Origin of the sequence: Peribacillus sp. FSL E2-0218 (genome assembly GCF_037992945.1) — a bacterium.
Taxonomy (GTDB): domain Bacteria; phylum Bacillota; class Bacilli; order Bacillales; family DSM-1321; genus Peribacillus; species Peribacillus simplex_B.
The window spans coordinates 3,836,496-3,894,166 of the sequence record NZ_CP150304.1 but is presented as its reverse complement, the minus strand read 5'-3'; the positions used below and the strand labels follow the sequence as shown (position 1 = coordinate 3,894,166).

General features: G+C 42.9%; 53 protein-coding genes (2 of these 53 cut by a window edge). 41 read left to right on the top strand and 12 right to left on the bottom strand.

Going from position 1 to position 57,671, the window contains the following annotated elements; all coding sequences use genetic code 11:
- A protein-coding gene (locus MHI53_RS18710) for a copper homeostasis protein CutC (protein WP_061142339.1) crosses the window boundary here: on the bottom strand, nt 1-232 show its start. The gene continues 452 nt to the left of window position 1, outside the view; only the first 232 of its 684 coding nucleotides appear in the window; the start codon lies at nt 230-232; its stop codon lies beyond the left edge, outside the window.
- A gap of 204 nt (nt 233-436) precedes the next feature.
- On the opposite strand from MHI53_RS18710, the gene MHI53_RS18705 reads away from it, so the two are divergent.
- Nucleotides 437-703 (top strand): transporter suffix domain-containing protein, encoded by a 267-nt coding sequence (locus MHI53_RS18705; protein ID WP_340371935.1) that lies wholly within the window; start codon nt 437-439, stop codon nt 701-703.
- 203 nt (nt 704-906) lie between these two features.
- Here MHI53_RS18705 and MHI53_RS18700 read toward each other — a convergent pair whose 3' ends face one another.
- The 4 genes from MHI53_RS18700 to MHI53_RS18685 all read right to left on the bottom strand — a co-directional run bounded on the left by MHI53_RS18700 (nt 907) and on the right by MHI53_RS18685 (nt 4,747).
- On the bottom strand, nt 907-2,232 hold the full coding sequence (locus MHI53_RS18700; protein ID WP_340371934.1) for an MFS transporter: 1,326 nt from the start codon (nt 2,230-2,232) through the stop codon (nt 907-909).
- 309 nt (nt 2,233-2,541) lie between these two features.
- Nucleotides 2,542-3,054 (bottom strand): hypothetical protein, encoded by a 513-nt coding sequence (locus MHI53_RS18695; RefSeq protein ID WP_061142337.1) that lies wholly within the window; start codon nt 3,052-3,054, stop codon nt 2,542-2,544.
- A 28-nt stretch (nt 3,055-3,082) separates the two neighbouring features.
- Nucleotides 3,083-3,697: a hypothetical protein gene (locus tag MHI53_RS18690; RefSeq protein ID WP_340371933.1), complete on the bottom strand. Its 615-nt coding sequence runs from the start codon at nt 3,695-3,697 to the stop codon at nt 3,083-3,085.
- A 27-nt stretch (nt 3,698-3,724) separates the two neighbouring features.
- A complete protein-coding gene (locus tag MHI53_RS18685) occupies nt 3,725-4,747 on the bottom strand; it encodes an ester cyclase (protein ID WP_061142335.1) in 1,023 nt (340 codons plus the stop codon).
- A 907-nt stretch (nt 4,748-5,654) separates the two neighbouring features.
- On the opposite strand from MHI53_RS18685, the gene MHI53_RS18680 reads away from it, so the two are divergent.
- The 4 genes from MHI53_RS18680 (at nt 5,655) to MHI53_RS18665 (ending at nt 10,915) form a co-directional block, all read left to right on the top strand.
- The gene (locus MHI53_RS18680; protein WP_340371932.1) at nt 5,655-6,896 is read left to right on the top strand and encodes an MFS transporter; all 1,242 of its coding nucleotides are present in this window, start codon (nt 5,655-5,657) and stop codon (nt 6,894-6,896) included.
- Between the two features lie 58 nt (nt 6,897-6,954).
- Nucleotides 6,955-8,745 (top strand): sugar-binding domain-containing protein, encoded by a 1,791-nt coding sequence (locus MHI53_RS18675; protein ID WP_340371931.1) that lies wholly within the window; start codon nt 6,955-6,957, stop codon nt 8,743-8,745.
- A gap of 1,200 nt (nt 8,746-9,945) precedes the next feature.
- Complete coding sequence (locus MHI53_RS18670; RefSeq protein WP_081092409.1) at nt 9,946-10,407, top strand: YjfA family protein; 462 nt, start codon at nt 9,946-9,948, stop codon at nt 10,405-10,407.
- Between the two features lie 22 nt (nt 10,408-10,429).
- Complete coding sequence (locus MHI53_RS18665; RefSeq protein WP_061142332.1) at nt 10,430-10,915, top strand: DUF2690 domain-containing protein; 486 nt, start codon at nt 10,430-10,432, stop codon at nt 10,913-10,915.
- A 150-nt stretch (nt 10,916-11,065) separates the two neighbouring features.
- Here MHI53_RS18665 and MHI53_RS18660 read toward each other — a convergent pair whose 3' ends face one another.
- The 3 genes from MHI53_RS18660 to MHI53_RS18650 form a co-directional block, all read right to left on the bottom strand.
- Nucleotides 11,066-12,424, bottom strand: a complete 1,359-nt coding sequence (locus MHI53_RS18660; protein ID WP_340371729.1) for an IS1182 family transposase — start codon at nt 12,422-12,424, stop codon at nt 11,066-11,068.
- Between the two features lie 302 nt (nt 12,425-12,726).
- Nucleotides 12,727-13,248 carry a methylated-DNA--[protein]-cysteine S-methyltransferase gene (locus MHI53_RS18655; protein WP_340371930.1) on the bottom strand — a complete coding sequence of 174 codons (522 nt, stop codon included), beginning with the start codon at nt 13,246-13,248 and terminating at the stop codon, nt 12,727-12,729.
- A complete protein-coding gene (locus tag MHI53_RS18650) occupies nt 13,235-13,828 on the bottom strand; it encodes a bifunctional transcriptional activator/DNA repair enzyme AdaA (protein WP_340371929.1) in 594 nt (197 codons plus the stop codon). Before MHI53_RS18650 ends, MHI53_RS18655 begins: the two co-directional genes overlap by 14 nt.
- A gap of 242 nt (nt 13,829-14,070) precedes the next feature.
- Between MHI53_RS18650 and MHI53_RS18645 the strand changes: the two genes are divergently transcribed.
- Together MHI53_RS18645 and MHI53_RS18640 are read left to right on the top strand one after the other, a co-directional pair.
- A complete protein-coding gene (locus MHI53_RS18645) occupies nt 14,071-14,988 on the top strand; it encodes a DNA-3-methyladenine glycosylase (protein ID WP_061140640.1) in 918 nt (305 codons plus the stop codon).
- A 264-nt stretch (nt 14,989-15,252) separates the two neighbouring features.
- Complete coding sequence (locus tag MHI53_RS18640) at nt 15,253-15,627, top strand: collagen-like protein (protein WP_340371928.1); 375 nt, start codon at nt 15,253-15,255, stop codon at nt 15,625-15,627.
- Between the two features lie 351 nt (nt 15,628-15,978).
- On the opposite strand, the gene MHI53_RS18635 is transcribed toward MHI53_RS18640, so the two are convergent.
- Nucleotides 15,979-16,965 carry a hypothetical protein gene (locus MHI53_RS18635; RefSeq protein ID WP_340371927.1) on the bottom strand — a complete coding sequence of 329 codons (987 nt, stop codon included), beginning with the start codon at nt 16,963-16,965 and terminating at the stop codon, nt 15,979-15,981.
- Nucleotides 16,966-16,985: 20 nt separating this feature from the next.
- Nucleotides 16,986-17,444 carry a XoxI protein gene (locus MHI53_RS18630; protein WP_340371926.1) on the bottom strand — a complete coding sequence of 153 codons (459 nt, stop codon included), beginning with the start codon at nt 17,442-17,444 and terminating at the stop codon, nt 16,986-16,988.
- 425 nt (nt 17,445-17,869) lie between these two features.
- On the opposite strand from MHI53_RS18630, the gene MHI53_RS18625 reads away from it, so the two are divergent.
- From MHI53_RS18625 to MHI53_RS18525, 21 genes are all read left to right on the top strand, one after another.
- Entirely contained in the window at nt 17,870-19,456 is a 1,587-nt protein-coding gene (locus MHI53_RS18625) for a sensor histidine kinase (RefSeq protein WP_340371925.1), read from the top strand.
- Between the two features lie 2 nt (nt 19,457-19,458).
- Nucleotides 19,459-20,148, top strand: a complete 690-nt coding sequence (locus tag MHI53_RS18620; protein WP_061140645.1) for a response regulator — start codon at nt 19,459-19,461, stop codon at nt 20,146-20,148.
- A 194-nt stretch (nt 20,149-20,342) separates the two neighbouring features.
- The gene (locus MHI53_RS18615) at nt 20,343-21,635 is read left to right on the top strand and encodes a citrate:proton symporter (RefSeq protein ID WP_061140646.1); all 1,293 of its coding nucleotides are present in this window, start codon (nt 20,343-20,345) and stop codon (nt 21,633-21,635) included.
- Between the two features lie 215 nt (nt 21,636-21,850).
- On the top strand, nt 21,851-23,794 hold the full coding sequence (locus tag MHI53_RS18610; protein ID WP_340371924.1) for a PTS mannitol transporter subunit IICBA: 1,944 nt from the start codon (nt 21,851-21,853) through the stop codon (nt 23,792-23,794).
- Between the two features lie 86 nt (nt 23,795-23,880).
- Nucleotides 23,881-25,971 carry a BglG family transcription antiterminator gene (locus MHI53_RS18605; protein WP_340371923.1) on the top strand — a complete coding sequence of 697 codons (2,091 nt, stop codon included), beginning with the start codon at nt 23,881-23,883 and terminating at the stop codon, nt 25,969-25,971.
- A 5-nt stretch (nt 25,972-25,976) separates the two neighbouring features.
- Entirely contained in the window at nt 25,977-27,122 is a 1,146-nt protein-coding gene (locus tag MHI53_RS18600) for a mannitol-1-phosphate 5-dehydrogenase (protein WP_340371922.1), read from the top strand.
- Between the two features lie 189 nt (nt 27,123-27,311).
- The gene (locus MHI53_RS18595) at nt 27,312-27,887 is read left to right on the top strand and encodes a TetR/AcrR family transcriptional regulator (RefSeq protein ID WP_340371921.1); all 576 of its coding nucleotides are present in this window, start codon (nt 27,312-27,314) and stop codon (nt 27,885-27,887) included.
- A gap of 17 nt (nt 27,888-27,904) precedes the next feature.
- Nucleotides 27,905-28,726, top strand: coding sequence for a transporter substrate-binding domain-containing protein (locus MHI53_RS18590; RefSeq protein ID WP_061140651.1), 822 nt, complete (start codon nt 27,905-27,907; stop codon nt 28,724-28,726).
- Nucleotides 28,727-28,759: 33 nt separating this feature from the next.
- Entirely contained in the window at nt 28,760-29,404 is a 645-nt protein-coding gene (locus tag MHI53_RS18585) for an amino acid ABC transporter permease (protein ID WP_061140652.1), read from the top strand.
- Between the two features lie 15 nt (nt 29,405-29,419).
- On the top strand, nt 29,420-30,157 hold the full coding sequence (locus MHI53_RS18580; protein ID WP_061140653.1) for an amino acid ABC transporter ATP-binding protein: 738 nt from the start codon (nt 29,420-29,422) through the stop codon (nt 30,155-30,157).
- 29 nt (nt 30,158-30,186) lie between these two features.
- Nucleotides 30,187-30,636 carry an OsmC family protein gene (locus MHI53_RS18575; protein ID WP_061140654.1) on the top strand — a complete coding sequence of 150 codons (450 nt, stop codon included), beginning with the start codon at nt 30,187-30,189 and terminating at the stop codon, nt 30,634-30,636.
- A gap of 374 nt (nt 30,637-31,010) precedes the next feature.
- On the top strand, nt 31,011-32,540 hold the full coding sequence (nikA, locus tag MHI53_RS18570; RefSeq protein WP_340371920.1) for a nickel ABC transporter substrate-binding protein: 1,530 nt from the start codon (nt 31,011-31,013) through the stop codon (nt 32,538-32,540).
- A 1-nt stretch (nt 32,541) separates the two neighbouring features.
- Entirely contained in the window at nt 32,542-33,495 is a 954-nt protein-coding gene (gene nikB / locus MHI53_RS18565; protein ID WP_340371919.1) for a nickel ABC transporter permease, read from the top strand.
- Nucleotides 33,486-34,325, top strand: a complete 840-nt coding sequence (gene nikC, locus MHI53_RS18560; protein WP_340371918.1) for a nickel transporter permease — start codon at nt 33,486-33,488, stop codon at nt 34,323-34,325. Before nikB ends, nikC begins: the two co-directional genes overlap by 10 nt.
- Nucleotides 34,322-35,128, top strand: a complete 807-nt coding sequence (locus tag MHI53_RS18555; RefSeq protein ID WP_340371917.1) for an ABC transporter ATP-binding protein — start codon at nt 34,322-34,324, stop codon at nt 35,126-35,128. The genes nikC and MHI53_RS18555 overlap by 4 nt, the downstream gene beginning before the upstream one ends.
- Nucleotides 35,116-35,880 (top strand): dipeptide/oligopeptide/nickel ABC transporter ATP-binding protein, encoded by a 765-nt coding sequence (locus tag MHI53_RS18550; protein ID WP_061143442.1) that lies wholly within the window; start codon nt 35,116-35,118, stop codon nt 35,878-35,880. The genes MHI53_RS18555 and MHI53_RS18550 overlap by 13 nt, the downstream gene beginning before the upstream one ends.
- Before the next feature lie 74 nt (nt 35,881-35,954).
- Entirely contained in the window at nt 35,955-37,292 is a 1,338-nt protein-coding gene (locus MHI53_RS18545) for an MATE family efflux transporter (RefSeq protein WP_340371916.1), read from the top strand.
- Nucleotides 37,270-38,094, top strand: a complete 825-nt coding sequence (locus tag MHI53_RS18540; RefSeq protein WP_340371915.1) for a nicotianamine synthase family protein — start codon at nt 37,270-37,272, stop codon at nt 38,092-38,094. Before MHI53_RS18545 ends, MHI53_RS18540 begins: the two co-directional genes overlap by 23 nt.
- A 139-nt stretch (nt 38,095-38,233) precedes the next feature.
- The gene (locus MHI53_RS18535) at nt 38,234-38,644 is read left to right on the top strand and encodes a DoxX family protein (RefSeq protein ID WP_340371914.1); all 411 of its coding nucleotides are present in this window, start codon (nt 38,234-38,236) and stop codon (nt 38,642-38,644) included.
- The gene (locus MHI53_RS18530; protein ID WP_340371913.1) at nt 38,641-39,489 is read left to right on the top strand and encodes a VOC family protein; all 849 of its coding nucleotides are present in this window, start codon (nt 38,641-38,643) and stop codon (nt 39,487-39,489) included. The genes MHI53_RS18535 and MHI53_RS18530 overlap by 4 nt, the downstream gene beginning before the upstream one ends.
- A 38-nt stretch (nt 39,490-39,527) precedes the next feature.
- Nucleotides 39,528-40,214 carry an FMN-dependent NADH-azoreductase gene (locus MHI53_RS18525; protein WP_340371912.1) on the top strand — a complete coding sequence of 229 codons (687 nt, stop codon included), beginning with the start codon at nt 39,528-39,530 and terminating at the stop codon, nt 40,212-40,214.
- Nucleotides 40,215-40,473: 259 nt separating this feature from the next.
- Here MHI53_RS18525 and MHI53_RS18520 read toward each other — a convergent pair whose 3' ends face one another.
- A complete protein-coding gene (locus tag MHI53_RS18520) occupies nt 40,474-41,886 on the bottom strand; it encodes a sigma 54-interacting transcriptional regulator (RefSeq protein WP_081092504.1) in 1,413 nt (470 codons plus the stop codon).
- 410 nt (nt 41,887-42,296) lie between these two features.
- Here MHI53_RS18520 and pruA point away from each other — a divergent pair, with 410 nt between their 5' ends.
- The 7 genes from pruA to MHI53_RS18485 all read left to right on the top strand — a co-directional run bounded on the left by pruA (nt 42,297) and on the right by MHI53_RS18485 (nt 49,903).
- Entirely contained in the window at nt 42,297-43,844 is a 1,548-nt protein-coding gene (gene pruA / locus MHI53_RS18515) for an L-glutamate gamma-semialdehyde dehydrogenase (RefSeq protein ID WP_061143434.1), read from the top strand.
- A gap of 18 nt (nt 43,845-43,862) precedes the next feature.
- On the top strand, nt 43,863-45,056 hold the full coding sequence (locus MHI53_RS18510) for an ornithine--oxo-acid transaminase (RefSeq protein ID WP_340371911.1): 1,194 nt from the start codon (nt 43,863-43,865) through the stop codon (nt 45,054-45,056).
- 16 nt (nt 45,057-45,072) lie between these two features.
- Complete coding sequence (locus tag MHI53_RS18505; protein ID WP_061143432.1) at nt 45,073-46,347, top strand: Glu/Leu/Phe/Val dehydrogenase; 1,275 nt, start codon at nt 45,073-45,075, stop codon at nt 46,345-46,347.
- A 37-nt stretch (nt 46,348-46,384) separates the two neighbouring features.
- Nucleotides 46,385-46,639: a hypothetical protein gene (locus MHI53_RS18500; protein WP_061143431.1), complete on the top strand. Its 255-nt coding sequence runs from the start codon at nt 46,385-46,387 to the stop codon at nt 46,637-46,639.
- Between the two features lie 337 nt (nt 46,640-46,976).
- Nucleotides 46,977-47,648 carry a DUF975 family protein gene (locus tag MHI53_RS18495; protein ID WP_340371910.1) on the top strand — a complete coding sequence of 224 codons (672 nt, stop codon included), beginning with the start codon at nt 46,977-46,979 and terminating at the stop codon, nt 47,646-47,648.
- 171 nt (nt 47,649-47,819) lie between these two features.
- Nucleotides 47,820-47,999 carry a hypothetical protein gene (locus tag MHI53_RS18490; protein WP_061143429.1) on the top strand — a complete coding sequence of 60 codons (180 nt, stop codon included), beginning with the start codon at nt 47,820-47,822 and terminating at the stop codon, nt 47,997-47,999.
- Nucleotides 48,000-48,664: 665 nt separating this feature from the next.
- On the top strand, nt 48,665-49,903 hold the full coding sequence (locus MHI53_RS18485; protein ID WP_340373703.1) for a cytochrome P450: 1,239 nt from the start codon (nt 48,665-48,667) through the stop codon (nt 49,901-49,903).
- A 150-nt stretch (nt 49,904-50,053) separates the two neighbouring features.
- Here the strand turns inward: MHI53_RS18485 and MHI53_RS18480 are convergent, their stop codons facing one another.
- A complete protein-coding gene (locus MHI53_RS18480; protein ID WP_340371729.1) occupies nt 50,054-51,412 on the bottom strand; it encodes an IS1182 family transposase in 1,359 nt (452 codons plus the stop codon).
- A 603-nt stretch (nt 51,413-52,015) separates the two neighbouring features.
- Between MHI53_RS18480 and MHI53_RS18475 the strand changes: the two genes are divergently transcribed.
- From MHI53_RS18475 to MHI53_RS18450, 6 genes are all read left to right on the top strand, one after another.
- The gene (locus MHI53_RS18475) at nt 52,016-52,675 is read left to right on the top strand and encodes a phosphatase PAP2 family protein (protein WP_061142949.1); all 660 of its coding nucleotides are present in this window, start codon (nt 52,016-52,018) and stop codon (nt 52,673-52,675) included.
- A gap of 46 nt (nt 52,676-52,721) precedes the next feature.
- Nucleotides 52,722-53,336, top strand: coding sequence for a DedA family protein (locus tag MHI53_RS18470; RefSeq protein ID WP_061142950.1), 615 nt, complete (start codon nt 52,722-52,724; stop codon nt 53,334-53,336).
- A 184-nt stretch (nt 53,337-53,520) separates the two neighbouring features.
- Nucleotides 53,521-55,152 carry a spore germination protein gene (locus MHI53_RS18465; RefSeq protein ID WP_061142951.1) on the top strand — a complete coding sequence of 544 codons (1,632 nt, stop codon included), beginning with the start codon at nt 53,521-53,523 and terminating at the stop codon, nt 55,150-55,152.
- A complete protein-coding gene (locus MHI53_RS18460; RefSeq protein WP_061143017.1) occupies nt 55,142-56,365 on the top strand; it encodes a Ger(x)C family spore germination protein in 1,224 nt (407 codons plus the stop codon). The genes MHI53_RS18465 and MHI53_RS18460 overlap by 11 nt, the downstream gene beginning before the upstream one ends.
- Before the next feature lie 21 nt (nt 56,366-56,386).
- Nucleotides 56,387-57,532, top strand: a complete 1,146-nt coding sequence (locus MHI53_RS18455) for a GerAB/ArcD/ProY family transporter (RefSeq protein ID WP_340371909.1) — start codon at nt 56,387-56,389, stop codon at nt 57,530-57,532.
- Nucleotides 57,529-57,671, top strand: partial view of a hypothetical protein gene (locus MHI53_RS18450; protein WP_100531994.1) — the 5' portion only. The gene runs 91 nt beyond the window's last position; 143 of the gene's 234 nt are visible here — the first part of the coding sequence; its start codon is at nt 57,529-57,531; its stop codon lies off the right edge, out of view. The genes MHI53_RS18455 and MHI53_RS18450 overlap by 4 nt, the downstream gene beginning before the upstream one ends.

The following is a 57,671-nucleotide window of genomic DNA, read 5'->3' as shown; positions in this document are numbered from 1 at the left end:
TATCATTTTTCATGATTTCCAGGTCTCTTTCTGAATAAGAAAATGATTGGCTATGCGGCCTTACCATCACGTTGACTGGAATGTTTACAGCACGGACGGCAGCTTCAACCAAGGCGTGACTCGGAGTTACGCCTCCCTCCGTTAAAGAACTGACCAGCTCGATGCGATCTGCCCCCGCTTTTTCGATTAAAATAACATCTTCAATGGTAGTGGCAATGAATTCTATGTACATGGATTGGATTTTCCTTTCCTGGCTCGCTTTATGTATAAGATAATTAAAACCATTAAAAATCGTAATGTCAATCGGCCCGAAATTTCTTCATGAAATATGAAACGAAATGAACATTCAAACGTATAAAAACAGAACAAATGAAAGGGAAAGACGGATGCAACGCATAGTCATTAACGGACTATCATCATGACGGAGGTTATTTAATTGAATAAAGAAGGTAAGGAAGTAACGAAATCAAGGTTTTATAAAATAGGAATGGGCTTCTTGATCATTTCCCTGCTCACCTGGATCATTCCGGTAATCGCACCTTTTACCCCATTATCGGCTGCGACCAAGGCAGGAGTCATAACCGGGGCCATCGTATTCGCGGAAGTCATGTTTTGGGCAGGGGCGCTATTGGTCGGCAAGGAAGTGGCTGCTAAATACAAAAGTTATCTAAACCCGAAAAATTGGCGGAAAGAAAAAGGGTGAATATGGAACGTAGGGAAGAGTGAACGATGGAACGTATTCAAAGCGGTTGGAAAGGAGTAACCATTGGATGGCTGATTGAAAGGTCTCTGAGAGGTGGGAATGTTTGAAAAAAGAGGGGGGACTCCCCTCGAATACGGCAACCAGTGATATCAAGTTTCTAGTAATAACAATCTAGCGATTTCCATTCATTGTTGTAATAATCTCTATTTATATTGAATCATGTCCTCTTCCAAATCAATCAAATCCCTCTTTGCCAATCCATAATCTGCATCATAGCCTTTATAGAAGAGCCCTCTTTTATTAGGTTCTGGAAGTGAAAACCACAAAATGGTGGCAATTAGAAATAAAACTGGTGAAAACCACATTGCTATGGATAAACTGGAATGCTCACTGATTAACACCACCATGAAGGGACCCATCAGTGCTATGATTTTGCCTCCAAAAAATAGAGAGGCACCCATACTTCTGAGCCGTTCAGGGAATAATTCAGTAAATAAGCTTCCCCATGCAATTTGGCTCGCATTTGCTAAATTAAAGAGAGAGCCTACCAGAGATAATAGGGTGATATTGGAAGGAACCAAAAAATATAGTGAGATCGATAGGGGTACTAATAGAAAGCCAAAGGCATTAAAAATACGACCCAATCGGTCTGATAGATAACCCCATATTAGTCCACTGACTGTACCTATTGTAGCGCCAGATGCTAAAATGACTCCAATATTAGTAGCATCAAATCCTCGAACCTCCCTTAGGTATACGGTAAGGAAGCCGCCAAAAAACTGTATTCCCAGAAAATTAAAGGCTGAAATTAAAGCACATGTAATTGTTAAACGCCTGTATTTTCCACTGAACATCTCGGTCCATGTCCCTTTTTGTATCTCGGAAATGTCTGGCTCCCGTTTATCATTATTACCATACGGGGTATATTTGTTCTCATCCGGAACGAAGAAAAACATAAAAATAGCAATTACTACTGGAGGGAAAGCACCTAACCATAAGATTTTTTCCCAACCTGTTTCCGACAGATAGGCACCGTATGCGCCCATCACTACCCCAGAAAAAGCAAAGAGGCTCTCTGCAATAGCATATACTCTTCCTCTTAAAGAAGATTTGAAAAGTCCCACCATTGAAGATACAGCTATGGTGTAATAGCCCCCCAAGGAGACCCCGATTAAAAATCGCATAAGGCACCAAATAGGATAATTAATAATGGACATATTAATGATGGTACAAATACCGCTAATGGCAGTGACGATGATCAAAGTAGTTTTTTTTCCAGCCCTTTGTGAAAACCATGCACTGAAAACAGCACCAATAAAACAACCTAACGATTGAAATGTGTAAAAAAGAGAAGACTGCTTTAATGATATCCCATAGTTTTCGACCAGGAAGGGCTTCACATAGTCAACCACGGTGAAATTATAACAGTAGAAAAAATATCCCAGTAAGATAAGGAAATATCCTAGCAATCTCTTTGAGAGGTTCAACTGGCTCATATGCCTTCTATTTTTAAAATCTACTGAATTCATCTTTTTCCTCCTTAGTATCATTACAATATAGAGAATGAAAATTAGCTTAAGGTTCATTTATACATAATGGATTGGATTGAGTTAAAGGCTTAGGTTGCAAAATAATTAGAAAAGATAAACCTATAAAAGATAACCAAATAGATTATAAAAATAGAACAGAATAACTATTGCAGTATTCTGGAAAAAAGGCTATTTAAAAGCATCAGCGTGTTATTCGGAGCTTGTAACGCGCTGATGCTAAAGAAAATCAGTAAGTATGATCTGATGAAAGTTCACCATAATAGGGATTGGATCATATGCAATATTTAATTAAGCCGTACAAACCTGTTTGATCCATTCCCCGCTGTACATGGTATTTTCATATAGGATTCGCCATTTACCTTCAATGAATCTTACTGTAGACATACTTAGACCCAATGATTTCTTGTTTTCAAGCGATTTCCCGGTTGGTGCCCCGAACTTACTGTAGCCTAAGTTCGTACCATCAAGATAGAAATGTCGCCATAATTTATAGCCGCCATGGCCATCCGGAACCGCAAACGCATCCGTAAATGTTAATTCAAGATCTGGAAAGGCAGCTAGCAACTCTGTGGTATCTTGAACAACCGCCCCTGCCCCGACAAGTTTATGGCCGTTCTCCCTAATAACAGAAACATCATTCGCATAGATATCATAAATGCTTCCCAACCACTTATAATTATATATAAGCAAGGTATACTGTTTAAAATACTCCACAATGCTCTCTTCATCCGTGATCGTCATATTGTTTATTTTGGCTTCAATCGCTTTCATTTCATCATATAGTTGATCTGATTTATACATTTTTTTAGTCTCCTTTATTCTTTTCTATTTATCCCTTTACAAGTATTTCTTCCTTCACTTCTAATTCACCGTTAGGAGTTTGATTTTCTTCTGGCAATGGATGCTCTTGAATTTTCTCAATCGAGCTTGACCTGATTCCTTTTAATATACGATCCATTGTTTCAGTACTTCGAGTGCCCCATTCTTCCACCACTCTCCATCTTCCATTCACGTTTTTTATTAAACATTCACATAAATCTACACATTCATGTGGAGGAAGAGAAGTTCCATTTCCTCGGCCATATTTGCTTATTCCGGTGTTCGTACCTGCAAAATGCACAGCTTGCCCAAATCTAAAACCTTCTTCTGGATTTCCTACCCCATGAATCCCATAGAACTTAAACTCCATATCCGGGAAAGCAGCGAGACATGCAAGTGTATCTTGGACAACTTGGTCAATTCCGATAAGGTCATTTCCTCCTTCACGATGAATGATCATGTCGTCATAATAAAAGTCGTAAATCCTTCCAACCTGTTTATACTTCCAAATTAGATGAGTATATGCTTCAAACAACTCACATACTTGTTCAGCGGTCTCGAACTTACAATTATCCACGATATATTCCAATCTTTTTCTTTCATTTACTATTTTGTCGACGTTCATACCCTTACCTCCAAGTAATGAAATTTTTTATTTAAACACATATTTACTTTTCTCTATGCGATCAAATACATCAATGCCGATTTGTAACAGAAAATCAACCATATCGATAAACACCCAGTTTTCGACGAGAAGATTGTCCTCTCTCCGGTAAAAGTCCATTACACGCATGGTAATCTTTTTATTGGTAGCCGGCAGACCAAGCCAACCATCTCCCGTATGAGTTGCGTAAATGCTGGGCCATCCGACAAAAGAGCAAAATTTCCCTTCTGCGTAACGTGTAATATGGTTTCCACCTAAATAATCCGGAATCCCTTCGCAGAAAGGGCCTTGGTGATAATCCATGAATCCTTTCAAACCCCGGGTGGTACCTGTACCGCCGGGACCATACCACATGAAGTCTTTGTGAAAATAGAGTTCCATTCCCATGTCATCTTTGCCTTTTTCGCGATAGTCATCCCGCAGTCCTTTGTAAATCATATCTTCCACCAGATTAAGTGTACGGGAAGACTCGGCTTCATCACATTCACTCAATAAAATTCCATCATGGCTAGCTGGTCCTGGATTGACAATCTCAGCACCCAAGGATGAGATGAACTTAAAGCCGGCCTGCCTCATTAAATCCAATAAATCAACAATAATACGTGTTTCCACTATTTTTCCGTCTTTCATTTTATGGAACTCCCCAAACCGTAACCAAACCGCTCCTTTAGTCGCTGGAATGTTGAGATAATCCTCTTCGAAAGTCCCTACAAAGTGGCCCGATGTGGAGACCCATTCACCCTCGGCTTCACTAAAGGAGCCAGAGAGCAGCAGAAAATCATTTTTCTCTAAATCCGGAAAAGATTTCAAAAGTGGTTTATAGAAACTCTCACTAATACTTTCTAACCCGTTTAGTTGGTTAATTGGATGTGGGCCATACCAAACCGCATCTTCATGAAAATACGTACTTAGAAGTTCATCGATGTTATCAACATTGGCTTGATGAAAGGATTTTGAAAAATTGTGTATGTTCCTTTTGTTTTTATTTCTTTCTTGAGTAAGGGGGATCATCTTAATCACTCCAATTTTTTATTTTTATTAAGGTAGAACTGTATATTGATTTACACTGCACTGAATGTTTGAATACGCATTCAATTTAGTGTAAATAAATAAAGAACCCAGAATTCTTCTAGAATTTGATATTGGAAAAATTAATAGCTTGCTATTCAAGTTGTATTTTAAGTTTAAAGTTTGAATTTTGTCAATAAAAATAATTTTCTGATTTTTTTGTTCTTTTAGTGTAGACACTTCTTAAATAATTTATTATGATGTTGCTTATAAACTCTGATAATAAAGGGTTAAGATTGAATTACACTGTCCTTTTTAGGAATACATATGTCTTTTAGGAGAATGGGCATTTTAGTTTTCCAGGATTGTGGCAAGACGATTTAATTGAAACGCTTTCACAGGCCATTGGGCTAAAGGCTGGAAGCAAGAGGGGTGTTTTCACGGTTGGGGAAGGGAGTGTGAAGCAAAAAAATCACTATCTTGAGTATTTGCAAGATGGCTAGTGTTGCTCATTTTGTTTTCAAGGCAGTAAGGCGATCCTAAGCTAATCTAAAGAATGGGGGACAGAGTATGATTTATTGAAAAACCCTATATGTTGGAGTGAATTTTGAATACGTATTCAAAGAAAAGTTCGTTGATTCAGATCTCGCCTTCAGTGGCTGATGGCATATGTTCCTAAGCTACTCAACCTTCAATGAAACATCTCTTCTTTAGACGAGTGGTAGTCTAATTTTCCTTCTTGTTACGAATAATTCCTTTAAGGCGAGACCCTACCCCCTAATCGATAGGGGTAAATTACAAAATATAACAAAGGTTGAACGCTGATACGCCATATCTGAATGAATCTTTTATGGGTAAAGAGTGCTTTATATTTTTTTCGATTACCTCACAAATTAAAAGGGGAATAGGCATGAAAATATTGAATAGAGATAATTTTAGTTTTGCCGGCATGCAAAGTTTTTATTGGGCAGGTTTCTGTATCCTCTTTGCTTATTTGACTCCTTATATGTATAGTCTCGGTTATAGCAACACACAAGTAGGGGTTTTGGCCGCTTCAATTTCAGTTGCAAGTATTATCGGCCAGCCAGTATGCGGCTATATGTGTGACCGGCTCCGGACAGTCAAGCATGTCATGGTTTTCTGTTTAGCTTTAAGTGCAGTCTTAACAGTCTTGTTTTTATTTGTCGGGAAGTCATTTGGGATGCTTTTAATTCTTAGTACCATCATTTCTTTTATATTTCAGGCATTATATCCATTAATAGATAGTTGGACAGTAACTGCCCGTTTGAAAAATTCAACTATTAACTATGGGTTAACGAGAGGAATTGGTTCGCTTGGATATGCGTTTACCGCAGCGGTAGCAGGGATCATATTTGATCATTATGGTTACAAATGGATGTTTTATTTATTCATTCTAACTGCATGTATTACGATTCTATGTGCTCTTTTCCCTCAAGACATTAAGCCAACTAGTAAAGATGATGATGAACAGGGCCAACTGAAAATGAAAGATCTTAAACAACTTTTGCTTAATAAGGAGTATTTTGGATTTGTATTAATCATGACTATCCTTTATATCGCCTATAAAGCAAATTCTACATTTTTGCCTGCACTTATGACAAAAGTTGGAGGGACAAATGCAGATCTTGGTCTCGCTTGGTCCATTTTAGGTTTAAGTGAAGTGCCATTTATTCTAATTTCGGGCTTACTGCTTAAGAAATATAAAGATACGAGTATCATATTTATTGCCATGATCTTTTTTATTCTTAGGGTGGGGCTGCCTATATTTGCAACCAATCCGACACAATTAATCTGGATGACTGCCCTCCAAGGCCTTTCCTATGGCTTATTTCTACCGGCTTCTGTTTACTATATTTCTAGAATTGTACCTAAGCATTTAACTAATTCCGCCCAAACCTTTGCAGTTGCATTGTATTCGGGGCTTGGAATTGCAATTGCAGGAATATTAGGAGGATGGATTGCAGATTCATTTGGCATCTATTCCGTTTATAAAATCGGGGGGATCGTGGTGATTATCATGACAGTCACTTACAGGATCATGCTAAATCTATTGAAGAAGAAAGGGGAATTACATGAAGTGAGACCGACAAACGTCGGTTTGGGTGATGCGGACCTAAAACAACATTTATAATTTCATTACTTAACACACCGATAATGAACGTTTAAATATAATCAAAGGAGCGAGTAAAGTGAAGGATATTTTAACGATTCCAAGACCGGAATACCCAAGACCACAGTTGGTGCGCCCTGATTGGGTTAATTTAAATGGAGAGTGGGCTTTTGAAATTGATCATGGAAAGAGCGGAAAAGAGCGAAATTGGTTCAACGCTAACCAGAAATTCACACATAAAATCAATGTCCCCTTTTGCCCAGAAAGTAGGTTGTCTGGAATTGAGTATACAGACTTTATGGCAGCGGTTTGGTATAAGCGGAGCTTCACTATACCTTCTTCATGGAATGATAAACGCATACTTTTACACTTTGGTGCAGTGGATTATGACACAGAGGTATGGGTCAATGGTCAGTCAGTTGGTACCCATCGTGGTGGATACACTCCATTCTCGTTTGATATTACAATGTATATCCAGTCAGGCACTAATATTGTTACTGTTTGTGCAGAAGACGATGTTCGTTCCGGATTACAGCCACGGGGGAAGCAGTGTGATTCTTATAATTCCTGGGGATGTGACTATACAAGAACCACAGGAATTTGGCAAACAGTCTGGGTGGAATGTGTACCACGAGCAGGATACATTTCTTCCGTGAAAATATCACCAGATCTTGCGAACGAATGTGTACACGTAGAAGCGAAAATAAATGGCGAAAGCAATAGATCATGGAGCTTTACTTCCGCAGTTGCTTACGAACAAAAACAAGTAGGCAGTCAGCAGGCTGTGGTTTCAGGACAAAGAGCAAGGGTAACCATTCCAATTTCTGATATTCATGCATGGGAACCAGGGAACGCTCATTTATATGACTTACATTTAACATTACTTTACGATGACCAAAAAGTAGATGAAGTGCAAAGTTACTTTGGCTTGCGGAGTGTTGCCTTGGATGGCATGGCATTTAAGATCAATGATAAATCCGTCTTTCAACGATTGGTGCTTGATCAAGGTTTTTATCCGGATGGGATTTATACGGCTCCGACCGACGAGGATTTAAGAAATGACATTGAGCTTTCCATGAAGCTGGGATTCAATGGAGCGCGCCTACATGAAAAAGTGTTTGAACCTCGTTTTCTATACTGGGCTGACAAACTGGGATATTTGGTATGGGGTGAGTATGCTAACTGGCTTTTTGACATAACAACAGCTACGGGATTAGAGAGGGTTCTGCCAGAATGGATGGAGGCAATGGAGAGAGATATAAATCACCCTTCTATTATTGGATGGTGCCCGTTTAACGAAACATGGGATAAGAACGGAACAAAGCAAAATGACGAGGTAGTTCGCATTGTTTATAATGTTACGAAACAATTGGACCCAACACGCCCCGTTATTGATGCAAGTGGGTTCTATCATGTCAGCACAGATATTTTCGATGTTCATGACTATGATCAAAACCCTGAAACATTTAAGAAACGGTACGAACCAATGAGGGAAGGAGGGAATGTTCATGTACCTTTTCCCGATCGTCAAAGATATGAAGGTCAGCCTTACTTCGTCAGTGAATTTGGCGGAATCTGGTGGGATCCGCTTGCTAAGAATGAGAAGTCGTGGGGTTATGGGGAACGCCCAAGTACAGAAGAAGAATTTTTCACTCGTTATGAAGGCTTAGTATCGGTTCTGCTTGATAACCCGAATATTTTTGGATTTTGTTATACGCAGCTATATGATGTAGAACAGGAAACAAATGGCCTTTATACGTACGATAGAAAGATAAAGTTTGAGCAGTCGGTAATTCAAAATATTAATAGCCGTGCGGCAGCCATTGAGAGCCCTCTCATGAAACCATCGAAGCCTGCCGTAAAGTCTTGATGATTTATAACTCTCAGCAGAATTGGATGGAGAAGCAGATTTTATGGGGAAGATCATTATTTGAATTTTCGATGAGATGATTGTATTTTAATTGCTTGTTTAAGCTTATGGCCATTTTTAACAAAATCCCGTTCTATTGATATGGTCAGGTTTAGGATATTCCTTTCTTTGTACAAGAAAATGAGCCTGTGGATTTATACGCTTAGGAAGGGAAAGGAATGGGATAAGAATAATGAAAGGAAAAATAATGGAAAGGAAACTATTGACATTAAAAGTGAATATCGATCCTACGAATATTTGTTGGCAATATGAACGAGGTTAATAGACTATATTGGACAGATTACAATGAATGGTTTTGTCAGTGATCACTTCGATATTGTAAAGACTGGATCCTCATAATCACTCATGGTATATGGGAAGGGAGATTCATAGGTCGTATATATGACACCTATAACAATGGAAGCATTGTGTCGAGTGGGGACAAAAATGTCACAGATGATGTGGTAGCAAATACATGTGCAGCGCATTTTGCATTTCCTGACAGAAAGATAGTACCGGAGCTGCTATATGGTCAGGTCATGTCTAGAGGGTTTCTTACATCACATCGGTCGATCTCCAATCCGAAGGATACTGGAAAAAGCAGTTTGGGACCTGCTACGGGAAAAAAGGTATTTTTTTAGGGGAATTGCTGACTGCTTCAGGATAAGCGAGCATGGGAGGGGAAATCAACCCCACCGCATTACTTGGTGAAGAGAAACAAATTATGTGAAACAGCCTGGTTTTTAAATGTGTTAAAAGGATGAACTGGATAAAAGCATCAGTAAGCTGATCAAGTAAATCTTCAGCGGCTGATTGACGCCAAATGGAGCCCCGCCAAAACTTTTTAGGTTTTGGCGGGGCTTTTTCTTATTGGATTTAAGTACAATGGCCTGTCCGATACCATTCGAAGTGATGGCCTAATGGCTTGTTTTCTCCGGTATATTTCCTTTTGGTCGCCTTTTTGCACTGAATTCCTCATAGGGATATATACTTTGTCTGGTAAGTGAAATCGAGAAAAACCCGATACATACTGGACTGCAAGGGAGGCAGGCCAGCATCCGTCATCTCATTTCCTTAATTAGGGAATTTATCACTTGTAAAAATATAACAAAATCGTAAGATGAACAGTGTGTAAATTTTGTAAAGGAGATGAGTGAAACTATGAAAAAGATGGTTTTATGTTTTTCATTAGTAGCCGCTTTCTTAGTCGCTTTCGGCACTCTGGATTCAATTTCCGGCAGGGCGTCAGCAGAAACCCACAACTATGATGGAAAAAGTCCTTATTATAATGATTGTGCCGATAGTGCCGTGACCAAAAAGTCTGTGAAGATCAATGCGAATGGCGCTACTGCCGATTTGGAGCTGAAATTCAGTAACACCTGCAAAACCGCTTGGGCGAAGATCACGCTCAGCAGGCCGGCTAAAGCGGATGGTGAAGCGACTGCATTGGTTGTCCGCAGCACCGATAATAAGCAATATAGCTGTGCTTCTCCCGGAGGAAATGGTGAGATCAACAAAGGGCAAACGACCTGCTATACCCCCATGGTATATGATTTAGACCCGCGAAAAGCGAAAGCGGTCGGTTATTGGCCGTATACAGCGGGGGAAACAGGCTGGTATTAATGATTTTTGATTCGCGGAAAGGATGAAGGAATTGAATAAAATGAGAACGATCGGGTTATCGCTATTGATGACCGTATCACTATTCATGCTGGATTTCTTGGTCATCGGTAATGATCAAGCATTGGCTGAAACCCATAGTTATGATGGCAAAAGCCCTAACTATAATGGTTGTGCAAATTCGGCGGTAACGAAGGATAAAGTATGGATCGATTCCGTTTCGTACGTAGAATTGAAATTCAGCACAACTTGTAAAACGGCCTGGGCGAAAGTGACTGTCACCCGTCCAGCCGTCTATAATCATGAAGCGGATGCCAGAATCGTCCGCAGCACGGATGGGAAGGCCTACACGTGCGAAAGCGCAGAAGGCAATGGCGTGGTGAATAAGGGTCAGACATCTTGTTATACACCAATGGTCTATGGCCTGGACCCAAGAAAAGCCCAGGCCCAAGGGATACACGCGATCCCTAATAGCGATGCGTATAATAAAGCGGTGACCATCTGGTTTTAGGGGCAGCAAACGGCATGAAAGCATCCGAATGATCGGATGCTCAGTTTGTAGACAAAAGGGGTTCGGAATTAAAAAATTCCGAACCCCTTTTGAAATTCCTTTGAAATTTTGATCAAAGGTTACGAGATTTGGGCTCTTCGAGCCACTATGTTAAGCCATTTTAGGACCTTGCCATGTCCAAGTGGCCATCTTCTTTACATTCATGGCAGCGAAAGTAAGCATCGCCTGCATCGACAATTTTTTAAGTCCCCTTAAAGTAGTCCAACGCATACCATGCTTTTCTTTTGCATCTGCGAATACACGCTCAATCGTTTCTTTGCGTTTCGCATATATAGGTTTTACCTCTTGATGATGACGCAGATGATCTGCTTCTTCCACATATGCTTGCCAGATATGCCGTGTCACTACTTTTTGATGGTCTTTGCTTTCCGTACACCGTGATAAAAATGAGCATGTTGCACAAATTTGTTTGGGCGATTTGTACTCGCGATAGCCCTCTTTATTTGTTGTTGAGTACTTTAAAGTTTCTCCCGAAGGGCAAAGGTAACAATCAAAGTGTTCATCGTAAACATAGTCATGTTTGCGAAAGAATCCTTCTTTTGTACGAGGACGTGTATAGGGTAAAGCAGGTGTGATTTCTTTGTTAAATAGGTAGCTTGTAATCGCTGGTGTTTTATAAGCTGCATCTGCGGCAACTGCTTCTGGTTTTCCAACTTTCTCAATCACTTGCTCAACAAGTGGCTCCAAAATATGACTGTCATGTGTATTACCAGGTGTTACAATCGTTCCCAATACAAAACCGTTGCCGTCTGCGGCCGCATGGAATGAATAGGCAAACTGTTTTGTTCGTTCATCTTTCACATAGTAGCCACTCTCAGGATCCGTAGTACTTTCTTTAATTGCTTTGGTTTCTTCCTTATCAAATTTATCTGGTGGAAAAGGCTTCTTTCCGTGGTTTTCACGATCTTGATTGATTTCTTCTTGAAGACGTCCTTGATACGCTCGTGTTTCTTTACGAACGATTTTCTTTTCAAATTTCCGTTTATTCGCACTGGCTTTCACATGTGTGGAATCCACGAAAACGTGTTCTACACTTATTAACTTTTTATTAGCAGCTGTCATTAAAATGCGACAGAAAATCTGTTCAAACAGGTCTGTATCTTTAAAGCGTCGCTCATAATTTTTTCCGAACGTAGAGAAATGAGGCACTTTATCATGGAAACCATAGCCTAAGAACCAACGATAAGCCATATTGGTTTCAACTTCTTCAATCGTTTTACGCATGGAACGAATACCGAAGGTATATTGAATGAAAGTCAGTTTAACTAAAATAACTGGATCAATACTTGGGCGTCCTACCTCTGAGTACATATCTTTCACCAAGTCATAAATGAAAGTGAAGTCAATGGCAGCCTCCATTTTACGAACCAAATGGTTCGGTGGCACCAGTTGATCTAAAGTAATCATTTCAAGTTGATCTCGCTGAATAGAATCATGTTTAGAAAGCATCCTCATCACCTCAAGTTTTAATACTTCAATTTTAAAACAAAAATGACTCCAGTCAAAAGTGTTCTATCTAAAAGGTAAGACAAAGTTGATTGGAACGGAAGGTACGAGACTCCTGCGGGAAAAGCGCGTCTAGGGGAGACCCCGCAGGCAAAGCCGAGGAGGCTCCCCGACCGCCCGCGGAAAGCGAGTGCCTGGAGTGGAAATCAACGTCTAAATTGTACAGGCCATAAAAATAAACAAACTCGATTTTCATCGAGTTTGTCTACAGTCTGAGCATCCGAATGATCGGATGCTTTTATTAGTTAAGAAGGTCTTCCCCCCCGATAGTTCGCTTCCAATTGAAGTAAATATTGTTTCATCTCCAAACCGCCGCGGTAACCGGAAATGGCGCCATTCTTGCCGATGACCCGGTGGCATGGCACCGTGATCAATACAGGATTGGCGCCAATGGCCGTACCGACAGCCCGAACGGCTGCAGGTCTTTGAATGAGCTGGGCAATATCGGAGTAGGAACATGTTGTCCCATAGGGGATTTGCTTCAATGCTGCCCAGATTTCTTGTTGGAAGGGAGTACCTTTTACATCCGTTGTAAATGAGAAGGTTTGCCGCACTCCTTTGAAATATTCTTGCAGCTCTTGGATATAAGGTTTTAATGCTTCTGGATTTTCGGCAAGCTTGGCCGTGGGGAAGTGCTTTTGCCTCCATGCGCCCAAGTCCTGGAATGATTGTCCCGGTGAACCTACATAGCAGAGTCCTTTCTCCGTCTTGGCGATATATAATGGCCCCGCTTCAGCATTTAGTATCGACCAGTCAACTGTTTGCATCCAATTCACGCTCCTTCGTTGCGATTTTGGCGGCATCTTTGCGGTAGCTCATTGGTGTAAGGCCCATCTTCATTTTGAATAATGTCATGAAATAGGGAGTGCTTGAGAAACCTACGGCCAAGCCTATGTCTGCCACGCTCAGCTCGGAGCTTTCGAGAAGGCTGCATGCTTTTTCAATTCGGAGGCGCTGAACGTATTCACTGGGCGTCATCCCCTTCACACGCTTGAAGGATCGTTGTAAATGATAAGGGCTCCCGTGGGCAATATCGGCGATCCTGTTCAATGTGAGCGGTTCACGGAAATGCTGGTCGAGCCATTCGGTTATCTGTTCAATCCAATCCTCCATTGGCAGATTCAGTCCTTCCGGTTTACATCGTTTACAAGGCCGGAAGTCCGCCTCCAGGGCCATTCTGGCATTTTTGAAAATCTTCACGTTTTCCTTATTGGGCACCCGGGATTTGCAGGAGGGCCTGCAAAAAATGCCTGTTGTCATTACTCCATATAAAAAATGATCATCATACGCTTCATCACAATCGACGATGGCCTTCCAATAATCATTAGGGATGTTCGAATCCACCATGCTCACCTCTCCTTTAGTATACAAGAAAGTGAAGATATGCAAACAAGGCGATAATATAAAAGCAAGATAACGTAATTCATTTTGGATAAAGTTAAAATCAATGAGAAGATTGTGATGTTGGAGTTCCAACTGCTCATTTATTGTCAGAAGACAGCTCTGGCCTTTATTTTAACTGTAACCCGGTATTTAAAGGAAAGAGTAAATTGATTAACATAAAGGAAACCGAAGAAGGAGGAGCATGAATGAACGAGACCTTTTATGATAGATGTGAATGGACCATCCTTACACCCCATGAATTTCGCTTTACGGAAAATCTTACATACTTATCAAGATCCGCCAATGAATGTTTATTCGACATTGTCGATCAAAAGATATATCGGGCCTTGTCTTTCGAAAACGAGAAACTTTTAGTGGAAATCAGTGCGGTGAATGAAACGGAGCTGCACGTTCGAATACCAGGACGGACGGAACCAATCGACAAGCGTGTTTTTGATGCTGTTTCCGCATACATTCGCAGCTGGTTCGATCTAGACACAAATCTCTTGCCCTTTTATGAGCTTGCAAAAAAAGATCCCTTATTGCAAGGGCCGGTCAGCCAGTTCTTCGGTTTAAGGAACATCGGCATCCCAGATTTATTTGAAGCTATTGCCTGGGGAATTCTCGGACAGCAGATTAATTTGACTTACGCTTATACATTGAAGCGGAGGCTTGTTGAATCATTCGGCGAAAGGATCGAATACGAGGGGAAGTCGTATTGGCTGTTTCCGACGCCTGAATCGATAGCCAAATTGACGATAGAAGATCTTTCCGTAATGAGGATGACCGTGAAGAAATGCGAGTACTTGATTGGTGTGGCCCAACTGATCGCGAAAGGTGAACTTACGAAAGAAAAGCTGCTGCTGGCAAACGATGTAAAAACCGCTGAAAAAATGCTTACGAAAATACGCGGGATCGGTCCATGGACAGCGAATTATGTACTCATGAGGTGCTTGCGGTTTCAAGCAGCATTTCCAATCGATGACGTCGGTCTGCATAATTCCATCAAGCTGGTCCTCGAAATGGAAATGAAACCAACAAAAGCCGAAATCCAAACATGGTCGGAAGCCTGGTCTGATTGGGAATCCTACGCAACATTTTATTTATGGAGACTGCTTTACTGAATCCACACAATTCGTAGATAAACCGGTGTAATTCGTAGATAAATCTCAAAATTTGCAGATAAATCAGTACAATTCATCGATAAATCAACGCAATTCGCAGATAAAATACAAAATTCGTCAATAAACCGGTACAATTCGTATCGATAGCTCTCCATTTTAGGAGATGAAATGTGGGTTGCTTCATAAATCGTTCGTTAAGAGCCCATACAACCTCGGTCCATATATCATACTGTATATCATTCAATCATATAGGGGTGAATGACCATGTATGTGTACCCAACATATCATTATGAAGATCAAGCGTATCAAGATCGAGTGTTTCCTGAACTACCAGGATTTCCAGGCGGACCACAATTTCCGGGTCAACCGGGATCATTGCCGTATTCGCAAGCACCGACAGCTCCGCCGCCATCGTTTATCCCGCAGCAGCAACAAGCTTCAACATTTGCTGTAGATCCGGGGGCGATTTCGTTTTGCTTATTCAGGAATACGTTCATTTGGTTAAATAATGGCGGGAGTTTCTGGTATTACCCCATTTTCGTCGGTCCGCGATCTGTGGCAGGCTTCAGATGGAATGGGAGATTCTGGACGTTTTTTGGAATCGATACAAGACAAATTAGATCTTTTACTTGTTTTTGAAAAAACGTTCAAAAAAATTCCCAAATCAATACAAGAAGTTTATATATGAACAAATTGAGAGGGCATGTTCGAACATGCCCTTATATACGGGACTATTCTTAAGAATGATTTTGAATTCCTCTAAATTCTAGGATTTATTTTTATTAAATTTTAAAGTAAATGCGTGGGCTGCTGATTAGTTGAATAGAGCATGAGTTGTATTGGTTAACCCATCCAATTGCCTTGATAAAACAACTATCTTTTGGAATTATCTTTTATAGTTTTTACAATGGCTAAAAAAACAATTATGGCAAAAATACCGATTAAACCTAATATAGTAGTTATAGTGGACATTCAATTACCCCCATCTTGTTATTCATCATTTTGAATGACGATTCTGAAAGAACCAAATGCTTGTTGACTCTCATAATTATTATCACTTACATCATAAGGGAATGGGAAGGCAATGAATTGAAAATTACTTTCAGTTTTAACATTGGGTAGGTTAAAATGAAAAAGGTGTCTCGTTTCTGGAGCTACAGTCGTATATAAGACTATTTTGTTATCTATAACAGTATCTTGTTCCCAATCCTTTAAAGCTATAATGGCATATCTGATTTCGGCATTTGAATCATTTCCAGCAGAGAGTATAAGTTTCTTGCCTTCTTTTTCAGTAATAATAGATTGTAGCTTTTTTTTACTATTCGTGACAAACAAATTTTCATATAAACCATCTCTAATAATAGCATCGGGTCTTACTTCACTATTTTCCTCCATAATATCAGAATCGTTGATTGAAAAACGCATGCTCAAAACTTCTCCTAGAACTGCCGCTCTATTTAAATCCTTTTCTCTCAAATTATACTCGGGCTTTTTCACGAGTAAGAAAGTTAATTCTCTAGAATTGGAATCAATGGATGTGGAAACTTTTATGTTTATGGAACTGTTCGATTTCATTTCAAAGAAATGTTTGTTTACTACCTGCTCCTTGTTTTCTACAATAAATGTTTTTTGTTTATAGTTATCAAAAATAAGTAATGCATATTTTCTGTCTTCATCCATATTGTGGTCTATTGAGACAACCACCGATACTTTATTGTTTTTACTACTAAGTGCCGTTCCATTATCTATATGTTCACCTTCCAAATTCTTTATACCATATGCAACCGTGTTTCCTATTCCACGATCTTCACTATCAGTAGTGATTGAAGTAATGGATTCTTTATTTGAAGGGAAGTAAACATTACTATTAAATAAGTAGTAAGTTCCAATTAAACCTAAAATAATTATTAATACTGTTTTGTAGTATTTTCTCATAATCAATTCTTCTCCTAAGTAAAAGAGATATGCAATCGGCATATCTCTTAGTCACCTCTTAATTACCAATATGCCTTTGTTTCATGATTAATATCTTTAAATCCTTTAAGCTTATACGTGTGATTCCCAATGGCCCAATCATTACCAGAGTAAACAGTTCCATTATCAGCTCTAACACTAGTATAGGTTGTTTTTTTAGCACTTGTTGAATTTGATTTGATTAATGCTCCATCACCATTAAACGTTCTTGCTTTAGCATAAATATAATCCTCTTTTACTGTAGAACTTGATTTAGCTACTGCATAGGTTTTGCCTAAAAGTGGTTTATATACATCTATTCTTGAAGAATTGGAGGGCTTGGCTGCTCTTCCGCTAATTAAATTAGTATTATCTGCTTGTTTGTTAGATTGTGTAACTTCTGAATCTACAAGTCCATCATTATTTGCAGCGCTTGCCCCCGTAGAAAAACCTAAAATTGATAAACCTAAAACTGTTATGATTAATGATTTTTTAAACTGCATAAATATTACCTCCATTTCTACTAAAATGTTATCACTTACTGTGCTGATTTACCTGCATATTTGTTAAATAATATAATTAATGATCTATATTTACTAAGAATGAACTATAGTAAATATTTACTATGTCACAAAAGTCCTTAAGGATCTTGAACGCTAAATTAATACAATAACGCGAAAATTTTTTGCGTTGTTCATATACATCCCCAGGACATGAAGACTATGAAAAAGAAACTACAGTTCATATGAAAAAAAAGAAAAATGATGATATTAGATGATAGGTATAACTAGAATGTTAAAAGACTGCAACAGGAGGTTTGCAATAATTGGGTATCCGCACAATGTTCAAATTTTAATAGAAATGGTAAAATCATTATGCTGCAATAAAATATAATGAAGGAACGTGAAAATAGGGGATGCGGTTGAATATGAGAAAAGTATCGCTGGAAACCAAGATTCTCGGATTAGTTTTATCGTTGAGCCTTTTTTTGATTCTCTTATTGGCGATCTCTTTTTCATATATGGAAGGAAGGCAAATCGCGAAGGATAAGGGCCAATTGGCTTTGGAACTTTCTAAAACGATCAGCTTCATGCCTACCGTCAAGGAGGCTTTTGAAACGGACGACCCGGCGAGTATCATCCAGCCGGTTGTCGAAAAGATCCGCAGGGAAACAGGGGCTGAGTTCATTGTTGTGGGGAATGACAAAGAAATTCGTTACTCGCATCCGTTGGCATCCGAAATCGGGAAGCGGATGAAAGGCGGCGACAATAGCAGGGCCATCCGCGAGGGCAAATATTATGTTTCCGAGGCGGCGGGCTCGCTGGGTCTTTCGATTCGGGGGAAATCGCCGATCTTCAATCAGGATGGGAAGATCATTGGGATAGTCTCGGTAGGATTTTTGGTCGAAGATGTCCGGGCCCAGATTTTCAAGGACCTTTCGAAAGAAATGTTTATATCTTTATTGGCGATCATGATTTCGATCATTGGCAGCTACATGCTGGCAAGAAGCATACGTAAAGATACGTTAGGACTTGAGCCATTTGAAATCGCCAATTTATATAAAGAAAAAAATGCGGTGCTTCAGTCGGTCAAGGAAGGTATTCTCGCCATTGATCAAAATGGATTGATCACCTCGATGAATCAGCCAGCGAAGAAATTGCTCGATATCAAGGAATCCGTCCGCCATTTGAATGTCGATGGGCTTTTTCCGTCGAAGTATTTATTTGAAGTGCTAAGGTCTGGGGAGCCCCAGGCGGATAAAGAGATTTCGTGGAAAGATAAATCGATTATCGTGAACTGTACACCAATCTTCGATAGTGAGGGAGTAAGCGGTGTTGTCGCTTCGTTCCGTGATCGAACGGAAATTGAGGAAATGGTCCATACATTATCGGAAGTGAAGATGCATTCAGAGGATTTACGGGCCCAAACCCATGAATTCACCAATAAGCTTTATGTTCTCTCGGGACTGATACAATTAGGGGAATACGATGAAGCAATAGATATGATTCAAAGCGAAACATCCGAATTGCATTCCTTGAACCGTGTGGTGTTCGAGCAGATCAAGGATTCTAAGGTACAGGCCCTGTTACTCGGCAAGATCGGAAAAGCATCGGAGAAGAAAATCGTCTTCGAAATAGATGCACAAAGTTACTTGGAGAAGCTTCCAGATCATATCAAATTGTCACAGCTCACCTTGATAGTAGGCAATATCATCGATAATGCGCTTGAAGCGGTTTCCGTCATGGACGAGCCGCTCGTGAAATTCTTCGCGACCGATATTGGAAATGATCTAGTATTTGAAGTCAGTGACAACGGAAAAGGAATAGCTGAACGTGATATTTCCTATATTTTCAATCGGGGCTTCACTTCGAAAAACAGTGGAAGTCCGAGTGGGTATGGACTTTCAAACGCCGATCAGGTCGTAAAAGAGCTGGAGGGCATCATCGAGGTTCAAAGTGAAAAGGGAAACACCATATTCACCGTGTATCTTCCTAAAAAACGGAGAGGAGGGTAAAAATGTTGAAGATAAGAGCCGTCATAGCGGAAGATGATTTCCGGGTGGCGGATATCCATGAAAAATTCTTGAAAGCCTTTGATGAAGTAGAAGTGGTCGGAAAAGCCGTCAATGCCAAAAAAACATTGCGGATATTGGAGCAAAAAAAACCGGATCTACTTTTGCTTGATGTGTATATGCCGGATCAGCTAGGTACTGAGCTCCTTCCCGACATTCGAAAAAACTTCCCGTCTGTCGATATCATCATGATTACGGCTGCGACAGACAAGGAACAGCTTGAAAAGGCGCTTCACTACGGTGTCGAGAACTATTTGATTAAACCAGTGGAAATGAAGCGCTTCAACCAAGTCATCGGGGAGTACCTTAAAAAAGTCCAGCTGCTGAAATCCAAGCAAGAGATCGATCAGGATTTTGTTGATCTTATAATGAAAAAGGGAGACGCTCCGCAAGAAACGAACGAAGCCGCTGCCCTGCCGAAGGGGGTCGACGAAATCACCTTGACGAAGGTGATCGAGGTTCTCGAAGCAAGCGATATCGGCTTGTCGGCCGAACAGGTAAGCGGTCAGATCGGTGCGTCCAGGACAACGGCTAGACGCTATTTGGAATATTTGATTTCTGTGAAGAAATGCAAAGCGGAAGTCGTATATGGATTGGTCGGCAGGCCCGAGCGAAGATATTATAAAATTGAATAGTGCCTATTGGATACCTCCTCTAATTGGAGGTGTTTTTTTGTTGGAATCAGGGACCCTGTTCACCTGTGAAGTGTCTCCGTGAACACAATGAACACAATTAACAAAATAGTTTTAAAACACAATAAATTGAAAACGCTTACAGATAAAGCGTTTTCCGATACAATTTATCTTATTAGAAGATGAGGAGTGATCATATGCTCGCTTTATTGGGATATTTGATGATTTTGGTATTTATGATATTAATAATGACAGGGCGACTTTCAGCCATGATAGCTTTGATTGTAGTACCAAGTGCTTTTGCGCTAATCGGCGGATTTGGCGGCGAGATGGGTGCAATGGCGCTGGAAGGAATCAAAAGTGTGGCGCCAACGGGAATCATGATTTTATTTGCGATTCTTTTCTTCGGCATTTTGATCGATGCTGGCGTTTTTGATCCGATCATTCGGACGATCCTTAAGCTTGTAAAAGGAGATCCAGTGAAAATTGCCATCGGCACGGCAGTCTTGGCGTTGCTGATTTCGTTGGATGGAGATGGTACAACCACTTATATGATAACGATATCCGCCATGCTTCCGCTTTATAAACGGATTGGAATGAAACCGCTTATATTGGCAGGCATTGCCGTTTCATCATCCGGTGTCATGAACCTTCTTCCTTGGGGAGGACCGACAGCACGGGTGATGACCGCTTTAAAGCTTGAAATGTCCGATGTTTTCACCCCAGTCATTCCTGCAATGATTGGCGGAGTCCTATTCGTCTTATTCATGGCTTATTGCCTTGGTAAAAAAGAAAGAAAACGGATCGGTATCATCGAAATCGATCAATCGATTGCGGCCCAGCATGCGGCAGCAACGGAAGATGCTTATCTTAAACGTCCTAAATTGATTATTTTCAATTATGCGTTGACGCTGACCCTTCTTGTGGCGCTGATCATGGAGCTTATGCCTTCGGCGGTCTTGTTCATGGTAGGTTTTGCAATCGCCATCACGGTCAATTATCCTAAGATCAGTGACCAAAAAGAACGGGTTGCCAATTACGCTGACAATGCTTTATCGGTTATTTCAATGATTTTTGCTGCTGGTGTCTTTACTGGGATTCTTGCCGGCACGGAAATGGTGGATGCGATGGCTAACTCTTTGATCCAGCATATTCCTGACCAAATGGGTGCCCACTTTGCCGTCATTACAGCCGTCATCTCCGCACCTTTTACCTTCTTCATGTCCAATGATGCATTTTATTATGGGGTACTTCCATTGCTTGCAAAAGCGGGAGCCGCTTATGGAATCGATCCTGCCTTGATCGGCCGAGCTTCCTTGTTAGGGCTGCCTGTTCACCTATTAAGCCCGCTCGTCCCATCTACCTATCTATTGATTGGAATGGTAGGGGAAGATTTCGGAGCCCTGCAGCGCACCTTCTTGAAATGGGCCTGCGGATCGACGCTTGTCATGATTGTGGTGTCTGTCATATTGGGCATCATCCCTCTATAAAACGTAAAGGTAAGGTCCCATTCGATCTGAATGGGACCTTTTTCTTTTGATCTCATGTTAAAATGGAACACAACCTGAATAAAACTGGAAAAATGAGAAACATTATGTTTGTCTTCCCTTCCGCGACAAAGTTAGCTTTAGCTTTTATTGAATACGGAAGGTACGTGATTTAAGATGAATGTAAAATATATCATTAATGAAGGGGAGAGAGTAAAATGGCTCACTTTAATATAAAGGTTGCAGTTCAAAAGTTCGGTAACTTTTTAAGTTCAATGGTCATGCCGAACATTTCAGCTTTCATCGCTTGGGGGTTAATCACGGCCCTATTCATTCCATCGGGCTTCCTGCCAAATGAAAGCCTTGCCAAAATGGTTACTCCGATGGTCACGTTCTTACTGCCGATTTTAATTGGGTATACAGGTGGTAAGCTAATTCATGATCACCGAGGAGGCGTAGTCGGTGCCATCGCGACTATGGGTGTCATCGTCGGGTCTGACATCCCGATGTTCCTTGGTGCGATGATCATGGGACCATTCGGTGGGTATGTCATCAAGAAATTCGATCAACTGATCGAAGGTAAAATAAAAGCAGGATTCGAAATGCTTGTCAACAACTTCTCGGCTGGGATACTTGGCGGCTTGCTGGCCATTCTATCATTCCTGGCCATCGGGCCGGCTGTTGTCGTCTTTACAGGATGGCTTGTAGCAGGAGTCGATTGGCTTGTCGGTACAGGCTTGCTGCCATTGACGAGTATCCTGATCGAGCCTGCGAAAGTATTGTTCTTGAACAATGCGATCAATCACGGTGTATTATCACCAATCGCTCTAGAGCAAGCGAAACAAACAGGATCTTCCATCCTGTTCCTGCTTGAATCGAATCCAGGACCTGGTCTTGGCGTCCTGCTTGCTTATTGTATCTTTGGAAAAGGAACGGCGAAGAGATCGGCGCCAGGAGCTGTCATCATTCAATTCTTCGGCGGGATCCATGAAATTTATTTCCCTTATATCCTGATGAAGCCGATGTTATTCATAGCGGTCATCCTTGGAGGCATGAGCGGAGTCTTCACTTTGGTTCTATTGGGCGGCGGCTTATTCGCGCCTGCTTCACCAGGAAGCATTTTTGCCATTACGGCCGTAACCCCGCATCATGCTAGCGCATATATTGCTAACTTTGCCGGTGTACTTGTCGCTGCAATCGTATCATTCGTTGTCGCTGCATTCATCTTGAAAACAGGAAAACAATCCGAAGAGAACATTGAGGATGCGGCGAAGAAAATGCAAGAAATGAAAGGCAAGAAAAGTTCTGTTGCCAATGTGTTCGCTTCAGAACCGGGAACAATGCCTACAAACGTCAACAAAATCATTTTTGCATGCGATGCTGGTATGGGCTCAAGTGCAATGGGAGCTTCGCTGCTTCGCAAGAAGGTGAAGGAAGCCGGAATGAATATCTCGGTAACCAATACGGCGATTTCAAACATTCCTGCCGATGCCCAAATCGTCATTACCCAGGAAGAGTTGACGCCAAGGGCCAAAAATAAAGTGCCTAATGCGTATCACGTATCCGTCGATAACTTCTTATCTAGCCCTGAGTATGATTCATTGCTTGCACGTCTTCAGGATGACGGTACAGATGAGCTGCATGAGATTGTCGAAGAGGCGGAAGAAAAGGTTCCCGGTGTTCGCAAGCATTCCATCGAACCGGGTATTGAGGAAGTAGAACAAGCTGATAATGAATTGCTTCGTGAAGAAAATGTCTTCCTCAATCAACAATTCGCCAATAAGGAAGAAGCGATCCGTTTTGCCGGAAGAGCTTTGGTCAAAGCAGGTTACGTTAAGGAAAGCTATATCGAAGCAATGATTGCCCGCGATGAGATGACTTCAACTTATATGGGAAATGATGTAGCGATCCCACACGGAACCGAAGAAGCGAAGAAGGATGTTCTTAAATCCGGATTCACCGTTTTACAAATTCCTGATGGGGTTGACTTTGACGGTCAAAAAGCACGATTGATATTCGGGATAGCCGGTAAGGATGGCACACATCTCGAAATCCTATCTGGCATTGCCGTCACATGTTCCGAAATGGAAAACATTGAAAAAATGGTCAAAGCCACAACAGCCAGGGAATTGATGGATATCATCAATGTAGAAAAAAATTAAATATTTCTCACCATGAATAGAAAAGCGTTTTACGCTTTTCTATTCAGTATTTTCTCGTGTTACTCCACCTGAAATGAGTTGGTAGCATGTATATTACTTCAAGGGAAAAATCAATCTTGGAATTGATCATAAAAACGTCTGGAAAGCATACGGCCGTTTCCATTGCCACACAATTGAATGTGAGTGTCCGCACGGTTCAGCGTGATTTGAAATCGATAGAAAAAATCCTGCAATCTTTTGAATTGCAGCTAACACGCAACACACATGAAGGGTTGTCCATCGACGGCAAGAATGAACAAATCTTTCGGCTAGTGCAGCACCTGATGGGGAATCATCCAATTGATCAGACGCCGCAAGAAAGAAAGCTGCACCTTCTTTTGGCTTTAATTCAGGAAGAATCGTATAAAACGCAAGCTCTTGCGGTGAATCTGGGCATCAGCATATCGACCCTTACCGTCTATTTGGACGAATTGACGGAGTGGCTAAGGAATTTCAATATCGTGATTACAAGGAAAAGGGGAGTGGGGATAGAGCTTGCCGGTACTGAAGAAAATAAACGGAAAGCACAGGCTGCCTATTTCCTACACTTCTTTAATGAAGAGCTGATCGAAAGCTTATTCTTGCTCCAAGAAGGGGAAATCCGCAAAGGGAAAATTCTCGACTATTTTGATCCCGACTATCTTTTGGCCATTGATGGCGTGCTGAACTCAACCTTCAATAGTATCCATTCACGTTTGGCCGATAGCGGGTATATAGGGTTGGTCGTACATATCTACGTAACTCTCCAAAGGAATGAAAGCCAATTTTATTTGGAGAAGGACTTCAAAAGACTAAGCGATCTCTCGGATGAGAATAACCTGATGGATAAAATCTGCAAGGAACTCAAGACCAAGCTCAAGGTTTCCTTTACAATCGATGATATAAGCTATTTGGCTGCCATCCTGAAAGGCTCCAAACTTCATGCCGCCGATGCCGTTCCGTATGACAGCGTGTTGCTGGGCCAGCTCATCAGGAACTTGATCAAGGATGTTTCAGAGCAGCTGCAAATCAACTTGACCAAGGATTTTCCGCTGTATCAAGGGCTTCTTGCCCATATGGAGCCTTCGCTTTTCAGGATCAAACAGGAAATGGGATTATACAATCCCTTAACGGAAGATATTAAACGAAAGTATCCCGTTCTCTTTTTAGCCGTTAAGACCGGCCTGGAAAAGGAATTCAAGGAAATCAAGGAATTCCCTGAAGATGAGATAGCCTTCATCGTCCTCCATTTCGGATCTGCCTTGGTACTGCGGGAAGAGGAAATTGCCATCAGGGCGCTCATCGTTTGTCCGACGGGGATAGGTACATCAAAAATGCTGGCCAGCCGGATCAAAAAAGAAATCATCGAAATCCAGACGGTTGAAATTAAAACGATCAAGGATATCCAGATGCACGACAGCCTGCAAAATTATGATGTTATCATTTCCACCGTTCGCCTTCCGTATATCGATATGGATTATATTCTCGTATCCCCTCTTTTGAGTGAAGAAAATATCGAGAATATCAGGAATTATATCAGGAAGAATATTGAAAAGTTCACGAAGAATAAACGATATCGGAGTCAGGCGGCCAACAAGGATTCGACTTCGAAAAAACCTGACGGCGAATTAAGGGAAGTTTTGCAGGAATTGAAAAGTGCCCAGGAAAGTATCCAGTCGATCATTGACAATTTCCGGTTATATCGCCTGCCGCATTTGAAAGGACATCCGGAGATCCTCGCAGAAATGGTTATGATCGCTGAAAAGGAACAATTGATCATCCATGCCGGTGATGTCATTGGAGCCCTGGACGAACGGGAAAAAAAAGGTGGTTTAGGCATTCCTGGCACAAGCTTGGGACTTTTTCATGCCAGGCATAAAAACGTGAAAGAGTTGATATTCCAGATCGCCCGCCTAGAGGAAGATTGTCTTGTCAAAGGAATGGACGGAAAAGTCGTCCATATGAAAAACTTACTGCTGATGCTGGCTCCTGAAGACTTGAGCGTGAAGCAGCAGGAAATTGTCAGCCTGATCAGTTCCAGCTTAATCGAAAGTAATGAATCGATCATGATTTTTTCATCTTCGGACGAAGAACTGATCAGCAAAAGATTGGAAGCCATATTTTTGGACTATTTATATACTAACTTGATAAAGGGATGATTGTAATGAAACAAGCCGTACATTTTGGTGCAGGAAACATTGGAAGAGGATTTATCGGAGCACTCTTTTCACAATCTGGATATCATGTCACATTTGTAGATATAGCTGAAAAAATCATCGATCAGTTGAATGAAAAAAAGCAATACCAAGTCAAATTGGCAACGGATCAACAAGAATCGGTCACGGTGGAAAATGTCTCAGGCTTAAATAGCTTGAACCAGGAAGATGAAATCATAAAAGCCATATCGGAAGCAACCTACCTTACCACGGCGATCGGACCGAATATCCTGCCCCATATCGCTCCTTTGATTGCAAAGGGATTAGCTTCAAGAGTGAAACAAACCGAAGAAAAGCTATATGTGATCGCATGCGAAAACCAAATTTCGGCAACGGACCTTTTAGAAGGATACATCCTGCAACACTTGGATCAGGAAACGAAGGCAAGCCTTGCTGAAAAAGTATCCTTCTTCAATTCAGCTGTCGATCGGATCGTTCCTTTGCAAAACAACGAAGGGTCACTGGACGTATTGGTCGAACCTTATTATGAATGGGTCGTGGAAACGAAAGAAAACATTCCTGCGGTGGAGGGGATGACGATTGTAAAAGAGCTTGCTCCATTCATTGAGCGGAAATTGTTCACCGTCAATACAGGACATGCATCGATTGCGTACCTCGGCTACCTTAAAGACAGCAAATTGACGATTGACCAAACATTGGAGGATGAAGCGATTGTCGAGCAAGTCAAGAACATATTAGGGGAAACGGGCGCCTACTTAATCCATCAATACGGATTGGATGCAGATGAGCATCAGCGCTATATTGAAAAAATCATTGCCCGATTTAAAAACAGCTACTTGAACGACTCGGTGAATAGAGTGGGCCGTTCACCGCTGCGCAAGCTCGGACCGAACGACCGTCTCGTACGCCCTGCCGTAGAAGCGCAGAAGGCCGGTCTTTCTTATACGAACTTGGCGAAGGCGATTGCATCCGCATTGCTGTTTGATTTCCACGAAGACGAAGAAGCGGTCAAGCTGCAAGCGATGATCAAGGAAAATGGTGTACCAGCCGTACTTAAGGAAGTTAGCGGCCTGGACGAAAACAGTGAAATAACGAAAGAAGTCATCACTCATTACAATGAGTTGCAAAAATAATGAACCTAAGCTCCTGAAATGTATTTTCAGGAGCTTTTAGTTTGTGGAAAAATTTAAAACCAACTAAACCACTAAAGTTAATTGACTACTGTCCAGGATTTTTATATGATAAGACTGACTGACTAATCAATCGGGAGGTGAGTACGGATTTCTACTCAAGAAAAGTTGGAAAGAAGAGAGCAAATATTAGTGATCTCGCAACAGCTTTTTGCTTCCCTTGGTTATCATAAAACGAAGATTTCCGACATCGTTCGCGAGGCGGGCATTGCTCAAGGTACTTTTTATTGGCATTTTAAAAGTAAAGAAGCGATTGCTTTGGAAATCATTGAACAGGGGCGAATTGGACTTCTGGAGGTAGTGGCGCACGGACACCGAAAATCACCTGGCACGGTGCAGGATGTCTTGAATTCCTCAGAAAAGCTATTCGTGGAGTTGTTTGATTTTTCGCAATCCAACCGATATATGATGGAAATGATATTCAAGGGAATTGATGGGGAAGAGTCACTTAAACAGGCAATCATTGAAACTCGCTTGAAGGTGGAAGAAGCTTTCGAGAATAATATTAAAAGAGCAATGGAGCTGAACATCCTGCCGGAAAGGGATCCAGGTTTACAAGCTGCCTTATTAATGAGTTTATTTGAAGGGATCCTGTCCAGGTGGTTATTCGGACCGGTCTCAGATGGCTCGAATATTAGAAAACGAACAACGGCAGAGCTGTCCAAGGAAATGGTTAGATTCGAATTTTACGGATTATTAGGAACGTGAAAAGGAGATAAAATAAAATGAAGAAAAAATATTCATACCTTACACTGGTTTTATTAGTGGCATTTACTTTGATTTTAAGTGCTTGTGGTTCGAAAGATGATAAGACTAGCGAAAAAAATGCAGATTTATTACAAGAAATCAAAGATCGTGGAACCCTTAAAGTAGGGCTTATGGGTACCTATCAGCCATACAATTTCTTGAATGATAAAAAAGAAATGGATGGATTTGATGCGGATATCGCGAAGGAATTGGCCAAACGGCTCGGAGTGGATGTTGAATTTGTTTCTCAGGAATTTTCAGGCATGGTGGCAGGATTGCAAACCAAAAAATTTGATGCAGTGATAAGCCAAATGACGATTACGGATGAACGAAAAAAACAAATGGACTTTACGGAGCCATATATCACAAACAATGTGAAAGTGATCGTTCAAGAAAAAAATAATACAGTAAAGTCTGTAAAAGATTTCAAAGGCAAGAACATCGGAGTGGGACTGGGAACGAATGACGAAACCTATCTTCGTACAGAGCTGCTTCCAGAGGTAGGCGATTTTACGATTAAAACCTATGATGACGTGATAACATCATTGAAGGATTTGGACTCTGGAAGAATCGATGCAACGATTAATAATATGTATGCGTTGAAACCAGTTGTCGAGAAAAATGGATTCAAGATCAAGGCTGTAGGTGAGCCGGTTAAATCTGATAAAGCAGGAATCGCGATTCGTAAAGGTAATGAGTCACTATTGAAAGAATTGAACAAGCATCTAGCTGATATGAAACAAGACGGCACATATAACGAGATTTTTGTGAAATGGTTTGGGGAAGAGCCGCAAGAATAAATCGATTATCGTGGAAAGGATACAAGCAAAGCTATGGATGTTATTTGGACGAACCTGCCATTTTTATTGAAGGGAGCATACTATACGCTCCTGATCACCATTATATCCATGTTTTTTGGATCGATTATCGCTGTGATCGTGGCGGTAGCAAGATTAAAAGGTAATACATTTATTAGATGGATCGCTCGCGCATATGTTTCCATCATAAGAGGTACGCCCACATTGGTCCAAATTATCATTGTGTATTATGGACTGGCTGATTACGGTTTTAATCTTCAACCATTGACAGCGGCATATATCGCGTTAAGCATCAGCATCGGGGCTTACCTGTCCGAAACCTTGCGCGGGGCGATTCAATCGATTCCTAAAGGGCAATATGAAGCGGCATATGCATCGGGAATGTCACCATATCAGACGATGCGCAGAATTGTTTTTCCGCAAGCGATTAGGGTAGCCATCCCGCCTGCTGGCAATACATTCATTGGGATGTTAAAAGAAACATCGCTTGTTTCCGTAATAACGGTTACCGAATTATTGCGATCTGCCCAACTATTAATTGCTCAATACTATGTGTACATGCCCTTTTATTTATCGATTGCGCTAATGTATTGGATCATGAGTACAGGATTTTCCTTTGTATTGGAAAGAATTGAAAAACGGTTATCAATATATGACTAAGTATGGTGAAGAAGAATGATAAACATTAATAACCTATCGAAAAGTTTCTCAACCTTGGATGTGTTGAAGGATATTAATTTACAAGTGAATAGCGGCGAAGTTGTCGTGATTCTTGGACCGAGTGGTTCAGGTAAAAGTACTTTGCTTCGGTGTATCAATGGCCTGGAAGAACTAACGAGTGGAACTATCGAAGTGAGCAACATAGTCGTTGATGCCAAAAGTAGTCAAAAAGTGCGCAATAAACAAATTAAAAAAGTCCGTCTTCATACGGGTATGGTTTTTCAACAATTCAATTTATACCCGCATAAAACGGTACTGGAAAATGTTATGGAAGCATTGCTGATCGTGAAAAAGTGGCCGAAAAATGATGCAGTGAGAAAAGGGGAAACACTGTTAAACAGAGTAGGTCTGATAGATAAAAGAGATGTGTATCCTTCCCGATTATCTGGAGGGCAGCAACAAAGGGTTGCAATTGCCAGAGCACTTGCAATGGAACCGGATATCTTATTGTTCGATGAACCAACGTCTGCATTAGATCCAGAGTTGGTGGATGAAGTGCTGGCTGTCATTAAAGAACTCGCTCTTGATGGAATGACCATGGCTATCGTTACGCATGAGATGACATTTGCTCAGGAAGTGGCTGATAGAATCGTCTTCATGTCCGATGGTGCCATCGTTGAAGATAGTCCGCCAGATGAATTCTTTTCACGCCCACAAAGCGAACGAGCCAGAAAATTTTTGAAGAAAATGTAGGTCATACAAGGGAAGCGGGAGGAATTATTATGAAAGTGGTAACAAAATGGGGAGGCCAGCGTGCTTTTACAGCGGTTGGGGATTCAGGCTATGAAGTCAATATGGACGCAACACCTGCATATGGAGGGGAAGGGAAAGGGTGTACGCCGACAGAAATGCTTCTGGCGTCCCTGGCTGGATGCATTGGAATAGATGTCACGATGATTCTGAAGCCTTATTTGTCATCTGTGGACAGACTCGAAATTGAAACAGATGGTACGAGAAAAGAAGAATTGCCTAAAGGGTTCACATCCATCGTCGTGACCTTCATAATCGATGGACAAGTGGACAGTAAACGAATCTGGAGAGCAATCAATCTAGGAAAAGAAAAATACTGTGCAGTTTCGGATTCTCTAAAAGCCGATATCTCGTTCCGGTTGATATTAAATGGAGAAGAGCAAACGAAAATGGGACCGCGTCAGGACGAAGTAGAACAATGATACCTATCAAAAGCACAGTAGTTAAACAACTACTGTGCTTTTATCGTTTTAAAAGAGAACCGCTAATTAAAAAAAACACTTGTAAATAGTAATGATTACGTTTTATAATGAAGCAGGCGAGAAATACTGGCAGCGATCATCGTTGCTAAATCGTAATCTTTATGATTTGGGTGAAGGAGGGAATCGTTTCAGCATTTAAATGCTAGTGCAATTCCAGACCAGTTCAGTGCAAATACTCGCGTTTGGCAGGATTTACGTAGCTAAGAGGACAGCATATCTTTACTATACATAAAGGCTGGAAGCACAAACTCATCGTTTTTAAATCGTAATGTTTTCGATTTAATAGAATGTAGGAATCATGGAGGAAACGGATGATGTCGAGAAAATATCAATCAATTATTATCTTATGTCTAACATTTTTTGTTTTGGCTGCTTGTGCTAAGGAGTCATCCAAGGAGCAAGGGAGAGGGGGGAAGGAGGTGAACTTGCTGTTTAATTTTGCGACGAGCTCGCTCGATCCCAATGTGGATACAAGTTATGTGTCCTTGCGGGCTGGCATTACGGAGACATTGGTGCATCTCAATGATAAGGATTTGACCATCGAGCCATGGCTGGCCAAAAGCTGGAGCAGCAAGGATGGTCAGTTATGGGAGTTCGAGCTTAGGGACGGAGTGACGTTTCAGAATGGAAGGAAGATGGACGGACAAGCCGTGAAGGCGTCGTTGGAGCGGGCGATGAAGGACAGCCTCGCGATCAAGAATGCCTTGCGTATTGAATCGATAACAGCGAAGGGAAATACGCTGACGATCAAGACGGAGGGGCCCTTTCCGGAGTTTCCATCGGAATTGGTCCATCCCAATACATCGATCATGGATGTAACGGAAAGCGACTTCATGAACAAGCCGATAGGGACGGGGCCATTTGCCGTCTCGAAATTCACCCCGGGCACGGCGGTTGATTTAATACGTTACGAGGCTTACTGGAATGGAGCTGCGAAGCTTGCAAAAGCAAGGTTTTCTTTTAATGAAGATGCCAACGCCCGGTCTCTTGCCCTTGAATCGGGAGATGCCGATATTGTCTTTCGGCCGGAAGTCGAAAGTCTTGAAAGTTTAGAAGCGATAGATGGTGTGAAGGTGGAATCGACCTCTACCTTCCGGGTGCATCAAATGACGATGAATCTGGAACGGAAAGCGCTGCAGGATATTAACGTCCGAAAGGCCATTGATGCTTTGATCGATCGTTCAACGATTGCGGAAACGATTTTGCATGGCCATGCAGAGGTTGCCAAAGGGCCGTTTCCATCGACGTTCTCTTTTGCTCCTGACTATCCGGAAAAAAAGAAGGGGATGGAGGCGGCAAGATCGTTTCTTGAGCAGGCAGGATATCAGGAAGTGAATGAGGTCATGCAAAAGGATGGCAAACCGCTAACGTTTACCCTTTTAACCTACAGTTCACGTGCCGATTTACCACTGATCGCACAAGTTTTTCAATCGGATGCCGGCCAATTGGGAATCGATGTCGATATCAAGCAAATAGAAATCCCGGAAGAATATATGGCCACCAACAGGGATTGGGATTTAACGACCTACAGTAATTTGACGGCTCCGCGTGGGGATGCCGGTTACTACTTGAATGCAACCTATCATCCGAATGGAGCCTTGAACTTCAGTGGGGCGGATGATGATCATCTGACGGAGATGATCGATGAGCTGAATATGACGGTCGAACAGGAAAAACGCTCGAATATCGCTGAGGATATTGCATTATACGTGGATGAACAAGTGTATAATTCATTCATTTTACACCCGAATACTCTCGTTGCTTATGACGCCGCTAAAGTGAAAAACTGGGTCACTTCCAGAAGCGAATACTACATGCTGACGAATGAACTGGATGTGAAGTGAAATGTTTGGCATTTTAGTTAGGCGATTCATTGAGGTCGTGATGTTTGTCCTTACGGTTACATTCATCTCCTTCCTGTTTGTCCGGCTTGCCCCGGGCGATCCGGTCCTATCGATACTTCAAGTGGATGATGTATCGATCACAAATGAACAGGTCAATGAGCTAAGGGAAGAATTGGGCTTCAATGAGCCGCTGCTCGTTCAGTATGGGCATTGGTTCATGAACTTCATTCACTTGGATTTCGGCCGTTCCTACCTTACGAACCAGCCTGTGATGGAGATGATCATGAGCGGTTTGCCTGCAACACTGGAGCTGGCAATCGGGGGATTGCTTGTCATGCTTATCATAGCACTTCCTTTAGGTTCTCTTGCTGCTTTGCACAGGGGGCGCTTGATCGATCAGCTAAGCCGGGCCGTTTCTTTAGTAGGTGCCGCCATACCCAGCTTTTGGCTAGGACTGCTTTTGATTGATCTTTTTGCGGTGCGCTTGGGGGCCCTTCCTACGATGGGGAGGGACGGACTCCCTTCCTTGATTCTGCCGTCCGTCACTTTGGGGCTCGCCATCACCAGCGTATACGTCCGCTTGCTGCGCTCAAGTTTGATTGATTCGCTTAGTCAGGAGTTCATCAGGGCTGCCCGATCAAGGGGGATTTCCGAAATGAGGATATTCTTTGCTCATGCATTTCGCTATAGCTTGCCTCCGGTCATTACCGTATTCGGTGTCAGCCTTGGCAGCTTAATCGGCGGTGTAGTCGTAATCGAGGTGATCTTCGCCTATCCAGGCATAGGCAAGATGGTGGTGGACTCGATCCGGTCGCGGGATTACCCGGTCATCCAAGGGTACCTATTGGTCATGGCCATCATTATATTCATGGTTAACAGTGCCGTTGATTTAACGTATCGGTATGTAAACCCTGAGCTTAGATTGAAGGAAAGGAATCAACGAAAATGGAGTTAACGATCAAAGAACCATTCAAAAGGAAAGGGAAGAAGGCCGTCATTTTTACGGTGCTGGCTTTGGTATTAGCCGTTGCGGCCTACACTTTTCTGTTCCTGAACCATGATCCGGCGCTGGTCAATCTTGGAGAAAGGCTATCGCCGTCAAGTCCGGAACATCCATTGGGCACGGATCACCTTGGGCGTGATGTATTGACGCGTCTATTGCTTGGTGCCCAGCTGACGGTTGGCTATGGGCTTGTCGCCTTATTTGCCGCGGTTATCATCGGGGTTCCATTCGGGTTGATTTCCGGGTTTAAAGGCGGTGTGATCGACCGCATCTTCATGCGCGTGGCAGATGCGTTCCTGGCGTTTCCGGATACGATCGTGGCCATCGTGCTGAGTGGCCTTTTAGGACCGGGAATCGAAAATCTGCTGTTGGCGGTCGTGGTTGTGAAATGGGTGAATTATGCCCGGCTTGTGAGGAGCACAGTGATCACCGAGCGCCAGAAGGACTATGTCATCATGGCCAAGGTCAATGGACTAAGCACCTGTAGGATCATGAAAAAACATCTATTTCCGCACATCATCGGAAACGTGCTCGTCCTTTCAAGTCTCGATTTAGGCAAGATCATCTTGCTCATATCTTCCTTATCGTATATTGGGCTTGGTGCCCAGCCGCCAGCACCGGAGTGGGGGGCGATGCTGAACGATGCCCGCCCATACTTCCAATCCAATCAGTCCCTGATGATATATCCAGGGCTCGCCATCGTATGCGTCGTTTTTTTATCGAATATACTCGGCGATTATTTCCGCGATGCATTCGATGTGAAGAAGGAGGTGGAATCATGAGCCTTTTAAAGGTGCGGCATCTACATATCATGGGCAAACAAAAACATATCATCAAAGGTCTTTCGTTTGATGTGCGTGAAGGGGAGTGGCTGGCTCTCGTCGGTCAAAGCGGCAGCGGCAAAAGCCTGACGGCTATGGCGATTGGGCGGCTGCTTGCACCCAACCTCGAGGCTCAGGGGGAAATTTGGTACGAGGGGAAGAATGTATTGACGTTATCAAAGCCAGCCATCAGGAGGCTTCGCGGAAAGCGCATAGCTTATATTTTTCAAGATTACCAAAGTTCATTCACACCGTTCCTTACCATCGGCCAGCATTTCGAAGAATATCAGCGGACACATCTTGACTTGTCCAAACAGGCGCGACGCATTCAAGCTGTCGACGCGCTCGTATCAGTGGGACTGGATGGAGATATCTACAGCAGATATCCCTTTCAATTAAGTGGCGGCCAGCTTCAGCGGGTATCGATTTCATTGGCGCTTTTGCTTAAGCCCGATTTATTGATAGCGGATGAGCCGACTACAGCCTTGGACAGTGTATCCTCTTTTAAAATTTTGGAGCTGTTATCAGGGCTCCAGGCGGTTACCGGATGTGCAATCTTGTTCATCACCCATGATTTACGTCATGTCAGGAAATATGCGGACCGCATAGGGGTGATGAAAGATGGCGTGATGATTGAAAGCGGGGATAAAAACCAGGTCCTCAATCATCCCGAGCATCCTTATACCGATAGGCTGATTCATGCATCGCCATCAGTCAGAAAAAGTGCAATAAAGCGTGAAGGAGCCTTAGGATGCGTTTATTAGACATACGAAATATCCATAAAACATACGATAGTGGAGAGGAAGTACTCAGGAACGTGAATTTTGGCATCGATAGCAAGGAATGCCTAGGCTTAATCGGGGAAAGCGGGTGCGGAAAGAGCACACTTGCGCGGTGCATCCTGGGAATTGAGCCTATTGACCAAGGCGCCATCTCATATAAGGGAACGGCGCTGCATAACAAAAGTGATCGCCTTTTAAAACCATACCGAAAAAACATTCAGGCCGTTTTGCAAAATCCTGCTTCCGGCCTGAATCCGAAACTAAAGGTAAAGGAGTCATTGATCGATCCTTTTCAGCAATTTGGGGATCAGATTGAAATGAAGCATTTTTCGTATACAAGTGAAGGTGAATTTATTTCTCAGTTATTGGAAATGGTGGAACTGCCAAAGAATTTGGCCGATCGTTATCCCCATGAGTTAAGCGGCGGACAAAAGCAACGCGTGACCATCGCCAGGGCCGTCAGCACTGAACCGAGCCTCATTATCCTGGATGAGCCTGCCTCAAGCCTGGACGTTCTCTCACAGGCGTCGGTGCTTGCATTGATGGCGGAGCTGCGTGAAAGGTTGGATATGTCTTACCTGTTCATTTCCCATGATCTCTCGGCTGTACAGGAAATGTGCCAAAGAATCATGGTGATGAAAGAAGGGGAAATCGTGGATTCCTTCAAGAAGGAGCAGCTCTTTTCTGAGAGCCGTCATCCCTATACGAAAGAATTGATTTCACTGTTTGAGTGAATAGCTTGGAACAAGTTTAGCGTGTAAATCGAAATGATTTCGTTTTTAATTTTTGAATCCAGGGAGGAAGCAAGGTGAACCATCGATCATATTTGGCTTTGGCCATTCCTCTGACCATCTCGACGATAACGACGCCCCTCCTAGGTGCGGTTGACACCGCCGTTGTGGGGCAGCTGCCCGATCCTGCCTATTTGGGCGGCGTGGCAATCGGTACAGTCGTGTTTAACACTTTATATTGGCTGTTTGGGTTTTTGCGGGTGAGCACGTCGGGATTTGCTGCACAAGCGCTTGGGGCAAACGACGAAAGGGAAGGGAAATTCGCTTTCATAAGGCCCTTCATCTTGGCCTTAGTTGTCGGGATTAGCTTCATATTGCTTCAAGGACCAATTGAACGAGTTGCTCTATCCTTGATGGATCCGGATGCAGACGTCCGCGTATTTGCCGCAGAGTATCTCGGCATCCGAATATGGGGGATTCCTTTCACCTTGATGAATTACGTCATCTTGGGATGGCTGATGGGGATGGCCAAAATCAAGGTTTCATTACTATTGCAGATGCTCATGAACCTCATGAATATACTTTTGGCTCTGGTGTTCGTCCATGTATTCGCAATGGGCGTGTCAGGTGTAGCGATAGCCACGCTGCTCTCGGAAGTGACAGCCTTTTTCGTTGGGTTATTCATTATTTGGAATGCTTTTCAGCATCGATTGGAAATGCCTTCTTTAAAAGAGATGGTCCATGCCTCATCGATTAAGAAAATGATGTCGGTGAATCGTGATTTATTCATCAGAACGCTCTGTTTGCTGACCGTTTTCAATATATTCACGGCAAAGGGCGCCTCGTATGGAACGGAGGTATTGGCTGCCAATGCCGTGCTCATCCAAATCCACTATATGATGGCATACTTTTTTGATGGGTTGGCAAACGCTTCAAGCATTTTGGTCGGGAAAGCGGTCGGTTCGGGAGATAAGCATTTATATAAGAAGACTTTGTTCCTGTCCTTGCAATGGGGAGTGATCACTTCGCTGCTGATGGCCGCCGGTTACTACCTATTCGGTGATTCCCTTCTTACGCTCTTTACACGGATCCCAGGTGTCATTGAAAGGGCACATGCTTATGGATTTTGGTTGATCCTGTTCCCGATCACAGCGAGTGTAGGAATCGTTTTCTATGGTGTTTTTACAGGGGCAACCGAGGCTGCGCCGGTTCGGAATTCGATGATTTACTCCTTGATTGCTTTTTTCGGGACGCTGTATTACTTTGTGCCGATGTATCAAAACCATGGATTATGGCTCGCCTTTACGGTCTTCAGCCTAGGGCGTTCCGTGTTTTTGGCATTGTATATACCGCAGTTAAGCAAAAAAATATTTCCTAAGAGAGGTGTTCGCCTTGAAAGCGATCAAATGGTCTAGAAACCAAGAAAAAATCATCCATACATATGTGGAGGCTTATGAAACCTTACGGAAAGAAACCGATTTATCTCCTAATAATGCAATCATCAACCGTGTATTATCCGAGCTTGTTTCGGTTGTTTCCAAACCGCTGGACCAGCACTTGGCAGCAGAAATCCTCAATCTCGATGAAATCCGATCGATACGGTGCAGCATGCTTGCTAAGCTGGCCATCGCTGAGACGTTGATGGAGGAGCATTATGCCCAATCATATGTCGGCAAGGTGAGCACCCTGGAGGATTTTCATTCCTTCCTTTATTGGGAGAACTACAAAGAACTGATCAAAACGGAAATGAAAGAATTACAGAAAGTGAAGGGAGAAATCCGTTCCTTTGCCTTTGTTGGTACGGGCCCTTTGCCTTTGAGTCCATTGCTGCTTCAGCAAGAGCTTGGAGCGAACATGACTTGCCTCGATATCGATGAACAAGCCTATTCGCTAGGCAGGCGGATCATTCAGCAGCTGGATGATGGAAAAGCGCCTTCGAATTATGTCTTGAAGGACGGTGCGCTCCATGATTATGGGGCGTGTGATTTAGTCTGGATCGCCAGTCTGGTCCCTAATAAAGCGGAAATCCTGGAGCGGATTTTTCAGACACAACCTGAAGCGATTGTTGCCATCCGATCTGTGGACGGCATTCATCAATTATTATATGAACCCGTTGATGCGACAAAGTTTCGTAATGTGAGGTGTGAAGAAGTCGGAAGAACCATTGCGGATTCTTTCATCATCAACTCAACCATTTATTACACGTTTAAACAATGACACCAAAAAACGCGTTGCTGCTATGGGCAACGCGTTTTTTTATTGAAACTAATGATATCTAACAAACTTACTTGACATTATAAACTTATTAAAATATAATTACTTACATAAAGTAACCTAACAAAAGGAGAATTCATACATGGATAAAAATACGGCAGCACAAGTTTTTTTAAGGGTGATTTTAGGTGTTACATTTTTCATTCACGGCATTGCTAAGTTTCAGGGGGGAATAGGCAACACGGCTGGTTATTTCGATAGCCTTGGCATTCCCGGCTTCCTGGCTTACATCGTGGCGGGAATCGAATTGATCGGAGGACTTGCGGTTATACTTGGTTTGGGGACACGATTCGTATCCGTCCTTTTTGCACTCATTTTACTAGGTGCGATTGTCACGGCTAAACTGCCTGCTGGCTTTCTTGGCAACGGACAAACAGCGGGCTACGAGCTCGACTTGGCATTGTTGGCCATGTCTGTCTATCTGGCGTGCGCTAACCGTACAGTTCTTTCTTTAGATCATTTTTTCAATAAAAAAGGGGGAGTGACATTATGAATGAACAATTTCATCAAAAGCCCGTTACTTTTGTCTCCGAGGTCAGTATAAATGTTATGAATTTGAATGATGCCATCATGTTTTATCAAGATATCATCGGACTTCAACTACTGAAGAAAACGGATAGGCAGGCTGTGTTAACGACGGATGGAAAAACTCCGTTGCTGACCCTAGAACAGCCCGCCGATGTGATTCCAAAGGAAGGGCGGACTTCGGGTTTGTATCACTTTGCCTTGTTGCTGCCGACCCGTGCGGATTTAGCGGTTTTCTTACGTCATTTATTGCAAACGAAATATCCGTTTGGAGCGGCAGATCATGCTGTAAGTGAAGCCTTGTACATTACCGATCCGGATGGAAATGGCATCGAAATCTACGCTGATCGTCCTTCTGTTGATTGGAAATGGGCAGCGGGCGAAGTCGCAATGGGCACGGATCCCTTGGATGGGAATGACCTGCTGGAAGAAAGCGACCGCGAATGGAGCCAATTGCCTGCAGATACGAGAATGGGACACATCCATCTCCACGTATCGGATTTACGAAAGACGGAGGAGTTTTACATGCAAGGACTCGGTTTTGCCGTCGTGAACCGATTCAAAGGGGCGCTTTTCATTTCTGCCGGGGGATATCATCATCATATCGGCTTGAACACATGGAATGGCGTCGGCGTTCCAGCTCCTAAGGAAAATAGTGTCGGCCTAAATTGGTATACGCTCGTGTTTGCAGATGAAGACGCGAGAAACAAAGTAACGGAGCAACTGAAAGCAATCGGTGCTGCAGTGACGGAAAATGGAGCAACTTACGTTGTGGCCGATCCATCAGGAAATGTGATCCATTTAGTCGTCTAAGATGGAAAGAAATAAAGCAGAAAGCAAGGGTGAGGATAATGGGTTTTTTAAGTAGGTTATTTGGAAATAAAGAAACAGCTGCAGCGGAAAATGGAAAGATGGCAAAAGTACTATTCGTGAAAGTGAACGATCGCCCCGCAGATCAGGCAATCAGCTCGAAAATGTATGACACTTTCTTAAAATCATATAAAGAGTCACACCGTACAGATGAAGTGACCGAATTGGATTTATTCAAAGAGGACCTTCCCTATTATGGCAATACAGCCATCACTGGGCTGTATAAACGCAATCAAGGGCTGGAACTGACAGCTGAAGAGGAAAAAGCGGCCAATCTGGTTGACCAATATTTAAATCAGTTCCTGGCGATGGATAAGGTGGTTTTCGCTTTCCCATTATGGAACGGAACAGCACCAGCACCGCTCATCACCTATCTCTCCTATTTGTCACAAGCCGGTAAAATGTTCAATTATACGGCGGAAGGTCCAGTTGGATATGCCGGCGATAAAAAAATCATGCTATTGAACGCCCGTGGCTCGGACTATGCCTTGGAAGGAATGGCGGCTGGCGAAATGGCTGTCAATTTGGTCAAGACTATTATCAGCTTATGGGGAATCAAAAATCCTCAAACAGTCGTCATTGAAGGTCACAACCAGTACACGGATCGGACACAAACAATCATCGGCGATGGCCTGCAAAACGTTGCAAAAGCTGCCGCAGCATTCTAATCCTAACCGAAAGGCCCCCCATTTATGGCGGGCCTTTCAGACTGCTGACAAATTCGTACAAAAGTCAGTTTGCCTTCAGTTGCACAAACCATCAATCGTCCTTGGCGGATAATAATCGACCTACACAACGGAAAATCCGTCCATTTGAGCCGATGATCCGTCCAAACGACACCAAAATCCGTCCGTTCCAGCCAATAATTCGACCTATCCAAAAAAAGGCCCTCCATATAATGGGGGCCTTTTTGGGGCAGGAATGATTCTATTTGACTTGATATTTCTTCAAGCGGTATTGGAGGCTTTGGCGGCTGATATTTAGGGTTTTGGCCGCTTGGGAGATATTCATCCCATGCTCCTTTAAGACTTTCTCCAAGTATTGCTTTTCGGTATTTGCTATATAATCATCCAGAGATAACGTTGACTCCTGTGGCTCCCGATTGGTATGGTCATCGTTTTTAGCGGCAGGTGCTTCCCCCAGATGGGCTTTTTTCTTGAATAGTGCGGGAAGGTGGTTGGGCCAGATTTTAATGTCGCCGGGTTCGAGCAAATTCATGGCACCCTCGATGATATGCTCAAGCTCCCTGACGTTACCAGGCCAGTCGTAATCATAAAAAAGGGCGTAGACCTCTTCGCTTATTCCCTCGATATTCAATTCGAATAACGCATTGAATTTTTCGATGAAGGATTGTGCAAGTAAAGGAATGTCCTCTTTCCGCTCCCGTAGAGGGGGGATGAATAATGATACGACGCTTAGGCGGTAATATAGATCTTTTCGTAAATGATCATTTGCAATGGCATCGATTGGATCTTCATTGATGGTCGCAATGACCCGTACATCGATTTTTTTATCTTTTGTATCCCCGACACGGCGAATCGTCCTTTCCTGAAGGGCCCGTAACAGCTTTGCCTGCAAATTCGGATTTAAGGAGTTGATTTCATCGAGAAGGATGGTCCCCCCTTGTGCTTGCTCGAATAATCCAGGCCTTTCAATGGAACCCGTGAAGGCTCCCTTCTTCGTTCCAAACAGGATTCCTTCAATCAGGCTATCCGGGAGGGCGGCACAATTTTGGCTAATGAAAGGATGTGTCGAACGGCTGCTGCCATTATGGATGCTTTGGGCAAAGAGTTCCTTTCCGGTTCCCGTCTCCCCGACGATGAGAATCGAGGATGTGGTCCTGGTCGAGCGCTTGCTCTTTTCTATGACCTCCAGGAAATTCTCGCTCGTTCCAATGATGCTGTCGAACGTGTATTTGGTATCTCCCTTATTCAAAATATTATCTTTAATGATTCTTTCCAGATTCGTTATATCCTTTGCGACTTCAATTGCCCCGATAATATGATGGTTCTGGTCCATTATCGGGAAGGTATTATTGATGGTCGTGATTTCCTGGCCGAGATTATTGAAGTAGGTTTGCTTCGAGTTTTCCGTTTTTTTGCCGGAATGTAAGGCGCGAATCAATGTACTCTCCGTTTCTTCCTTGAATTTAAAAATTTCATGTATCTTTTTCCCCAATACTTCATCAGATTCCATTCCTTCAATTTCAGCCATTTTCTTGTTATATACAATCGTCCGTCCTTTTGTATCAATGATATGTATCCCAATATCGATTACATCCACAAGGGAGTAGAGGATGGTTTGGAAACCTTCTATCTTTATGATTTGGTCTAAATACATGAATGCCTCCCAGTTTATTTCATATGTTAGAGCTTATTGTAGAGGAATAGAACAAAAGGTGCAATGAAAATTTGCGCAGCCAGATTATTTTGCAGCAGGGTGCAAAGATATTTTGCGAAAAAAGGTAAAAATGCTGCTTTTTCATGATGAATCAGTTTGGCACGAAATTTGCATCTAGTAAATGTATAGCTAAATGTATAGCTACATGTATAGCGGTTGAATGTGCAAAATACGAATTAGAGCAAAAAATAATGGCATCTATGACCATTTTGCCCCGAACATACTGCTTTTCATGGGATATTTCATGCAAAATATTAATTTTTTTAAAAAAATGAAAAGTTGGCACGGAAATTGCTTGTTTAATAAGCGAGAAGTAAAAATATAAATAAACTTTAGGGAGATGAGCCATAATGGTCCAACCATATAAACACGAACCATTTACTAATTTTAAACTCGAAGAAAACGATAAAGCTTTTCAAGCGGCATTGAATGAAGTAGCTAATGAGTTAGGGAAGAAATACCCGCTAATCATTAATGGTGAAAAAGTGTTTACTGATGAAGTCATTACCTCTGTAAACCCGGCCAATAAAGAAGAAGTTATCGGAGAAGTTTCCAAAGCGAATAAGGATTTGGCCGAGCAAGCCATGCAAGCGGCAGATAAGACATTCCAGACCTGGAGAAAAACGAAAGCGGAAGTCCGTGCCAATATTTTATTCAGGGCTGCAGCCATCGTTCGCAGAAGAAAACATTATTTCTCGGCGCTATTGGTCAAAGAAGCAGGAAAGCCTTGGAATGAAGCGGATGCAGATACAGCGGAAGCGATCGATTTCATGGAATATTACGCACGGCAAATGCTGAAGCTGAAAGACGGCATGCCAGTGGAAAGCCGTCCGATTGAACACAATGCATTCAATTATGTTCCGCTTGGTGTCGGTGTCATCATTTCACCTTGGAATTTCCCGTTTGCAATCATGGCAGGCATGACGACGGCGGCGCTTGTTTCAGGTAATACAGTTCTATTGAAACCAGCCAGTACAACGCCGGTCATTGCAGCTAAATTCATCGAGGTGTTGGAAGAAGCGGGCTTGCCTGCAGGAGTCGTGAACTTCATTCCAGGAAGCGGTGCCGAAGTGGGCGATTATTTAGTGGATCACCCTCGTACACGTTTCATCAGCTTTACCGGTTCACGTGATGTCGGAATCCGTATTTATGAGCGTGCGGCAAAAGTTCATGAAGGCCAAATCTGGTTGAAACGCGTCATTGCTGAAATGGGCGGTAAAGATACGATCGTTGTCGATAAAGAGGCTGATCTGGAATTGGCGGCACAATCGATTGTCGCTTCTGCATTCGGATTCTCCGGCCAGAAATGTTCGGCTTGTTCACGTACCGTCGTAGTGGAAGAAGTATATGACCAAGTCTTGAATCGTGTCATTGAATTAACGAAAGAGAAAACAGTCGGGGAGCCAACGGATGTAAACAACTTTATGGGCCCGGTCATCGATCAAGCCGCTTATGATAAAGTCATGAGCTATGTTGAAATCGGTAAAAAAGAAGGAAAAGTTGTGGCAGGCGGAGAAGGAGACAATTCAAAAGGTTTCTTCATCCAACCAACGATCATTGCCGATGTGGATGAGAATGCACGCGTCATGAAAGAGGAAATTTTCGGACCAGTCGTTGCGTTCTGTAAGGCAAAAGACTTCAATCATGCCATCGAGATTGCCAATAACACGGATTATGGCTTAACAGGCGCGGTCATCTCCAATAATATTCAACATATCGAACAGGCGCGTGAGGATTTCCACGTAGGTAACTTGTACTTCAATCGCGGCTGTACGGGAGCCATCGTTGGATACCAGCCATTTGGCGGCTTCAATATGTCAGGAACGGATTCCAAAGCGGGCGGTCCTGATTATTTAGTTCTTCACCTTCAAGGAAAAACAACATCTGAAACGCTATAAATTTTAGGGGGAATCATCATGACAACAATTACTGAAAAATTAATCGAGCAAACAGAACAATATGGTGCAAACAATTATAATCCACTTCCAATCGTCATTTCGAAGGCAGAAGGAGTTTGGGTAGAAGATCCTGAAGGCAACAAATATATGGATATGCTTAGTGCCTATTCAGCTGTGAACCAAGGCCACAGGCATCCGAAAATCATCGACGAACTAAAAAAACAAGCGGATCGCGTAACATTGACGTCCCGTGCCTTCCACAGTGATAAATTGGGCCCGTGGTATGAAATGGTTTCGCGCCTTACGCAAAAAGACATGGCGCTGCCGATGAATACGGGTGCTGAAGCTGTTGAAACGGCCATCAAAGCGGTTAGACGCTGGGGGTATGATGTTAAGGGAATCGCAGAAAACCAAGCTGAAATCATTGCTTGTATCGGGAATTTCCATGGCCGCACGATGGCTGCCGTGTCCTTGTCTTCCGATGAGGAATATAGAAGGGGCTTCGGACCGATGCTGCCTGGGATCAAGCTTATTCCTTACGGCGACCTTGATGCATTGAAAGAAGCGATTACACCGCAAACGGCTGGGTTTTTAATCGAACCGATCCAAGGTGAAGCAGGAATCATCATCCCGCCTCAAGGGTTCCTGAAAGAAGCTTATGACTTATGTAAAGAAAATAATGTATTATTCGTTTCTGATGAAATTCAATCAGGACTTGGACGTTCAGGAAAAATGTTCGCCTCTGATTGGGACGGAGTCGTTCCGGATATGTACATTTTAGGCAAGGCACTTGGCGGCGGGGTTTTCCCGATTTCTTGCGTAGCTGCAAACCGTGAAATCCTTGGTGTATTCAATCCTGGTTCACATGGTTCTACATTCGGCGGCAATCCGTTGGCATGTGCGGTATCCATCGCTTCATTGGAAGTACTCGAGGAGGAGAAGCTTGCGGAACGTTCGTTGGAGCTTGGCCAATACTTTATGGACCGCTTGAAAGAAATCAAGAATCCTATGATTAAAGATATCCGCGGCAGAGGCTTATTCATCGGAGTGGAATTAACGGAAGCTGCAAGACCTTATTGCGAGCAGCTTAAAGAAGAAAAATTACTTTGTAAAGAAACGCATGATACAGTCATCCGTTTTGCACCGCCGCTTGTGATCACGAAAGAAGATCTGGACTGGGCAATCGAACGCATCAATAAAGTTTTATCCTAATTACTATCCCTATGAGGTGAATCCATTGAGTACATCGATCAAAGAAGAAAAAGAAACTGCCAGCTTGCTAGAATCAACACAGGTCGTAATCAAGGAGGCGCTCGGTAAGCTTGGCTACTCCGAAGAAGTGTTCGAGCTATTGAAGGAACCTCTTCGTATGCTGACCGTCCGCATCCCAATTAAGATGGATGACAATACGACGAAGATATTCACCGGGTATCGGGCGCAGCATAATGATGCAGTCGGTCCGACAAAGGGCGGAATCCGTTTCCATCCCGAAGTCGATGAGGAGGAAGTCAAGGCGCTTTCCATGTGGATGAGCTTGAAATGCGGCATTGTGAATCTGCCTTATGGCGGAGGAAAAGGCGGCATCATCTGTGATCCGCGCCAAATGTCGATAGGTGAATTGGAAAGGCTTAGCCGCGGGTATGTCCGGGCGATCAGTCAGATAGTCGGGCCGACGAAAGATATTCCGGCCCCGGATGTTTATACGAATTCACAAATCATGGCATGGATGATGGATGAATACAGTAGAATAAGAGAACACGATTCTCCTGGGTTCATTACCGGCAAGCCTCTTGTCCTTGGTGGTTCACATGGAAGGGAAAAGGCCACGGCGCAGGGTGTCACGATTTGTATCGAAGAAGCGGCCAAACGTAAGGGGATTGAACTGAAGGGTGCACGGATCATCGTCCAAGGGTTCGGGAATGCTGGAAGCTTTTTAGCCAAATTCATGCATGATGCAGGCGCGAAGGTGATTGGCATTTCAGATGCATACGGGGCGATATATAATCCGGATGGCCTGGATATCAATTACCTACTTGATAAAAGGGACAGCTTTGGAACGGTTACGACACTTTTCGAAAATAAGATCACCAATCAAGAGCTTCTCGAGCAAGATTGTGATATTTTAGTGCCTGCCGCCATTTCCAACCAGATCACCAAGGAAAATGCACATCTTATCAAAGCCCAAATTGTCGTGGAGGCAGCGAATGGACCAACCACTTTGGAGGCAACCAAGATCTTGACGGAACGCAATGTGCTTCTTGTGCCGGATGTATTGGCAAGTTCAGGCGGTGTGACGGTTTCTTACTTTGAATGGGTACAAAATAACCAGGGTTACTATTGGGAAGATGAAGAAGTCCAAAGAAAATTAAAAGATCTATTGGTCAACTCATTCAACCAAGTGTATGAGATGTCCGAAACAAGGAAAGTGAATATGAGGTTGGCGGCTTACATGGTGGGAGTCAGGAAAATGGCAGAAGCCTCGATATTCCGCGGCTGGGTTTAAGCTTTGGCCAAATAATGAAGAGTGGAGGAGTGATTCCGTGCTAAAACCGATTCATGCAATTGAATGTGCTCAGAACGGGACCGTCGAACAGGTTTACGTTCAAAAGAATTCCTATGTTTATGAATGGGAGAGGCTCTTTCTAGTGAAGACGGAAGATGGGAAATTGATCGATGTTTCAATAGGGGCGAGTGGTCACATTACTGAAATCAATGTCACGGCAGGGGATCCTATAAATAGAAAGCTTCCTTTAGCTTTGCTCCAAGACGATTTTGTTATAACTGGCTCTGATTGAAGATGAATAAGAGGGTGTTCCAAAAGCGGAGGCGTTTCTGCTTTTGGGATGCTCTTTTTTTTATCTTTTTCAAGATGAAAGTCTTCGCTGCCTGGCGAGGGTTTTTCTTCATGGAATGGTAACGCTCAAAGGCATATACTTATTTTCCCATTCATAGACTGTTAGGGAGGGGGCCGACCTTCGATTGTTTCTTTTGAAAGATGGGAATTTATACCCACATATGGTTGGGATATGTTAAACTCTAAACGAGTAATAAACAAATGAATGGCTTTTTTACTGAATATCAAATGATATCAGTGATTCTGCCGTTTAAAAAAAAGGGGAGATCAATTAAAGGATGAGAATATCCGAGTTAAAAAAGAAAGGTCTTGAATCGTTAAAAGGTAAATGGGGAATAGCCGTTTCACTCATGCTGCTCTTGTTCTTGATCAATGTCGTTTTTCCTTTCATTGTCGAAGTGATCGGAAGCGGGGGCTTCGTACAATGGTTCGAGCAAGAAGGATCGCCGTTATGGTCGGATATCTTCGGAATGATACTGTCCATCGTCTTAATACCGCTGACGATAGCGACCACTTGGTTCTACCTGGACCTAGTCAGGAAGGGAAACCCTGAAATCAACGAAGTATTCGCTATTTATAAAGATGGAAAAACCTCGATGAAGCTGATTGGCGGTTCGATTTTACAAGCTATTTTCCTATTCTTATGGTCATTATTATTAATCATTCCGGGTATCATCAAAAGCATCGCCTATTCTCAACTGTTTTTCTTATTGAAGGACCATCCGCAATATACAATACTGGAGGCCATTACAGAGAGCAGAAAAAGGATGAATGGATTGAAATGGAAATACTTCCTCATGAACCTGAGTTTCATAGGCTGGGGATTCCTTTGCATCTTTACTTTGGGAATTGGTTTATTATGGCTGATTCCTTACATCGGGACAACACTGGCAGCATTTTATAATGAATTAATCGTCCCGCAGGAAGACGAGCAGCAAATCGATTCTTAAGACTGTGACCGATGGCGAACTCGCTATCGGTTTTTTTGTGTCTTTTCCCAAGGATTCCTGCAGTATGAGAAAAAGTTGCGTTTCATGCGGTATCTCCCTTAAAAAGGATAAACTGTCATTTCAACTGATGTATAATGGAATGGAGAGTTTGCCATTTAGGGGGATTACATAGTGAGTAGTTATAATATTGCGGATATCATATATCAATTGTTTTTCCTTGCCTTTTTCATTTTGATCATTGTTGGTGCCATATCTTTTTTTCGATCCATGAAGCGCAGGAAAACGAGGCTGGATATCATGGAAAAGAAGCTGGATGATTTGCATCGGCAGCTAAGGAAGAGTACTGATTGACGGCTGCATGATGCGGTGGTCAGAGTGTAGACAAACTCCATCAAGGCGGGTTTGTCTTTTTTTTTTAGGTATCGATATTTGTCCTTAGAGGAGATAATCCGTCCCATGTGGTACATAATTCGCCCTACTTGGCATGTAATCCGGCCGTTCAGGCAAATAATCCGACCTACTTGGCAAATAATTCGTCCGTAATGGAGATAATTCGCCTGAGGTTCTCCCCATAGACCGCATTCCCCGCAGGAGTCTCGCACCCTTCGTTTCATTCCACTTATTTTTTTCTCTTTTACCGATTCTTCGCGCTGGATTTGTGCCGGGGTATGTTGCGGCTATTAAGATATTTTGAAATAATTTACAGGAAGGTTCTACTCGTGAAGTGGGGGTCTTTATCGGACCCTTTGAGAGACATAAAGAAATGGAAAAAGAAAGGGGAATGTAAAAAATAAGCAATTATACATGGTGATGAGCGAGAATGTCATGGTAGGAGTTAGTCTGGATGATGCATGGTTTGTGGGCTTTATTTACCTTATACTGGAATGGGTGAAGAAGTAAGGGGACTTTAATGGTCTATCAGGGATGCTCGACACTATAACGAATCGACGAAGTAAGCGAATGTTGAACATTCCATCCTTTTGTTAGGTATCTTTTAAGAAGTGGGAGGAGTCGGTATCATGAAAGAAATTATTGCAGTAAAAGAAATTACGCAGTTTAAAACCCGAGCGGAGGAATTCAGTCCGTATGCATGGTGTAAAGAGAAGCTGGAAAATGATCCTGTAAGCTATCATGAAGGGACAAACACATGGAATGTTTTTAAATACGAGCATGTTAAGCTTGTACTAAGTGATTATAAGCATTTTTCGAGTGAGAGGAAGCGTACCACGATATCGGTTGGAGCCGACAGCAAGGAAGGCTCGGTGCCCGATAAGATCAAACTTACTGAAGCCGATCCGCCTGATCATCGAAAACGCCGTTCCCTATTGGCCGCTGCCTTCACGCCCAGAAGCCTCAAAAACTGGGAACCTCGGATTCAAGAAATTGCAGATGAATTGATTGAGCAAATGGAGGGAAAATCGGAAATCGATATTGTCTCATCATTGGCGAGCCCGCTGCCGATCATTGTCATGTCCGATTTGATGGGCGTTCCCTCAAAAGACCGTCTTTTATTCAAAGAATGGGTCGATATTTTATTCCTCCCTTTTGATAAAGAAACGCAAGATGAAGTGAATGAAAAGAAGATAGTTGCCGCAAGAGAATATTATGAGTATTTATATCCCATCGTGGTACAAAAACGATCGAACCCGGCAGATGATATCATCTCCGATCTTTTGCAGGCGGAAGTCGACGGTGAAATGTTTACCGATGATGAAGTGGTGCGCACCACCATGCTGATTTTAGGGGCAGGGGTCGAGACGACCAGTCATTTACTGGCCAACAGCTTTTATTCCCTGCTATATGATGACGATACCGTCTATCAGGAATTGCATGAAAACCTGGACTTGGTCCCGCAAGCGGTTGAGGAAATGCTTCGCTACCGATTCAATCTGACTAAATTGGATCGCATGGTATCAGTAGATAATGATTTATTGGGAGTGAAACTGAAAAAAGGCGATACTGTGGTAGCGTGGATGAGCGCGGCAAATATGGATGAAGACATGTTTGAGAACGCATTCACCCTGAATATCCACCGTCCCAATAATAAGAAGCATCTAGCTTTCGGAAACGGGCCGCATTTCTGCTTAGGGGCTCCGCTTGCCCGCTTGGAAGCGAAAATCGCCCTTACGACATTCTTGAAAGAGTTCAACAAGATTGAACCGGTGGCATCCTTTCAATTGGAGGATCACCTTACCGATTCAGCGACCGGACAAACGCTGACGTCCATGCCGCTTATTGTGCACCGTACTTTATAAAAACCACAAATCCCTTATGCATCGACTTGCATAAGGGATTTCAGTTTGTAGACAAAAGGGGTTCGGAATTAAAAAATTCCGAACCCCTTTTGAAATTCCTTTGAAATTTTGACCAAAGGTTACGAGATTTGGGCTCTTCGAGCCACTATGTTAAGCCATTTTAGGACCTTGCCATGTCCAAGTGGCCATCTTCTTTACATTCATGGCAGCGAAAGTAAGCATCGCCTGCATCGACAATTTTTTAAGTCCCCTTAAAGTAGTCCAACGCATACCATGCTTTTCTTTTGCATCTGCGAATACACGCTCAATCGTTTCTTTGCGTTTCGCATATATAGGTTTTACCTCTTGATGATGACGCAGATGATCTGCTTCTTCCACATATGCTTGCCAGATATGCCGTGTCACTACTTTTTGATGGTCTTTGCTTTCCGTACACCGTGATAAAAATGAGCATGTTGCACAAATTTGTTTGGGCGATTTGTACTCGCGATAGCCCTCTTTATTTGTTGTTGAGTACTTTAAAGTTTCTCCCGAAGGGCAAAGGTAACAATCAAAGTGTTCATCGTAAACATAGTCATGTTTGCGAAAGAATCCTTCTTTTGTACGAGGACGTGTATAGGGTAAAGCAGGTGTGATTTCTTTGTTAAATAGGTAGCTTGTAATCGCTGGTGTTTTATAAGCTGCATCTGCGGCAACTGCTTCTGGTTTTCCAACTTTCTCAATCACTTGCTCAACAAGTGGCTCCAAAATATGACTGTCATGTGTATTACCAGGTGTTACAATCGTTCCCAATACAAAACCGTTGCCGTCTGCGGCCGCATGGAATGAATAGGCAAACTGTTTTGTTCGTTCATCTTTCACATAGTAGCCACTCTCAGGATCCGTAGTACTTTCTTTAATTGCTTTGGTTTCTTCCTTATCAAATTTATCTGGTGGAAAAGGCTTCTTTCCATGGTTTTCACGATCTTGATTGATTTCTTCTTGAAGACGTCCTTGATACGCTCGTGTTTCTTTACGAACGATTTTCTTTTCAAATTTCCGTTTATTCGCACTGGCTTTCACATGTGTGGAATCCACGAAAACGTGTTCTACACTTATTAACTTTTTATTAGCAGCTGTCATTAAAATGCGACAGAAAATCTGTTCAAACAGGTCTGTATCTTTAAAGCGTCGCTCATAATTTTTTCCGAACGTAGAGAAATGAGGTACTTTATCATGGAAACCATAGCCTAAGAACCAACGATAAGCCATATTGGTTTCAACTTCTTCAATCGTTTTACGCATGGAACGAATACCGAAGGTATATTGAATGAAAGTCAGTTTAACTAAAATAACTGGATCAATACTTGGGCGTCCTACCTCTGAGTACATATCTTTCACCAAGTCATAAATGAAAGTGAAGTCAATGGCAGCCTCCATTTTACGAACCAAATGGTTCGGTGGCACCAGTTGATCTAAAGTAATCATTTCAAGTTGATCTCGCTGAATAGAATCATGTTTAGAAAGCATCCTCATCACCTCAAGTTTTAATCCTTCAATTTTAAAACAAAAATGACTCCAGTCAAAAGTGTTCTATCTAAAAGGTAAGACAAAGTTGATTGGAACGGAAGGTACGAGACTCCTGCGGGAAAAGCGCGTCTAGGGGAGACCCCGCAGGCAAAGCCGAGGAGGCTCCCCGACCGCCCGCGGAAAGCGAGTGCCTGGAGTGGAAATCAACGTCTAAATTGTACAGGACATAAAAATAGACAAACTCGATTTTCATCGAGTTTGTCTACAGTCTGAAATCCCTTATGCATCGACTTGCATAAGGGATTTTTTCATTTCATCAGGAATAACAATCTTTTTTCCGCTGCAATGCCTCCATTCACTTTCTGAAATTTGTGGTCGTTTAGCTTCGAATGAGGTGAAAAGATGCTAAATTGATCGAATCCTTTAATCTAAAGTACCCTTAAGTTGAGGTGCCTGTGATGGATAGAGTAGTATGAAAAGTAGAATGTTTTCTATCTCGGCATGCGTAGTCTCATATTGACATGCTGGAGTCATTTTTTTAAGCTGAAGAATGGTGAAAGTCGATAGGAAGAAGCGAGCATCAAAATGTGAAAGGATGTTATTATGAAATTAAAGCTGCAATTGACGATTGCCTTTTTAGTGAGTGTGTTTGCTTTACTCGGGTTCAGCTTCATGGCCATTGCCGTAAGTGCCAATGATTACTTGCATTTTGACAGTGAAGTGATTTCCTTTATACAGGGATGGGAGTCGCCGCTACTTACAGGTATCATGAAGGTCTTTACATACATAGGTTCCACCGGTTCCATAATCGTTCTATCCTTGTTCATTTTAATTTTTCTATATAAAGGTTTGAAGCATCGTGTGGAGTTAGTGTTGTTCATTGCCGTCATGGCTGGGTCTCCGATCCTCAATGCAATGGTTAAGCTTTGCTTTCAACGGACAAGGCCCGATTTACATCGCCTCATCGAAATAGGAGGCTATAGCTTTCCAAGCGGGCATGCGATGAATGCCATGTCATTGTACGGGATTCTCACCTTTTTGTTGTGGCGGCACATCAAAGTTAAGTGGGGAAGGATTCTCTTGATCGTGTTGAGTACATCGATGATCCTCACGATAGGGATAAGTCGGATATACTTGGGAGTCCATTATCCTAGTGATATAATAGCGGGTTATTTGGCAGGCGGTTTTTGGATTGCGACGTCGATTTGGTTCTTCCAGAGGTATCAGGACCGCCGGCAGGACAAAAACGATAAGCAAATGTAGGTGATACATGCTTTTGGGAGATTCAATACAGTTAGGGGCGTTAGGTATGGAAAACTGGATTACGGAATTCATGAATGATTTTGGTTATATAGGCATCTTTCTTTTGATAGCGTTGGAAAATATTTTTCCGCCCATCCCATCGGAGGTCATTCTGACGTTTGGCGGTTTCATGACAACGACAGCGAATATGACGATCCTTGGCGTCGTGATCGCGTCGACCTTTGGATCGGTGGCAGGAGCGGTCATCCTTTATTGGATTGGTTCGATTCTTGATGTGAAAATAATTGAAAGGTTCGTCGAAAGGTGGGGGCATATTTTCCGGTTAACGGTATCTGACGTCCACAAGGCGAACGCATGGTTTGAAAAGTACGGTGCATGGACCGTATTCTTCTGCAGGCTCGTTCCGTTGATCAGGAGTTTGATCTCGCTGCCGGCAGGCATGTCGCATATGAACTTTTGGCTATTCCTGCTGTATACAACATCCGGAACGTTAATTTGGAACATCATTTTAGTGAATATCGGGGCGGCTGTTGGATCTTCGTGGGAAGATATCGTCGGATACATGGACATTTATTCAAACATCGTGTATGCCGTATTGGCAATGCTTTTGATTCTTTTCATAGTCTGGATTTTCAAGAGAAATAAAGGCAAAGTGAAATAATTGGATGATTGGGCCATCCAATTCCAACAAAACCGAATAAACCTCAAAGACTGTCGATTTGGCGGTCTTTTTCTTTTGTCTTCGATTCTGGTTGAAATGAACTGAGGAAGAAGGGAAACACAGAATAAAGGGTATACCCTTTGGACAAAATGAGTGAAACGAAAAAGGAATGAGGGTCGGTGCAATGGTTTCTTTTTTCAAACAAAAAAGACAAGGTAAGCAGCATGATACGAAAAAGGAAGAGGACAAACAATCGAAAACGGCTGATTATATCCAAAGCTCCCTTTCTGCCAATATGGAAATCGTGAAGCAAAGAACGGGAAACAGTCCGGATATCATTATCAGAACGTTGAAAATCAGCCAAAGCCCTGAAATAAAAACGACGATTGTGTACGTCCAGGGTCTGATCGATAATCCTAGTGTTACGGATTTTTTAATTGAATCGATGATGAAGAACCCTCATCTGGCAGAGAAAATACTTCCGCAAAAAGCGTTGGACATAATCACCGAGGACGTGGTTTCCCTCGGTGGTGTAGCGACCGTCAATGACTGGGAAAAACTGTTTTTGGCGTTATTATCAGGTGATAGCATCATTTTTGTTGATGGGATAAACACAGCGCTAGTTGCCAGTACAAAAGGGGGAGACCGGCGCTCCATCCAAGAACCAAGCACCCATTTGACCGTCAGGGGATCGCGGGAGGGCTTTACGGAATCGATAGAAACGAACATCGCCATGTTGCGCCGCATCATCAACAGTCCGGATTTATGGATCGAATCGATGAAAATCGGTACGGTGACCAAAACGGATGTTTCGATCATGTATATAAACGGAATTGCGAAAAAAGATATCGTCGTGGAGGTCAAGAAACGCCTCCAGCGAATCAATATCGATAGCATTCTTGAATCGGGATATATAGAACAATTGATAGAGGATCAGGTCATGACCCCATTTCCCACCATGAATCATACGGAAAGGCCAGATATGGTCGCGGGGAACCTGTTGGAGGGAAGGGTCGCAATATTCGTTAACGGCACTCCATTCGTCCTCGTGGCACCTGCACTATTCGTCCAATTTTTCCAATCTGTCGAAGACTACTATAATCGCTTTGACATTGCATCAGCCACACGTTTTTTACGGATCATCGTATTTATCATTTCAATCGTGGGACCTGCCCTCTATGTGGCAGCCACGACATTCCATCAGGAAATGATCCCGACGAAATTGCTCGTCATCGTAGCGGCGCAAAGGGAAACGGTGCCATTGCCCGCCGTCATTGAAGCCCTTCTCATGGAGATAACCTTTGAAATCCTGAGGGAAGCGAGCCTCCGGATGCCAAAGGCAGTGGGAGGGACAATGTCCATTGTCGGTGCCCTGGTCATCGGACAGGCGGCCGTACAGGCCGGCATCGTATCTCCGGCGATGGTCATCATCGTCTCGATCACGGCGATTGCCAGCTTTGCAACGCCTTCCTATTCCATTGCCATTTCTGCCCGGTTGGTGCGTTTTGCATTTATCATCTGTGCCGGCGTAATCGGATTCTATGGCATGATCTTAGCCTTTATCGTCCTCATCGTCCACTTATGCAGCCTGCGTTCATTCGGTGTCCCGTATATGTCACCGCTTGCGCCATTGAACCCGCAAGGATTGGGCGACACATTCTTCAGAAGGCCGATGTGGGCGTTCAAGGAAAGGCCCAAATTGATAAGCTCCAAAGATAACCTGAAACGGGAAGGCGATAATCAAAGACCTCTGCCTCCTGAATCACGTGGAATGAAAACATCTGACGAGGGAAAAGGTGATGGAAATGAATCGTAAAAGACTCGTTCTGCTCTTGATGTTGATCGGCACAACCTTCACCTCCGGCTGTTGGGATAAAACGGAGTTGAACGAAATGTCGATCGTCTCTGCCGTCGGAATCGATAAAAATAAAGAAGGAAAGCTAGTGGGAACGTTTCAAATCATCAATCCGGTCAATGTGGCGGGTTCACTCCAGGGCGGAGGGGGGACCAATCCCCCCATCTCCATTTATAGGGCCACTGGGGATAATGTGCTTCAATTGGACAGTATCGCTTCAACCAAAATATCGCGTGACATGTATTTTGCCCATGCAAACCTGGTGGTCATAGGTGAGGATGTCGCAAAAGAAATGGGAATCAATTCGATTTTGGATGCCTTCGAGCGCTCCCCGGAATTCCGGGCCACCACGAGGCTCGTCATTGCCCGTGGTGTAAAAGCAAAAGATATCGTCGAAACGCTGACGGCGATCGATAAGTTATCGTCTGAAAAAGTCATCAAAACGATTGAATCGACGGAAAAGCAGCAGGGCGGAAGCATTAACGTCAATTTGCAAGAGGTAATCAAGAATCTCGTCAGCTCCGGTAAAGAGCCGTTAATCAGCGGATTTACAGTGAGGGGGAATACCGGTAAGGAGAATAAGATGGAGAATACCCAATCCTCCAGTATCGCCGCTAATCCAAATGCTGTCGGGATAGGTGTTTTTAAGGATGGCAAATTGGTTGATTGGCTGGATGGTAAAGAGGCAATCGGAACAATGTGGGTGATGGATAGGATCGTGAATACGAATGTTAACATTGATTGGGGAGGCAAAAAAGGCGCAGTCACCTATCAAGTGCTTCGCCAAAAAACCAATATCGAGCCAAGAATGAAAAATGGCAAACCTAAAATGCATATTACGGTCCGTGCTGAAGGCGATATCCGCGAAGTGAATGTTCCGCTTGATCTTGTGAGTCCGCACGAACTAATAGATATCGAAAAGGAGCTGGCGAAGGATTTAAAGAAAGAAATGGAGAATGCGATCGCAATCGCCCAAAAAAATAAATCGGACATTTTTGGCTTTGGGGAACTGATTCATGAGTCCCATCCAGGATATTGGAAGAAGCATGAAAAGAATTGGGATGATGTGTCTTTTCCTAAGCTGGAAGCAGAGATACAGGTTGAGTCATTTATCCGCCGCACAGGATTACGGAACAAGCCGTTTCTTTCGGATATTAAAAAGGGCGACCAATAATGGAAAGGAAGTGCCAACCACATGGAAAAGGCAAAAATCAGCGGCTACCAGCTGTTCGTCCTTATTTTCTTGTTTGAAATGGGCAGTGCACTTTTGGTTCCCCTTGCAGGTGAAGCCAAACAGGGTGCCTGGCTGGTCATCCTCATTGCGACAATCGGCGGCATTTTATTGTTTTTCGTTTATTATGCCCTGTTCCGCTACTACCCAGATCAGATTCTTACTGAATTTGTAAGGAGCATATTGGGCAATTTTTTCGGAAGGATCGTGGCTTTTCTTTATATCCTTTATTTCATGTATCTTGCGGCAAGAGTTTTGAGGGATTTCGGCGAGACTCTGCTTACCTTTGCCTATCCGCACGTTCCGCTATTTTTTGCCAATGCCGCCTTCATTTTAGTTGTGATATATACCGTCCGTAAAGGAGTGGAGGTACTGGCAAGGACAGGGGAACTATTCTTCGTCCTCGAGAATTTGCTTTACATTACTTTCTTTATTCTGATCATCGTTTCAGGCATGATCCATATGAACAACCTCAAGCCCGTTCTTGAAATCAGTGTCGTCGAGATGGGCAAGATGGCCTTTTCCAAAACGATCTTCTTTCCTTTTGGCGAACTCATTGTCTTTTTGATGATTTTCCCTTATTTGAACGAGCCTCAGCGATTGAAAAAAATTGGAGTCGCTGGCTTGGCAGCAAGTGGGATCTTCCTTTCTTTCACAATGGCATTGAATATTGCGGTGCTGGGAGTCGACCTTACATTACGCTCCCAATATCCGCTGCTGACCCTGATTCAATCCATCGAGGTCGCTGGCTTTTTGGAACGTCTCGATGTATATTTTTTGTTGAAGCTGATGATTGGCGGGTTCATCAAAATAACTGTTTTCACCTATGTAGCGGTAATGGGAACGGCCAATGTGTTCAATGTAAAACAATCATCGCGGCTTGCCTATCCGGTCGGCATCGTCATATTGCTGGTATCGATCGTGATAGCGAGCAGCTATTCGGAACATATTCATGAAGGTCTCGAGGCCGTGCCGATTTACATCCACCTCCCGTTTCAGGTGATCATTCCGCTGCTGCTCCTGATCATTGCTTTTTTCAAGAATCGGAGAAAAACAAACAAGCACCAGCAACATACTGCGGAGCTGGAAGGTGGAGTGGATAATAAATGAAATTCTTCGGTATTACGCTATTGTTGCTGGTTCCCTTGGTGCTCTTCTCATTAGGGATGGATATTCTATTAGGATTCGATTTGGATAATTCCATTAAGCATGCCTTCAATCCATTTTTGGTAAAGGACCGTGCGGAATT

Coding starts and splice junctions, on each gene's coding strand:
- MHI53_RS18700 (WP_340371934.1), bottom strand. CDS start 2,232: ATGAATTCAGTAGATTTTAAAAATAGAAGGCATATGAGCCAGTTGAAC.
- MHI53_RS18695 (WP_061142337.1), bottom strand. CDS start 3,054: ATGTATAAATCAGATCAACTATATGATGAAATGAAAGCGATTGAAGCC.
- MHI53_RS18690 (WP_340371933.1), bottom strand. CDS start 3,697: ATGAACGTCGACAAAATAGTAAATGAAAGAAAAAGATTGGAATATATC.
- MHI53_RS18685 (WP_061142335.1), bottom strand. CDS start 4,747: ATGATCCCCCTTACTCAAGAAAGAAATAAAAACAAAAGGAACATACAC.
- MHI53_RS18680 (WP_340371932.1), top strand. CDS start 5,655: ATGAAAATATTGAATAGAGATAATTTTAGTTTTGCCGGCATGCAAAGT.
- MHI53_RS18670 (WP_081092409.1), top strand. CDS start 9,946: ATGAAAAAGATGGTTTTATGTTTTTCATTAGTAGCCGCTTTCTTAGTC.
- MHI53_RS18665 (WP_061142332.1), top strand. CDS start 10,430: ATGAAGGAATTGAATAAAATGAGAACGATCGGGTTATCGCTATTGATG.
- MHI53_RS18660 (WP_340371729.1), bottom strand. CDS start 12,424: ATGCTTTCTAAACATGATTCTATTCAGCGAGATCAACTTGAAATGATT.
- MHI53_RS18655 (WP_340371930.1), bottom strand. CDS start 13,248: ATGCAAACAGTTGACTGGTCGATACTAAATGCTGAAGCGGGGCCATTA.
- MHI53_RS18650 (WP_340371929.1), bottom strand. CDS start 13,828: ATGGTGGATTCGAACATCCCTAATGATTATTGGAAGGCCATCGTCGAT.
- MHI53_RS18645 (WP_061140640.1), top strand. CDS start 14,071: ATGAACGAGACCTTTTATGATAGATGTGAATGGACCATCCTTACACCC.
- MHI53_RS18640 (WP_340371928.1), top strand. CDS start 15,253: ATGTATGTGTACCCAACATATCATTATGAAGATCAAGCGTATCAAGAT.
- MHI53_RS18635 (WP_340371927.1), bottom strand. CDS start 16,965: ATGCCGATTGCATATCTCTTTTACTTAGGAGAAGAATTGATTATGAGA.
- MHI53_RS18630 (WP_340371926.1), bottom strand. CDS start 17,444: ATGCAGTTTAAAAAATCATTAATCATAACAGTTTTAGGTTTATCAATT.
- MHI53_RS18625 (WP_340371925.1), top strand. CDS start 17,870: ATGAGAAAAGTATCGCTGGAAACCAAGATTCTCGGATTAGTTTTATCG.
- MHI53_RS18620 (WP_061140645.1), top strand. CDS start 19,459: ATGTTGAAGATAAGAGCCGTCATAGCGGAAGATGATTTCCGGGTGGCG.
- MHI53_RS18615 (WP_061140646.1), top strand. CDS start 20,343: ATGCTCGCTTTATTGGGATATTTGATGATTTTGGTATTTATGATATTA.
- MHI53_RS18610 (WP_340371924.1), top strand. CDS start 21,851: ATGGCTCACTTTAATATAAAGGTTGCAGTTCAAAAGTTCGGTAACTTT.
- MHI53_RS18605 (WP_340371923.1), top strand. CDS start 23,881: ATGTATATTACTTCAAGGGAAAAATCAATCTTGGAATTGATCATAAAA.
- MHI53_RS18600 (WP_340371922.1), top strand. CDS start 25,977: ATGAAACAAGCCGTACATTTTGGTGCAGGAAACATTGGAAGAGGATTT.
- MHI53_RS18590 (WP_061140651.1), top strand. CDS start 27,905: ATGAAGAAAAAATATTCATACCTTACACTGGTTTTATTAGTGGCATTT.
- MHI53_RS18585 (WP_061140652.1), top strand. CDS start 28,760: ATGGATGTTATTTGGACGAACCTGCCATTTTTATTGAAGGGAGCATAC.
- MHI53_RS18580 (WP_061140653.1), top strand. CDS start 29,420: ATGATAAACATTAATAACCTATCGAAAAGTTTCTCAACCTTGGATGTG.
- MHI53_RS18575 (WP_061140654.1), top strand. CDS start 30,187: ATGAAAGTGGTAACAAAATGGGGAGGCCAGCGTGCTTTTACAGCGGTT.
- nikA (WP_340371920.1), top strand. CDS start 31,011: ATGTCGAGAAAATATCAATCAATTATTATCTTATGTCTAACATTTTTT.
- nikB (WP_340371919.1), top strand. CDS start 32,542: ATGTTTGGCATTTTAGTTAGGCGATTCATTGAGGTCGTGATGTTTGTC.
- nikC (WP_340371918.1), top strand. CDS start 33,486: ATGGAGTTAACGATCAAAGAACCATTCAAAAGGAAAGGGAAGAAGGCC.
- MHI53_RS18555 (WP_340371917.1), top strand. CDS start 34,322: ATGAGCCTTTTAAAGGTGCGGCATCTACATATCATGGGCAAACAAAAA.
- MHI53_RS18550 (WP_061143442.1), top strand. CDS start 35,116: ATGCGTTTATTAGACATACGAAATATCCATAAAACATACGATAGTGGA.
- MHI53_RS18535 (WP_340371914.1), top strand. CDS start 38,234: ATGGATAAAAATACGGCAGCACAAGTTTTTTTAAGGGTGATTTTAGGT.
- MHI53_RS18530 (WP_340371913.1), top strand. CDS start 38,641: ATGAATGAACAATTTCATCAAAAGCCCGTTACTTTTGTCTCCGAGGTC.
- MHI53_RS18525 (WP_340371912.1), top strand. CDS start 39,528: ATGGGTTTTTTAAGTAGGTTATTTGGAAATAAAGAAACAGCTGCAGCG.
- MHI53_RS18520 (WP_081092504.1), bottom strand. CDS start 41,886: ATGTATTTAGACCAAATCATAAAGATAGAAGGTTTCCAAACCATCCTC.
- pruA (WP_061143434.1), top strand. CDS start 42,297: ATGGTCCAACCATATAAACACGAACCATTTACTAATTTTAAACTCGAA.
- MHI53_RS18510 (WP_340371911.1), top strand. CDS start 43,863: ATGACAACAATTACTGAAAAATTAATCGAGCAAACAGAACAATATGGT.
- MHI53_RS18495 (WP_340371910.1), top strand. CDS start 46,977: ATGAGAATATCCGAGTTAAAAAAGAAAGGTCTTGAATCGTTAAAAGGT.
- MHI53_RS18480 (WP_340371729.1), bottom strand. CDS start 51,412: ATGCTTTCTAAACATGATTCTATTCAGCGAGATCAACTTGAAATGATT.
- MHI53_RS18475 (WP_061142949.1), top strand. CDS start 52,016: ATGAAATTAAAGCTGCAATTGACGATTGCCTTTTTAGTGAGTGTGTTT.
- MHI53_RS18470 (WP_061142950.1), top strand. CDS start 52,722: ATGGAAAACTGGATTACGGAATTCATGAATGATTTTGGTTATATAGGC.
- MHI53_RS18465 (WP_061142951.1), top strand. CDS start 53,521: ATGGTTTCTTTTTTCAAACAAAAAAGACAAGGTAAGCAGCATGATACG.
- MHI53_RS18460 (WP_061143017.1), top strand. CDS start 55,142: ATGAATCGTAAAAGACTCGTTCTGCTCTTGATGTTGATCGGCACAACC.
- MHI53_RS18455 (WP_340371909.1), top strand. CDS start 56,387: ATGGAAAAGGCAAAAATCAGCGGCTACCAGCTGTTCGTCCTTATTTTC.